This window comes from Mumia xiangluensis, assembly GCF_010994095.1.
In the GTDB taxonomy this organism is placed as follows: Bacteria; Actinomycetota; Actinomycetes; order Propionibacteriales; family Nocardioidaceae; genus Mumia; species Mumia xiangluensis.
Genome location: NZ_WJYO01000001.1, coordinates 793439 through 851109 on the forward strand (window position 1 = coordinate 793439; position 57671 = coordinate 851109).

41 protein-coding genes and 1 pseudogene (2 of these 42 running past the window's edge) are annotated in these 57671 nt (G+C 68.0%); 21 read left to right on the forward strand and 21 right to left on the reverse strand.

Features of this window, described 5'->3' with window-relative positions; translation table 11 throughout:
• Positions 1 to 999, reverse strand: the 5' portion of a protein-coding gene (locus tag GH747_RS03645; RefSeq protein WP_163695276.1) for a DUF3800 domain-containing protein. Its footprint begins 156 nt before the window's first position; 999 of the gene's 1155 nt are visible here — the first part of the coding sequence; its start codon is at positions 997 to 999; its stop codon lies off the left edge, out of view.
• Between the two features lie 457 nt (positions 1000 to 1456).
• On the opposite strand from GH747_RS03645, the gene GH747_RS03650 reads away from it, so the two are divergent.
• Together GH747_RS03650 and GH747_RS03655 are read left to right on the forward strand one after the other, a co-directional pair.
• Positions 1457 to 2164, forward strand: coding sequence for a hypothetical protein (locus tag GH747_RS03650; protein ID WP_149768173.1), 708 nt, complete (start codon positions 1457 to 1459; stop codon positions 2162 to 2164).
• Positions 2165 to 2356: 192 nt separating this feature from the next.
• Positions 2357 to 2578 (forward strand): hypothetical protein, encoded by a 222-nt coding sequence (locus GH747_RS03655; protein WP_149768174.1) that lies wholly within the window; start codon positions 2357 to 2359, stop codon positions 2576 to 2578.
• A 36-nt stretch (positions 2579 to 2614) separates the two neighbouring features.
• Here the strand turns inward: GH747_RS03655 and GH747_RS03660 are convergent, their stop codons facing one another.
• Together GH747_RS03660 and GH747_RS03665 are read right to left on the reverse strand one after the other, a co-directional pair.
• A complete protein-coding gene (locus GH747_RS03660; protein WP_149768175.1) occupies positions 2615 to 2980 on the reverse strand; it encodes a TIR domain-containing protein in 366 nt (121 codons plus the stop codon).
• Complete coding sequence (locus tag GH747_RS03665) at positions 2977 to 3453, reverse strand: hypothetical protein (RefSeq protein ID WP_149768176.1); 477 nt, start codon at positions 3451 to 3453, stop codon at positions 2977 to 2979. The genes GH747_RS03660 and GH747_RS03665 overlap by 4 nt, the downstream gene beginning before the upstream one ends.
• A gap of 398 nt (positions 3454 to 3851) precedes the next feature.
• On the opposite strand from GH747_RS03665, the gene GH747_RS22520 reads away from it, so the two are divergent.
• The 4 genes and pseudogenes from GH747_RS22520 to GH747_RS22485 form a co-directional block, all read left to right on the forward strand.
• Entirely contained in the window at positions 3852 to 4718 is an 867-nt protein-coding gene (locus tag GH747_RS22520; protein WP_456085349.1) for a transposase, read from the forward strand.
• A 107-nt stretch (positions 4719 to 4825) separates the two neighbouring features.
• Positions 4826 to 5377, forward strand: a complete 552-nt coding sequence (locus tag GH747_RS03675; RefSeq protein WP_149768177.1) for a phosphatase domain-containing protein — start codon at positions 4826 to 4828, stop codon at positions 5375 to 5377.
• 1 nt (position 5378) lies between these two features.
• Complete coding sequence (locus GH747_RS03680; RefSeq protein ID WP_149768178.1) at positions 5379 to 7715, forward strand: AAA family ATPase; 2337 nt, start codon at positions 5379 to 5381, stop codon at positions 7713 to 7715.
• A gap of 114 nt (positions 7716 to 7829) precedes the next feature.
• Positions 7830 to 8040 (forward strand): annotated as a pseudogene (locus GH747_RS22485) (IS1634 family transposase); the annotation flags it as partial.
• Positions 8041 to 8305: 265 nt separating this feature from the next.
• Here GH747_RS22485 and GH747_RS03685 read toward each other — a convergent pair.
• Entirely contained in the window at positions 8306 to 8710 is a 405-nt protein-coding gene (locus GH747_RS03685) for a hypothetical protein (RefSeq protein WP_149768179.1), read from the reverse strand.
• 72 nt (positions 8711 to 8782) lie between these two features.
• On the opposite strand from GH747_RS03685, the gene recC reads away from it, so the two are divergent.
• From recC to recD, 3 genes are read left to right on the forward strand one after another with little or no spacing between them, the layout of a single operon-like run.
• On the forward strand, positions 8783 to 12148 hold the full coding sequence (gene recC, locus GH747_RS03690; protein WP_149768180.1) for an exodeoxyribonuclease V subunit gamma: 3366 nt from the start codon (positions 8783 to 8785) through the stop codon (positions 12146 to 12148).
• On the forward strand, positions 12145 to 15525 hold the full coding sequence (locus GH747_RS03695) for a UvrD-helicase domain-containing protein (RefSeq protein ID WP_228552759.1): 3381 nt from the start codon (positions 12145 to 12147) through the stop codon (positions 15523 to 15525). The genes recC and GH747_RS03695 overlap by 4 nt, the downstream gene beginning before the upstream one ends.
• Complete coding sequence (gene recD, locus GH747_RS03700; RefSeq protein ID WP_149768181.1) at positions 15522 to 17252, forward strand: exodeoxyribonuclease V subunit alpha; 1731 nt, start codon at positions 15522 to 15524, stop codon at positions 17250 to 17252. Before GH747_RS03695 ends, recD begins: the two co-directional genes overlap by 4 nt.
• 516 nt (positions 17253 to 17768) lie before the next feature.
• On the opposite strand, the gene GH747_RS03705 is transcribed toward recD, so the two are convergent.
• From GH747_RS03705 to GH747_RS03715, 3 genes are read right to left on the reverse strand one after another with little or no spacing between them, the layout of a single operon-like run.
• Complete coding sequence (locus GH747_RS03705; RefSeq protein ID WP_149768182.1) at positions 17769 to 22001, reverse strand: NACHT domain-containing protein; 4233 nt, start codon at positions 21999 to 22001, stop codon at positions 17769 to 17771.
• A gap of 58 nt (positions 22002 to 22059) precedes the next feature.
• Positions 22060 to 22461, reverse strand: coding sequence for a DUF6375 family protein (locus GH747_RS03710; protein WP_149768183.1), 402 nt, complete (start codon positions 22459 to 22461; stop codon positions 22060 to 22062).
• Positions 22458 to 23357: a radical SAM protein gene (locus GH747_RS03715; RefSeq protein WP_149768184.1), complete on the reverse strand. Its 900-nt coding sequence runs from the start codon at positions 23355 to 23357 to the stop codon at positions 22458 to 22460. Before GH747_RS03715 ends, GH747_RS03710 begins: the two co-directional genes overlap by 4 nt.
• Positions 23358 to 23886: 529 nt before the next feature.
• Here GH747_RS03715 and GH747_RS03720 point away from each other — a divergent pair.
• Entirely contained in the window at positions 23887 to 30072 is a 6186-nt protein-coding gene (locus GH747_RS03720) for a right-handed parallel beta-helix repeat-containing protein (RefSeq protein WP_163695278.1), read from the forward strand.
• A gap of 74 nt (positions 30073 to 30146) precedes the next feature.
• On the opposite strand, the gene GH747_RS03725 is transcribed toward GH747_RS03720, so the two are convergent.
• The gene (locus tag GH747_RS03725; protein WP_149768186.1) at positions 30147 to 30932 is read right to left on the reverse strand and encodes a hypothetical protein; all 786 of its coding nucleotides are present in this window, start codon (positions 30930 to 30932) and stop codon (positions 30147 to 30149) included.
• Positions 30933 to 31102: 170 nt separating this feature from the next.
• Here GH747_RS03725 and GH747_RS03730 point away from each other — a divergent pair, with 170 nt between their 5' ends.
• The gene (locus tag GH747_RS03730; RefSeq protein WP_149768187.1) at positions 31103 to 31711 is read left to right on the forward strand and encodes a TetR/AcrR family transcriptional regulator; all 609 of its coding nucleotides are present in this window, start codon (positions 31103 to 31105) and stop codon (positions 31709 to 31711) included.
• 16 nt (positions 31712 to 31727) lie between these two features.
• Here the strand turns inward: GH747_RS03730 and bfr are convergent, their stop codons facing one another.
• The 4 genes from bfr to GH747_RS03750 all read right to left on the reverse strand — a co-directional run bounded on the left by bfr (position 31728) and on the right by GH747_RS03750 (position 33606).
• Positions 31728 to 32216 carry a bacterioferritin gene (gene bfr, locus GH747_RS03735; protein WP_149768188.1) on the reverse strand — a complete coding sequence of 163 codons (489 nt, stop codon included), beginning with the start codon at positions 32214 to 32216 and terminating at the stop codon, positions 31728 to 31730.
• An 88-nt stretch (positions 32217 to 32304) separates the two neighbouring features.
• Positions 32305 to 32508, reverse strand: a complete 204-nt coding sequence (locus tag GH747_RS03740; RefSeq protein WP_149768189.1) for a (2Fe-2S)-binding protein — start codon at positions 32506 to 32508, stop codon at positions 32305 to 32307.
• Between the two features lie 116 nt (positions 32509 to 32624).
• Positions 32625 to 32918, reverse strand: a complete 294-nt coding sequence (locus tag GH747_RS03745; protein WP_194842879.1) for a GlsB/YeaQ/YmgE family stress response membrane protein — start codon at positions 32916 to 32918, stop codon at positions 32625 to 32627.
• Between the two features lie 184 nt (positions 32919 to 33102).
• Positions 33103 to 33606, reverse strand: coding sequence for a hypothetical protein (locus GH747_RS03750; RefSeq protein ID WP_149768190.1), 504 nt, complete (start codon positions 33604 to 33606; stop codon positions 33103 to 33105).
• A 323-nt stretch (positions 33607 to 33929) separates the two neighbouring features.
• Between GH747_RS03750 and GH747_RS03755 the strand changes: the two genes are divergently transcribed.
• Both GH747_RS03755 and GH747_RS03760 read left to right on the forward strand, forming a co-directional pair.
• Complete coding sequence (locus GH747_RS03755; protein WP_149768191.1) at positions 33930 to 35228, forward strand: exo-beta-N-acetylmuramidase NamZ family protein; 1299 nt, start codon at positions 33930 to 33932, stop codon at positions 35226 to 35228.
• A 15-nt stretch (positions 35229 to 35243) separates the two neighbouring features.
• Positions 35244 to 37022 carry a serine hydrolase domain-containing protein gene (locus tag GH747_RS03760; RefSeq protein ID WP_149768192.1) on the forward strand — a complete coding sequence of 593 codons (1779 nt, stop codon included), beginning with the start codon at positions 35244 to 35246 and terminating at the stop codon, positions 37020 to 37022.
• On the opposite strand, the gene GH747_RS03765 is transcribed toward GH747_RS03760, so the two are convergent.
• Complete coding sequence (locus GH747_RS03765) at positions 36955 to 38082, reverse strand: alanine/ornithine racemase family PLP-dependent enzyme (protein ID WP_149768193.1); 1128 nt, start codon at positions 38080 to 38082, stop codon at positions 36955 to 36957. The genes GH747_RS03760 and GH747_RS03765 overlap by 68 nt on opposite strands.
• Positions 38079 to 39203, reverse strand: coding sequence for an N-acetyltransferase DgcN family protein (locus GH747_RS03770; RefSeq protein WP_149768194.1), 1125 nt, complete (start codon positions 39201 to 39203; stop codon positions 38079 to 38081). The genes GH747_RS03765 and GH747_RS03770 overlap by 4 nt, the downstream gene beginning before the upstream one ends.
• A gap of 228 nt (positions 39204 to 39431) precedes the next feature.
• Here GH747_RS03770 and GH747_RS03775 point away from each other — a divergent pair, with 228 nt between their 5' ends.
• Entirely contained in the window at positions 39432 to 39947 is a 516-nt protein-coding gene (locus GH747_RS03775; protein WP_149768195.1) for a putative immunity protein, read from the forward strand.
• A gap of 93 nt (positions 39948 to 40040) precedes the next feature.
• The gene (locus tag GH747_RS03780) at positions 40041 to 40484 is read left to right on the forward strand and encodes a VOC family protein (RefSeq protein ID WP_149768196.1); all 444 of its coding nucleotides are present in this window, start codon (positions 40041 to 40043) and stop codon (positions 40482 to 40484) included.
• A 30-nt stretch (positions 40485 to 40514) separates the two neighbouring features.
• On the opposite strand, the gene GH747_RS03785 is transcribed toward GH747_RS03780, so the two are convergent.
• From GH747_RS03785 to GH747_RS03800, 4 genes are all read right to left on the reverse strand, one after another.
• Complete coding sequence (locus GH747_RS03785) at positions 40515 to 41312, reverse strand: CYTH domain-containing protein (protein WP_149768197.1); 798 nt, start codon at positions 41310 to 41312, stop codon at positions 40515 to 40517.
• A 112-nt stretch (positions 41313 to 41424) separates the two neighbouring features.
• On the reverse strand, positions 41425 to 41721 hold the full coding sequence (locus GH747_RS03790; protein ID WP_228552760.1) for a DUF1905 domain-containing protein: 297 nt from the start codon (positions 41719 to 41721) through the stop codon (positions 41425 to 41427).
• On the reverse strand, positions 41718 to 42323 hold the full coding sequence (locus GH747_RS03795) for a hypothetical protein (RefSeq protein WP_149768198.1): 606 nt from the start codon (positions 42321 to 42323) through the stop codon (positions 41718 to 41720). The genes GH747_RS03790 and GH747_RS03795 overlap by 4 nt, the downstream gene beginning before the upstream one ends.
• A gap of 21 nt (positions 42324 to 42344) precedes the next feature.
• Entirely contained in the window at positions 42345 to 42692 is a 348-nt protein-coding gene (locus GH747_RS03800; protein ID WP_149768199.1) for an iron chaperone, read from the reverse strand.
• Between the two features lie 180 nt (positions 42693 to 42872).
• Here GH747_RS03800 and GH747_RS03805 point away from each other — a divergent pair, with 180 nt between their 5' ends.
• Positions 42873 to 43511, forward strand: coding sequence for a LysE family translocator (locus GH747_RS03805; RefSeq protein ID WP_149768200.1), 639 nt, complete (start codon positions 42873 to 42875; stop codon positions 43509 to 43511).
• Here the strand turns inward: GH747_RS03805 and GH747_RS03810 are convergent.
• Positions 43477 to 44133: a hypothetical protein gene (locus GH747_RS03810; protein ID WP_149768201.1), complete on the reverse strand. Its 657-nt coding sequence runs from the start codon at positions 44131 to 44133 to the stop codon at positions 43477 to 43479. The two genes, GH747_RS03805 and GH747_RS03810, sit on opposite strands and share 35 nt — an antisense overlap.
• Positions 44134 to 44235: 102 nt before the next feature.
• On the opposite strand from GH747_RS03810, the gene GH747_RS03815 reads away from it, so the two are divergent.
• Positions 44236 to 45255: a phosphatase PAP2 family protein gene (locus GH747_RS03815; protein ID WP_149768202.1), complete on the forward strand. Its 1020-nt coding sequence runs from the start codon at positions 44236 to 44238 to the stop codon at positions 45253 to 45255.
• Here GH747_RS03815 and GH747_RS03820 read toward each other — a convergent pair.
• Positions 45252 to 45650 carry a DUF4446 family protein gene (locus GH747_RS03820; RefSeq protein WP_228552761.1) on the reverse strand — a complete coding sequence of 133 codons (399 nt, stop codon included), beginning with the start codon at positions 45648 to 45650 and terminating at the stop codon, positions 45252 to 45254. The genes GH747_RS03815 and GH747_RS03820 overlap by 4 nt on opposite strands.
• 22 nt (positions 45651 to 45672) lie before the next feature.
• On the opposite strand from GH747_RS03820, the gene GH747_RS03825 reads away from it, so the two are divergent.
• The gene (locus GH747_RS03825; RefSeq protein WP_149768203.1) at positions 45673 to 46881 is read left to right on the forward strand and encodes an arginine deiminase; all 1209 of its coding nucleotides are present in this window, start codon (positions 45673 to 45675) and stop codon (positions 46879 to 46881) included.
• Positions 46882 to 47774: 893 nt separating this feature from the next.
• A complete protein-coding gene (locus GH747_RS03830) occupies positions 47775 to 49217 on the forward strand; it encodes an MFS transporter (RefSeq protein ID WP_149768204.1) in 1443 nt (480 codons plus the stop codon).
• Between the two features lie 56 nt (positions 49218 to 49273).
• On the opposite strand, the gene ygiD is transcribed toward GH747_RS03830, so the two are convergent.
• Positions 49274 to 50146 carry a 4,5-DOPA-extradiol-dioxygenase gene (gene ygiD, locus GH747_RS03835; RefSeq protein WP_205602743.1) on the reverse strand — a complete coding sequence of 291 codons (873 nt, stop codon included), beginning with the start codon at positions 50144 to 50146 and terminating at the stop codon, positions 49274 to 49276.
• 58 nt (positions 50147 to 50204) lie between these two features.
• Between ygiD and GH747_RS03840 the strand changes: the two genes are divergently transcribed.
• Together GH747_RS03840 and GH747_RS03845 are read left to right on the forward strand one after the other, a co-directional pair.
• Positions 50205 to 51233, forward strand: coding sequence for an LLM class flavin-dependent oxidoreductase (locus tag GH747_RS03840; protein WP_228552762.1), 1029 nt, complete (start codon positions 50205 to 50207; stop codon positions 51231 to 51233).
• 194 nt (positions 51234 to 51427) lie between these two features.
• Positions 51428 to 57671, forward strand: partial view of a choice-of-anchor D domain-containing protein gene (locus GH747_RS03845; protein ID WP_149768205.1) — the 5' portion only. Its footprint extends 2024 nt past the window's final position; only the first 6244 of its 8268 coding nucleotides appear in the window; it begins with the start codon at positions 51428 to 51430; its stop codon lies off the right edge, out of view.

Below are 57671 nucleotides of genomic sequence, written 5' to 3' on the forward strand. Positions count from 1 at the left end.
GTTCTTAACCTTCGTGAAGACGGTTCGAACGAAGCCACACAGGAGGTCGGCGAGTTGCACGAGGGGCTCAGACTTCGAATCGACAAGATCGAATCCGGTGACGGTTGGCATAGAGAAGTAGAACGAGCCATTGCCGAGTTTCATGGAATCCATCGGCCCAGGCGGCCGGAGCAGCCGTTGCACGAATTCGATGAGGTCATCAAAGCGAGTCAGGTTGTCATGCAAGATTCTGAGCGCGATGGCGCGTGGCCTCATGAAGCCTTCTAGGAGTTGCATCAGTCCCGGCAGCGAGTGACCGGTCGTGCTTCTCATTGAGTTCGTTGCCCCGAACTCGCTCCTTAGATCGTCGAGTTCATGGTCTGAGTAGTCTCGCTGCGTCTCGGCGACCCACTGCGTGCCGCCCAACTCAAACCACTCCGCGATCATCTCAGCGAGTGCCCCGACGCGCTCACGAGGTGGCACCACACCTTCACGGTGCATGGTTGCGAACTCAGCGAGGATTTCCTTGGCAGGCAGGAGCTCCTCAGCAAGTTGCTTCTTCTCCTCATAGGCTCCGGTAAACCCAGGGTCGAGGTGGCGGTTATAGGCTGGATCAAAGAATGTCTCAACCGTCTTGGCGGCAAGGAGAAAGTCCTTGTCCATCACAAAGAAGAACGGGAGAGCGCCGTGTTTGAGCATCAGCTCGAAAAGGTTGCGATAGATGGCCGAGGAATTCCTGCGCCTTGCGACCTTCGCCCACTTTAGCTCCCCACCAATCAAGCCGAATCGCTCCCTTAGGGCCAACATTTCGTCAAGAATTCCGCCCCGAGCGCTATTCACGACCAACCAGCCACCGTGTACGAATACCGGCTGATCCGCATCTGCCCAGTTAGCGCCGGTGTAGCCACTCTCGTCACAGTAGAAGGTTGCCCTGATCAGGGAAGCCGCTTCCTTCGCCCTTGCGCGGGCTAGTGCGGCATCCTGAAGTGCGCGCTTCGCTGGATTCCCGGAACGCCCCATGATCGCCATTGTCCCGGATCATCACTCTGGAAGGTGGAGGACGGGGCAAACCCGTTTCGGCTACGTCGCGAGGAGAGGGAATGTGGTACCGCGCGATAGTGGATGCCGCCCTCGGCAGACATCCAGAACGCCTTGATGGGCGGCAGACACGGCAACCTCCTCGGCGAGCGAGCGGCGACTTGTCTGAGTCCACGATCCTCGCTCGGGACCAACTCGCCGAGCCGAGATCGGACCCTACGCACGCTGGGGCGGCCCCTCCGCCACCGTCAATCCGCCCGCTTGCCGTCCGCGTGCCGTCCGGTCGCGACACTGCGCCGCGTTCCTTCCGGCTCGTGTCCTGGCGTTGCAGTTCGACGGTTCAAGGTCGTACCCGGGCCGGTCCATCTCGCCGCCTCCACGTAGAAGGTGGTGCGATACACCGGCGACAGAAGGCCCCGCGATCGTTCAGGATGAGGAAATGGTGAACGCCCTGATAGGTCCCCGCGAGCCCAAGCCGGTGCGCGATGGGTCGTGCGCACAGGTCCACCCGGCGACGCTTCCTCGGAGAGAGCGCCTCGACGCGCTCCGTGTCCACACCATTGACCTCGCCACCCGTGTTCTTGAAGTGGACAACGGCAACCTCTACGCGACGGACTTCCTCGTCATCACGATGATCCAGCGCACGTTCGGTGTGATTGACGCGCTCATAGATGCGGTCGATACCTTTAACCTGCATGCTGCCGCCCCCCTACTGCGCCTCCAGCTCGACACTCTCTTTCGTGCCCATTACCTCGCAACGTGTGGCGACTCTGACGAACTTTCAATGAAGGTCCTAGCTGGCACACAGTTCCGGCACATCAAGGACTCCGAAAACAAATCGTTGACGGATGCTCGGCTCAAGGATCTCGCTGCAGCGACGCATCCGTGGGCAGGTACCGTCTACGACAAAACCTCTGGCTGGGTTCACCTCTCGGTCAATCACATGATGACGACGATTCGAGCAGGAGAGGAGGGATCGGTCCATATCCGCGTTCCCCTACCCCGAGATCTCGTGCCCGAGAGGCTCTGGCTTGAGATCCTCGAGGCAGCGATTCAGGCAACCGAAGAGTTCTTCGCCTGGGTGGAGATATGGGAGGCGAACAAGGGCCTTCCGCCGGGCCAGGTACGCGATCTCACCGCTCGCTAGTCGCAGGTTGGCCCATCCGCCCCGGCGGCACAATCGGGCGCCAAGGTCGATCGGGCCGGATCGCATGCGTTCAAGTCAAGTTTGAACATAAGCCCCTTCGGACGGGCGCGGTTCTCTAAGACTTCTAAAGTTGGTCCAGTACCTATGCCCCAAGCCAGGGCGAACCTCGTCTGTGTTCCTTTGCCGCGGCGAATGAGCCCCCTCAAGCCCGACGGGATTCCGGACGCCAACGATGATCGCGCCCGAAGAGCCGAGTGGCACCATGTACGGCATGACCAGGGACACGACTTCACCCAGCTTCCCGAGCAGGTGCTCCTCGACCGGGCGGTGATCAGCGCCGACGAGCGCCCCGTCTATGCCCCAGAGGGCGACCGCGTCCAGCCACTGTGGGCGGCGCTGGAAGCGGGAGGCTGAGCCCACGCGGGCCCCGCCGGATCGCAGCAGAAGGCCTTACACACCCGTAGTGAGGACGCGGTGCCGACCGTGCCATGAAGGCTGCGATGATTCGCCGCGACTCGGCGCTGCTCCGTCAGCCGCGAGGCTAATCGGCGTGATCTCAATCCCCAGTCGCTTGGCGAGTGTCAGTTCGCGCCGCACCCAGGGTGACGACGAGAACGCGGGTGTCTGCAGGGCGTAAAGCGTCGTCGAGTTGCGCAGTACGTGTTCCAGGTGTGCTTGGGGCAAAGGATCGTTGTTGTGGAGGATATCGACATAGACGAACTCGTGCGCTTTCCGAACCTGATCAGCGATCAACTCCAGGGCACCTGCGTGCACAGCGCCGTCTCGCATGGAATAACTGAGGAACGCGATGGTCATCGGATTAGGCCACGCCCGTAGGCAACCCATGCGCTCATCAGCACCCCAGCAACCAGGAAGTAGTACAGCATCGATGCGTTGAAGAACGCATGACGGATTCGACGCCAACGTGCTGGCGGAAGGTTGATCGGTATCCCGACACCGTCGGCAACATAGCCATGGAGATCGGCGATGCGACGGGCACGTGTCTGCTGAAGCTCCTTCATCCTGCCTCGCAACTTTGCCTGGATGTAGTAACTCTGTGCGTCGGCAGTCCAGAACACGAGAACGACCACCAGCCCACCGACGAATAGCGCTTGATCGAGTTCGCGATCGCTGAGAGTCGCGATTAGCGTTCCTGCGGCGACCAGGACAGTTGCGCAGAGCTTCTTCAACTCAAAGCAGTTGCCCGACACCTGCAGGGTGGCAGCATGCAACTGATCAATCTGCTCCTTGTCCAGCGCGTCGGCCGTGAGGCCAGTCAGGTCCTTCACGGACACGTCGTCTGTGTCGGTGGAACTATCAGAGGTCGTGATCCTTGGCCGACCTCGTCGTCTCACGATCCAACCTTAGTCGCGCACCCCGCCCCTGTCGCAGCAATGAGCTCTACCGCAAGCTCTCGGTGAAAGCGGCTCTTCATATTCGACGTTGGTGGTTCGCCAGGCACGTTGGGACGACGTTGCGTCACTCCGCCGCGTTCGACGTCCCTTTGAGGGCCGCTCGCTCCGAGGCGCGACGCTCCGAACCAGTTGAGTTCCTGATAGTGGTGTAGCGCGGTCGCTGAGTTCGTCACCGTGTCGGTGATGGACGTAGACGCGGCCACCGCGTGATCCTTCGAGTGAACCTCTCACAGAACCCTCGAATGGAGTCATCACGATGGCCGCTCCCCACATTGTCGAACCTGCCCGGCCTGCTCGGCGAAGCCCTGTCCGAGGCCAGCCCGGATCTGATGCGCTCGTTGCTGCAGACGATCATCAACGCGTTGCTGTCGGCCGATGCCGACGCGGTGGTTGGGGCCGCCCGTCGCCGGAGCGGATGGCGCAGCGAAATGGCTACCGCCGCCGCGACCTCGATAGCCGGGTCGGAACAATCGATATCGCGATCGATCCACAAGCTCCGCAAGGGCGCCTACTTCGCCGAGTGGCTCTTCGAGCGCCGCAAGCGTGCCGAGACCGCGCTGATTGCCGTGGTCGCTGACTGCTACCTCGTCGGCGTCAGCACCCGACGGATGGACAAGCTGGTCAAGACCCTGGGCATCGACTCGCTGTCGAAGTCCCAGGTCTCGCGGATGGCCGCCGACCTCGACTCGGTCGACGAGGACTTCCGTCACCGTCCGCTCGACGAGGCCGGACCGTTCACGTTCGTCACCGCCGACGCGCTCGATGAAGGTCCGCGAGGGCGGCCGGGTGATCAACGCCGTCGTGCTGCTCACTCCAGGTCAACAACGACGGCCACCGTGAGGTCCTCGGCATGCGTGTGGCGACCGCTGAGACCGGTGCGGCGCGGAACGAGATCTTCGCCGACCTCGTCGCCCGAGGCCTGTCCGGGATCCGGCTGGTCACCTCCGACGCCCACCGTGGCCTGGTCGAGGCGATCGCGGCGAACCTTCCCGGCGCCAGCTGGCAGCGCTGCCTGCCGGTGGGTCGGCCGTGAGCACCACTACGCGTTCGCCACGCGGGATCCCGACACACGGCGATCGTGCAAGCAGCAGCATGGCGTCCCGTCGACGCGATGGCCGTCTTGCGCGGCTATCGGGTGACGGAGGAGTCGTCACCTAGGCCCCGGCCGATCACATAGTGGAACGCGAAACCGCGGTTTGGTCCCGAAACGGCGGCGCCACGGGCAGGGATCCGATAACTTTCGGGGGTGACCTCGGGGGCGTTTGCAGCTGACTTGCCAGCCGCCGTGGTTGTCGACATGGACGGGACTTTGTGCGATGTGCGCGCAGTCAGCCACTTCGTGAAGAAGCCACCGAACGGTGGTTCGTTCCGTCGAGACTTCGCGGCATTTCATTCCGGATCGCTGGAGTGCCCACCGTTTCCGGAAGTAGTGCAGCTGCTTCAGAAGTTCCGCGACGACGGACACCTCGTTCTGGTCGTCTCCGCTCGCGAAGCACGTTGGGCGTTCCTGACCGCCCTGTGGCTGGATGAGCACGCCATCGCCTACGACGAGATGTTCCTGAGAGCAAACGGCGACTACCGTCCGGACGCGGTCATCAAACGGGAAATCGCCGAGCGGATCACTCGCCGCTTCCGGCCACGGTTAGCGATCGACGACCGCGACGAGATCATCCAAGTGTGGCGTTCCTGCAACATACCCACCGCGAAGGTTCTGGAGAACGGCGCGGTCATCGGACCTGGTGAGGATCAAGAAGTCTTGCTGCCTAACAAGCCGGGCGAAGGCCCAGGAGGCGTCTGACATGACTCAGGTAGATCTTCCCTCAACCTACGAGGCCATCTCCCGAATCGGTGAGGCTCTGCACCGCTCTCGCAATCCCCGATCTCTGGGGCCTCGGTTCGACCGCCTGACCGACGAGCAACTCGACAGCCGTCGTTTCGACTACATCAAGCATCAGAACTACGAACCAGCGGCGAAGGCCTCCCTGGAATTGCTGCGTCGTGCGATCCAGATTGCCTTGAAACAGTCGACGCCCAAGAACCACCAACGAGTCATCGTCGCACTGGCCTGGCTGATCAGGGGGGCTTCGGTACCGAAAAGGTCGGCCACCGGTCGACAGATGGTTCACGAGGTGAACGGCGGAGTCGAAGGATTCCCAAGGTCGCTGCGCCAGTGGGTAAGCAATGGTGGGCACATCAACGCTCGTCACCTGACCGAGCTCACGGGATGTACGCCGCAGGAGTGGCGAACCTTCGTTGATCAAGTGACTGCCACAACGAAATTCGTTGTTGCGCCCGCGGCTGATCGCATACGGATCGAGGACCGTACGCCGCTGGACCTGGACGTGGCCACGCGGCTGGCCCGCATAGCGTCTTCGGCAACAAGCAGTGCGCCGGTCGATCGGTTGCCGGAGTACGACCGGTCCGATGCCAAGCTCCGGGTAACAGAGGTGTCCGTCGTCGGCTTCAGAGGATCGCCAGCGCGGGTGGCTTTGGACCTGACAAAGAACGGCAAGCCCGTCGACATCCTCCTTTGGGGAGATAACGGGGTCGGCAAGTCAACCCTTGTTGATGGCCTTGAGTTCGCCCTCCAGGGGCGTGTGGATCGGTCGTCAGACTTCACAAGTGGGTTGCGACCGAAAGTGCGCAATCTGTTGTCGCCAAAGGCGGCAGCCAATGTCACGCTGAGTGACGGCAGCCGAGTCGAGCGCTCACTCGTGACGAACGGCAACGGTCGAGACACCCCTTCACATCTTGATGTCCGAGCCGGCTTCAGAATCGCCCCCATCGTGATCCGACGGGCCGACATCCTCCGCTTCCTTGATGCCGATGCTCTCTCTCGCGGCGCCGTCTTCTTTGACTACTTCCCAGAGGCGTCGGGCGCGCTCGGGGTCCGTCCGGACGAGGAATTGAAGCTCCTGGAGGAGGAACGTTCCTTGCTCCGAGTCGTGCGTGCGGACCTAGCCGAACAACTTCAGACGCTCTATCCCGACCAGCGTAGGGACTTGGGCATTGCAACCGAGCTCGACGCGTTTGTGCACGATCTCCTCCTGGAGGTCAGTGACGCGCCCGGCGAGGCGGCCGTCGATGCCCTCCCGGAAACTGTCAGGGAACTCGTTCATGAACTGAGAGAGGCGCAGAACCGCTTGCGCTCCATCAAGAAGAGGCTCGAACGAGGCGTCGAGTTGCTCAATCCTCGTGCGTACAAATCTCAGTTCGACCGGGTGGTTCCCGCGTTGCAGTCGGTGGGCGGCGAGCTCACGGACAGCTTCATAACCATCACCCGGGCCAAGCACGTGGTTGCTTTGGACGTGCTGGTAGCCAAGTCCGGCCCAATGAGCCTTGACGTCGTCGTCCGGTTCGACAATGGCACCGCAGCCCTTCCCCAGCAGGCGTTCAGTGAGGGATACAAGGACTTGGTGGCACTGCTTTTCTTCCTTGCCGTAACCAAAAAGGCGGGAGATCTGGGGCAGGCGAAGGTACTCGTTCTGGACGACGCTCTGCAGAGCGTCGACGCGAGCGTGCGCGTGGGCGTCATGGACTACGTGCTGCAAAACTTCAAGGACTGGCAGCTCGTCATCACCGGTCATGACAGAGGATGGCTAGCTCAAGTCCGAGGGCTGTTCAGTCGACGAGGACGGTCCGTGGTGGAGCGCACAATCGCGCGTTGGACGTTCTCTGAAGGAATCCATGTCACGGGTGCCACACGGCTACGCATAGAAACGCTGAGGGCGGGCCTAGAACAGCACGATGAACGCATGACATCGGCCGCAGTCGGCATCCTGCTAGAGGAGATCTGCCACGAGCTGAGCTGGCGCGTGGAAACAAGTGTTAAGCGGAGAGAAGGCGATCGCTACACGATTGGTGACATGTGGCCTGGACTGTGCAAATTGCTTCGGACTGTGGGCCTTGCCGAAACGGTGGACAGCGTAAACCAGCGTCTGGACCTCCGGAACCTGCTCGGCGGCCACTTCAATGACTTCGCGGAGAGCATCCCTTGGAGTGACGTCGAGGTGCTGGCGGAGGATGTGCTCCATCTCTATGAGGCGGTCCACTGCGACCAGTGTGGCGCGTGGATTCGGAAGGTCACTGACAAGACCTACTTGTGTACATGTGGCGCCCTCTCCCTGACGAAGTAGAGCAACATCGGACACTGACTTGCGCAGGTTGATGTCGCGCTTGGTGGTGTGTTTGTGCTGGTCAGCGGGGTGCGGGGCGGCGGAGTGGCACACTAAGGCGGCTAGGTTTCGGGCGTGGTGTTCCTGCGGAAGGTCAAGACGGCCTCGGGTGCGATCGCTGTCCAGATCGCCCGCAAGGAACCGCCGTGTGGTCGTGATCGAGCATCTCGGCTCAGCCCACACCGAGGCCGAGTTGGCTACGCTCGTGCAGACGGGTCGCCGCAACATCGAGGAAGGGCAAGGGGTCCTCGACCTCGGCCTGGACGCCACGCGGGATCCCAACTCAGGCTCGAGGTCGAAGACGGTGGATCGATCCGCGAAACGGCCGCGTCGATCCGCCGCGAATGACTCGGCTGATGCATCGTCGAGGGCAACCGAGGCTGGTCTTGGCAGGCCGGTCCTCCCCCACTGAATCGCGCCCCTCAACACTCGGGGTAACCCGGAGGCAACCTAGTCAGCGGCAACTGCATCGATGCCTTCCAGAACGGCACGGCCCGCGCGGGGACTCGTACGGAATCGTCATCGACAAGTCCCCGACAACGTCATCGGCACTAGGGAGCGATGATCCGACGACGCAGTTCGTTGTAGATGAAGGAGTGTTCAGGGAAGTCAGCGGGGCCACGCCACGGATACGGCCATTCGCCGCGCAACCACTTCAGCACCCCGGCAGGCTCGGGGTGGCAGCCCGTGACGTGCGCTGCATCGACGACCTCGGAGATTTCCCTCTCGCCGAGTCGGCACCAACCGATGCTGTCCTGCCCAATTGCGTACAAGAGCCAGACTGGCGAATCGTCCAACGTTTCGCACGCGCACAACCAGATCGCGTATGTCGCAACCAGCCGCTCGTCTCGCAGCGCTTGCGCGCCAACTGATGGTGCGGCGGCCGCATCGAGGATCCGCTCGACGAGCGCGACGCTGGGGTCCTCAGGCTGTGGGCGATCCCGGCGGGAGAGCATCGCGCCATGCTACGGCGACATTCCGTCGCCGAGTGGGGGTTGTTTGCGTTGCGGGTTGGTTAGGGTCACGGCGTGGGGATCAACGTGCACCGGGGCGATCGGCCGGAGGTGCTGGTGCGCGAGTTCGCCTCGATGCTGCGCGATGACCCCGCCGACGTCTTCACGCCCGAAGTAGTGGTCGTCCCGGCACGCGGCGTGGAGCGTTGGCTGGCGCAGCAGCTCTCCCACGCGCTCGGGACAACGGCAGGCGATGACGGCGTCTGTGCGGGCCTGCAGATCATGGCTCCGCAGTCGCTCATCAGCATGCTGCTCGGCCGTGACCGCGATGACCCGTGGCAGGCTGACCGCCTGGTGTGGCCGACCCTCGAGGCAATCGACGAGCTCAGCGGCTCCCCTCGCTTCGACGCACTCACCCACCACCTCGGCGCGGGCCCAGAGATCGTCGGCAACCCGCGGGCCGAGTGGGAACGCAAGGCTCGTCAGTCGCGCCGGTACGCCGTGGCGCGAAGGATCGCCGGATTGTTCGCCTCGTACGCGCGAGAGCGCCCTCACATGCTCGACGACTGGGAGAACAACACACCCTCCGACGGCGTGGGCGGCGCGCTGCCCGACGACTTCCTCTGGCAGCCGATCCTGTGGCGGCGGACGGTCGAGCTCGTACGCGAACGACACGACCTGACCGAGTCCGTAACCGAACGTCACCGGCGCGTGGTCGACGAGCTGGCCTCCGGAACGAAAGCCCTCGACCTTCCGCAACGCCTGTCGTTCTTCGGCTACACCCGCCTCGCCGCCTCCGACCGCGAGCTGGTCGTGGCCCTGGGCAAGGGCCGCGAGCTCCACCTCTGGCTGCCCCACCCATCTCCGCAGCTGTGGTCCGACCTCGAGGACAACACCACCTCAGGCGCGCGCGTCGATGACCGTACGGCCCGCCACGCCAAGCACCCGCTGCTCGCCACGCTCGGTCGCGACGTCCGCGAGCTTCAGGCGGTGCTGAGCACCGACGGCGTCACCGTCCACGACCCGCTCGACTCCACGCCGACGAGCAGGACAGATCGCCTCGCGCTTCTCCAGGCCGACATCCGCGCCAACCGCGCCCCCGACGAGACGCGGACCACCACGGCCGACGACTTCTCGATCCAGGTGCACGCCTGCCACGGCCCGGCCCGCCAGGTGGAGGTGCTCCGCGAAGTCCTGACCGCCCTCCTCGCCGAAGGCCAGGGCGCACTGCAGCCGCGGGACATCCTCGTGATGTGCCCGGACATCGAGACGTTCGCGCCGCTCATCCAGGCCACGTTCGGACTCAGCCTCGTCTCCGCGCCGGGAGCGACCCCCACCTCGTACCATCCCGGCCAACAGCTCCGCGTGCAGCTCGCCGACCGCGCACTCGGCGCGACCAACCCGCTGATCGATCTGGCCCATCGCGTCGTCAGCATCGTCGCCGGGCGGATGACCGTCTCCGAGGTGCTCGACCTCGCGAGCCACGACGCCGTACGGGCGCGGTTCGGGTTCGACGAGGAGGACCTGGAACGGGTCAGCCGGTGGGTCACCGACGCGGGAGTGCGATGGGGGTACGACGCGGGTCACCGCGGCGAGTACCAGCTGGCCGGCCTCGACGCGAACACGTGGACGCGCGGCATGGACCGCATCTCCCTCGGAGTCGCGGTCGCCGCCGACACCGACGGTCCGTCAGCCGCGCGCGTACCCGTCGACGACATCGGCAGTCGCGACATCGAGGTCGTCGGCCGCTTCCTGGAGCTGATGGAGCGACTCAAGCGCGCCGCCGACGCCGTACGCGGCACCCTCTCGGCCGCTGCGTGGATGCGATGGCTGCGCGAAACCATCGAGGTCCTCGCCGACACTCCTCCCGACGAGCAGTGGCAGTTCGCCCAGCTCGCCCGCGACCTCGACGCGATCGGCGAGACGGCCGGCGACCATACGACCCTCCGTCTCAACGACATCCGGGTGCTCCTCGACCAGCGGTGGGGCGCACGGCCCACCCGAGCCAACTTCCGCAGCGGTGCGGTCACGGTGTGCACGATGGTGCCGATGCGGTCGGTGCCGCACAAGGCCGTGGTGGTGCTCGGCGTCGATGACGGTGTCTATCCGCGCTCGCCGGTGGTCGACGGCGACGACGTCCTGGCCCGCCGTCCCCAGGTCGGCGAGCGCGACGCACGCAGCGAAGACCGTCAGCTTCTGCTCGACGCCGTGATGGCCGCCAGCGAGCACTTCGTGGCGATCTACTCCGGCTTCGACGAGCACAATGGCACCCGCCGCCCACCGGCCGTACCGCTGCAAGAACTGATCGCAGCAGCAGCCCGCACGGCGACAGCGCCGGGAGACGACGGCGCCGCCGAGCCGAGCTTCGTACGGCACCACCCGCTGCAGGCGTTCGACGAGCGCAACTTCCGACCCGACGGCCCGGTGCCTGGGGGCACGTTCGACACCGCCGCCCTCGCGGGAGCCGAGGCGCTGCGTGCCTTCCGTGCGGACCCGCCTGCCAAGCAGGCATTCCTCGACAAGCCCCTGTCGCCGCAGCCCGCCTCCGATGTCACGCTCGATGAGCTGGTGGCGTTCCTCCAGAATCCGGCGCGCGAGTTCCTGCGGAACCGCCTCGACGTGGTGGTGCCGCGGGATGCGGACGAGACGAACGACTCATTGCCGATCGCCCTCGGCGGGCTGGAGCAGTGGGACATCGGCGAGCGGGTGTTGCGCGAGGTGCTCGACGGTACGGCGCTCGAGGACGCCCTCGACCGGGAAGTCGTACGCGGAAGCTTCCCGCCGGGCGCGCTGGGTCATTCCGTACGCGACGACATCGCGGCCAAGGTGACGGCGATCGCGGCCGACCGTGGCACTGACCCGCCGCGGTCGGTGGACATCCGGCTCGACCTGCTGACTGCCGGGGGCGGCGACACCGTACGGCTGACCGGCGTGGTCAGCGCTATCCATGGCGACACGGTGTGGGTACGCACGTACTCCACCATCAGCGCGAAGCACATCGTGGCCGCGTGGGTACGCCTCCTGGCGCTCGCCGCGACCGAACCCGAGCGCGAGCACACCGCCGAGCTGCTCGGCAAGAAGGGCGGCCTCCGACTCACCTCACCCGATCCGGCAGAGGCCGAGGTGCGGCTCGCCGACCTCGTACAGGCCCGGCAATCCGGGATGCGATTCCCGATGGGCGTCGCCCCGAAGACCGCGAGCGCGTTCGCCCTCGCCTATCGCAGGACTCAGCCCGGCGACCCGTACGGAGTGGCGCTGTCGCTCGACCGCGCCCGTCAAGTCTGGGAAGGCGGCAGGTACTCGGGCGAGAACGACGACCCGTGGTGGCGATTCGTCCTCGGACCGCAGTCGCGAGTCGAGGACCTCAACCGTCTCCGCGGCCTCGAACACTTCGGGCCGCGCATCTGGAACCCGATCCACGAGCACGGGGGCGAGGCATGACCGACGCGATGACCAGCTTCGACATCACCGCGCCACTCCCGTCGGGGACGACGCTCATCGAGGCGAGCGCGGGCACCGGCAAGACATGGACGCTGTCGGCGCTCGTCGTCCGGTACGTCGCAGAGCAAGGCCGGTCGCTCGCCGAGCTGTTGATCGTCACCTTCAGCCGCGCGGCCAGCCAGGAGCTGCGCGAACGCGTCCGGGCTCGGATGGCGGAGTCGCTCGCCATCCTGCAACGGGGCGATGCCACGGACGACGTCCTGATCAACCACCTCCGCGACTGCACCGCCGACGAGCTCGCGGTGCGCATCGATCGCCTCGCCACCGCCGTGGCCGACTTCGACACGGCGACCATCGCGACCATCCACCAGTTCTGTCACTACGTGCTGAAGGGCCTGGGCGTTGCCGGCGACTCCGACTCGTACGCGACGCTGGCGGAGGACCTGACCGAGCTGCAGGCGGACGTCGTCGACGACCTCTACCTCGCCGAGCACGCGACGGGCGCGACGCTCGACTACAAGCAGGCCCAGACCGACGCGCAGATCGCACTCGACAACCCAGGCGCGGTGCTGTCGCCCGCCAACCCGACCGGGCCCATCGCGACACGGCTGGCCTTCGTCGAGAAGGTCCGCGCCGAGGTCACGCGGCGCAAGCGCAGGGCGGCGTTGCTCGGCTACGACGACCTCCTCAGCGAGCTCGCCGACGCGTTGGAGGCTGACGACAGCCCGGCACGGCGGCGGATGCGCGAACGCTGGTCGGTCGTACTGGTCGACGAGTTCCAGGACACCGATCCGGTGCAGTGGCAGGTGTTCTCCAGGGTGTTCGCGACCGACGATGAGGGGTTTCGACTCGCTTCGCTCGCTCAACCAACGGAGGCTTCGCTCGCTCAACCAGCGGGGGGTAAGACGCTCGTCCTGATCGGCGATCCGAAGCAGGCGATCTACGCGTTCCGCGGCGGCGACGTGGCCACGTACCTGCTCGCCGCCAAGACGGCGACGACGCGGACGTCGCTGCCGACGAACTACCGCAGCGATGCGCCGTTGGTCGACGCGCTGCAACGGCTGATGGCGAACGTCCAGCTCTCGCCTGGCATCGTCGCCCACCCGATCACCGCCCAGAGGACGGCGCACCGGCTGCAGGGAGCGCCGGACAACAGCCCTCTCCGGCTGCGGGCGATGCTGAGCAGCAAGAAGCTCGCGATCGGGACGGTACGAGAGAACGTCTGCGCCGACGCTGCCGCCGACATCGCGCGCCTGCTCACCTCCGGCGCCACGTTCGACGACTCTCCGGTACGACCCCAGCACATCGCGGTCCTGGCGCACACCAACCGCGACCTGCATCTTATGCGGACGGCGCTGCGTACGCGCGGGATCCCGTCCGTCCTGGTCTCCAGCGAGTCGGTCCTTCGTACGATCGCCGCTGAATGGTGGCTTCACCTGATGATGGCGCTGGAGCAGCCGCACCGCCCCGAACGCCTTCGCCTGGCGGCGCTCACGCCGTTCCTCGGGTGGACGGTGGAGCAGCTGGATGCCGACGGGGACCAGGGGACGGAGGCGATCTCTGCACAGGTGCGCTCCCTGGTCGCGGCGTATCACCGCGGCGCCATCGCCGCCGTACTCGACGTTGCTCGCAGCCAGGGTCTCGACGCGCGCGTGTTGTCGCAGGTCGGAGGCGAGCGCGATCTGACCGACATCGAGCACTGCGCCCAGCTCCTGCAGGAGCACGTACTCGACGGGACACGTGCGCTTCCGAGCCTGGTCGCCTGGCTCAGGCAGCAGAGCGCGGACGACACGGCGACCACCGCGGCGTCGCGGATCATGCGGCTCGACTCCGACGCCCTGGCCGTCACCTTGTCGACGATCCACGGCAGCAAGGGCCTGCAGTATCCGATCGTGTACGCGCCATTCCTGTTCGACCACTGGATGCGGGACGACCCGACGCCCGCGATCATCCACCGCGACGGGCAACGGGTGCTCTCCTTCGATTCGACCGAGGTGAACAAGCCCGAGCACCGCTCCGAGGCGCTCGGCGAGAACATGCGCCTGGCGTACGTCGCGATGACGCGGGCCCAGTCGCAGGTCGTCGTCTGGTGGGCTCCCACGTGGAACACCGCCAACTCGGCCCTGCACAGGCTCCTGTTCGGACAGGCCGACTCTGCCGAGCAGCTCGAGTCGTTGCTTGCTGCTCGCGCACAGGGTGGCGATGGTGACGTGGTGGTTCCTGCTGAGCAGGTGCCGCTGAAGGACGGAGCGACCTCCGAGCACATCCTCCAGACCTGGGCGGCTCACGGCGCGTTCAGCCTCACCGAGGTCGACGGCGATCGGCGCGCGCCGGAGGTCCCGGCCGAGCAGGCGACGACACCCCTGGCAGTGCGGGGTTTCGACCGCTCTTGGGTCGACCAGGTGTGGCGCCGAACGTCGTACTCGTCGCTGACCGCGGCCTCGCACGACTCGGGCTCGGCCACCTCAGAGCCCGAGGCCGATGCGGTGGGACGCGACGACGAGGAACCCCTCACTGCCGCCGGCCCGCGCGCGTTGGTCGGCGGCGACGTTCCCTCACCGATGGCGCAGATGCCCGTCGGCACCACGTTCGGATCGTTGGTGCACGCGGTGCTGGAGGACGCCGACTTCCAGGCCGACGACCTGCATCGCGATCTCGCCGACCGCACCCGCGAACACCTGACGTGGTGGCCGGTCGACGTGGACCCCGACGCGCTGGCCACGGCGCTCGAAGCCGTCTGTACGACGTCGCTGGGGCCGCTGGCAGACGGCGTGACCTTGGTCGACCTGCCGCGTACGGATCGGTTCGCGGAGATGGACTTCGAGCTGCCGTTGGCGGGTGGCGATCGCCCTCACGCGAACGCGCGGTTGGGGGCGATGGCGCCGATCCTGCGCGAGCACCTGCCGGCCGGCGACCCGCTGCGGGCGTACGCCGATGCCCTCGACGGAGAGGAGCTCGGCGGTCAGGCGCTGCTGGGCTATCTGACCGGCTCGATCGACCTCACCTTCCGGCACGACGGCAAGTTCTACGTCGTCGACTACAAGACCAACTGGCTCGGACCGACCGACGCCGAGCTGACCCTCGCCGAGTACGCGCCAGCGCGGCTGGCCGAGGCGATGACGCACTCGACGTACCCGCTGCAGGCGATCCTGTACTCGGTCGTGCTCCACCGTTATCTGCGCTGGCGGCTCCCGGCGTACGACCCCGACGTGCACCTGGGCGGCGTGATGTACCTGTACCTCCGCGGCATGGCCGGCCCCGACACCCCGCTGGTGGACGGGCACCCGTGCGGGGTGTTCTCGTGGCGTCCACCGTCGGCGCTGCTCGAAGACCTGTCGGCCGTGCTCGACGGTCGTACGCGGGAGGGGGTGCGATGACCGCGGACCCAGCCGTCACTGTCGTCGCCGAGGGGCGGCTGGCGACCCTCAACGAGGCGGGCTTCCTGGACGGCAGCGACTGCGTCGTCGCCACGCGAATCTGCCGCCAGCTCGGTGAGGAGGTCGGCGGCGATGCTGCGCTCGCGCTGGCGTTCGCCGTACGTGCCGTCCGGGACGGTTCGACTGCGCTCTCGCTCAACTCGGTCGCCGCACTGACCGCGGACCTCGACGACGAGGACGACGTCGACGGGGAGCCACCGACCGTGGGCGACACCGTGGAGCTCCCCGAGTCGGGAGCGTGGCTGGAGGCCGTACGTTCTAGTCCTCTCGTCGCCGCCGGCGTGCTGCGCGTCGATCTCGGACTGGTGTACCTCGACCGCTATCACGGCGACGAACGGCTCATCGCTGACGCGCTGCGCAGGCGAGGCGCCACCAGCGTGTTGCCAGTGGACATGGAGGTAGTCGAGGACGTCGTACGCGACAGGACGCTGGATGACGCGCAGAAGGCGGCCGTACGCCGCGTCGCCGAACGCGCCACTACGGTCCTGACGGGCGGGCCCGGGATGGGGAAGACGTACACGATCGCGACAGTCATCCGCGCGCTGGGCGACAGCAGCGGGCAGACACTCCGTATCGGTCTCGCCGCACCCACGGGCAAGGCTGCAGCGAGGATGAACGAGGTGCTGGAGGACGAGCTGGCCCACGCCTCGTCGATCAGCCCCGCGATGACCCTGCACCGCATGCTGGGCAGCAAGCCAAGCAACAGCCAACGGTTCCGGCACGACGCCCGCAACCCGCTGCCGCACGACCTGGTCGTCGTGGACGAGGCCTCGATGGTCTCGCTGAGCATGATGGCGCGACTGGTCGAGGCGCTGGCGCCGTCGGCCCGGCTACTCTTGGTTGGGGATCCCGACCAGCTGGCGTCCGTCGAGGCTGGCTCGGTTCTCGCCGACCTCGTACGCGGCCTCGAGCCCGGCGGGAGTGTCGTACGGCTGACGGAGAACCACCGGCTGCGTGAGGACCGTGCGGGGCTTGCGGCCGCGTTCAGGACCGGTGACGCGGAGGCGGTGCTCGACGCCGTCGACACTGCCACGACGGGCGTCACGTTCATCGAGACTGACGAGCCGGGGCTCGACCTGTTGCCGCAGGTCGTCGAGCACGCTGTACGACTCCGCGAGCTCGCCTTGGACGGCGACAGCGTCGGCGCTCTCGCGCATGTGGGGACCAACCGCCTCCTGTGCGCACACCGTACGGGGCCCTTCGGCACCCGGCGCTGGAACCAGCTCGTCGAGCGTGCACTCGCCGAGCGGGCGCCGGAGGTGGCGCTGCAGACGATGTATGTCGGTCGACCGATCCTGGTCACGCGCAACGACTACGGGCTCGGTGTCCGCAACGGCGATGCCGGCGTCATCATCCGAACCGACGACGGCCCTCTCGCGGTCATCGAGACGGCGAGCGGATTCCTGTCGCTCGCGCCGTGGCGCCTGTCCGACATCGAGACCATGCACGCGATGACCGTGCACAAGGCTCAGGGGAGCCAGGCCGAGAACGTCGTCGTCATCGTCCCGCCGCCCCGCTCCCGGCTACTGACCCGCGAGATGCTGTACACCGCGATCACTCGCGCGGAGCAGCACCTCACTATCGTCGGCAGCCGCGACGCCGTGCGTCAGGCCGTGGAGGCAACTGCCCAGCGATCTTCGGGCCTGGCCGCGCGGCTGGCCAACTGAGATCGTCCGAGGAGGCCCCCGACGTGTCCGCCTCTGGCATGTCAGGACGACGCCGACGACGTGTGAGTCGGCCATGACCACACAACCGTCATGTCGTCCTCGTCGAATCGCGTCGTTCCGCTCCCAGAATCACGCGATCGGATCCGCCGAATGGGTGCAGAGCGCGTCTTCGCCTCGCCAGCGCGAACCCGGTGGCGCGGGCGACGGCCATGCCGAGCAAGGCTGCGACGACCGTGGCTGCGAAATTAGCCACTGAGCCCACCAGCGCGCCAACGACAGATCCGACCAGTTGACCTCTGAGTCGCCCGTATGCGACGCGTTGCCCACGCTAAACCTGATCACATTCTGTCGGCAAAGAAGAATCCGGTCACCGCGCCGACCAGGCTGATGGTGATGAGCGCCGTACCAGCTATGCGACACATGCTCGCGCCTGAGCGCTCGACCGGGCGCCAGGTGGCTGCGCCGGTCGGGCGTCGGCGCCGCGCCCTGAGGCAGAGGTTGGATGGCTAGCGGATGCTAATCGTCGGTGGCTGGAGGTGTCTTTTCGGGCGGGACTGACCCTTGATCGACAATGCGGTGGGTTCGCCACACGTTGAGGTTCTGCTGGTAAACCTTCCGGATGGCGTCGGGAACTTCCACGTTGGGGAGGGAATGCGTGAGTTGGCGTTCACCGAAACCGACCGTGATGACTGCTAGTCCGCTGGCGTAGCTCTTCAGGATGTCTTCTCTGATGTAGAGGAGGTTGCCTTCGAGCCCGGCTGAGGCCGCGTAGCTCTTGGATGCCGGCGCCCCGGTTGGGTCTGTTTGATTGAACGATGCAGGCGTAGAGCGGAGATTTGAGGCGTTGGAGAGTCGTTTGCTAGGGACGTAGGAGAAGGCCTGATTCTCGGAGCTGTTGTGTCCTTCCCAGGCGAAGGTGTGGGCGAGCACTTCGAACGGGAGAGTCGTGGCCTTCCGGGGCGGTTCGACGGGCAGTTTCGGGGGCGTGGGGGTTGTGTCGTCTGCGGTGCCGCCGTACTTGGCCAGTAAGTCATTGATCTCGGTGGGCAGGTTTTCGAGTTCGTCGGTTTGGTCGGTGTACGGGGCGGGGTGGTATCCGCGGACGAAGCTGTTGTACGGGTCTTCGTGGGGCTCGTTGTGGTAGTCGGTCCAGCCGTCGTTGGGGTCCCAGGGGATGTTCTTCATGCCTGTTCCTGCCATGTCTTCTCCAGAGGACACCATTCGTGGGTGCCATGGGATTTCTCCGGCGAACAGGTAGTAGGCGGCTGGTAGGTCAATTAGATCGCGACCGGGGTAGCTGATGCTCTCCCAGTGCTTGAGGATGTCTTCGCTTTGGGAAGCGTCGACGGCGATGGTGTTGAAGAGGCCAAAGGTGTTGCGGCCGGTGGCATTGTCTTTGGAGCTGAGGTTGGCGTGGACGAGTACCCAGGGGCCTTCGTCGCCATCGAGCGTTGGGCGGTACAGGAGGTCGTCTGGGACTTCGATGGTGCCGTTGAGGAGCCATTGCTCGTCACTTGAGTCGGTGGTGCCGATCCATTCGGGAAGGTCGAATGGGAGCTGCGGGTTGCGTTGGGGGAAGGTCGGGTCGATGTCCGTTTCGAGCCAATGTAGCCGGGCGCCGCTTGCTAGGAGTTCTCCTGCCACAAGGTAGAACCCGATCCAGGCGTACTTCTTGCCGTAGCGGTCGATTCGGTCCGGCCCGCGGTCGTTGTTGCGTCGGCCGATGCTCGAGTCGATCTTGAGGAACTCCTCTTGGCGCCACCCTAGGTCGTAGACGACGCCGAGGATCTGGGCGATCGCTTTCTGGTGGCCGAGGTGTTTGTCGTCGTAGTTGCCGCGGTCTCTGAACAGGCGTCCAACTGTGTAGTTGCCGAAGTCCATGTGGATCGTGAGGTTGGCGTCATTGTGGGACGGATGTCCCTTGGGGATTGGGGCGGGAAGGGCGCCTGGGGCGAAGTCGATTCCGTCGGCCGCTGCGGGCGGGAGTGCGTGTGGGTAGTGGGCTCGGGCGAACTCGATGGTGCCTGCGATGTAGTAGCGGGTGAGGCGGTGGAAGGTGGGCGCTGTGGGTTCGTCGCCGGATACGATGGGCACAAGTTTGGTGAGGTACTCGGCGAGTTGGATTTCGAACTCGGGGTCGTGCTGTTGGTGGGCGGTGGCGACGCCGTAGGCGGCGGCGGTGGCGCGTTCTCCGATGTAAGGGTCGTTAATTGTCAGTGCGTCGAGCGCGAGGTTGAACAGGGCGGTGCTGTTGCCGCGGCCGTACCAATAGAGAGCTGCGGTGGCTGCGTCGCGGAGGTCTCTGACGGTGCTTGTGAGGACCCAGAGGAGCCATCGTGCGCGGAGGGCATCTGCGTCTGTTCTTTCGGGCCGGTTCTGCCAGTCGGCGGCGATGGCATGGGCGTCGGCGAGTGCGCTCTGCCAGTTTGAACGGAGCCACTCGGTCCATCGGAGGTCGCGGTTGCTGACGGCCATGGGGCGAAGGATGGTGTCCAGGAAGGTGGTGTTTAGGGGGTGGTCGGGAATTGCTCGAGATTCGCGGAGGCGGGCCCAGTAGGGACTGGTGTTCTCAGCGTTGTTGATGGCGTTGGTCCACGTCTCGACCGTCGCGTCGTCCACTGATGCGGGATCGAGGGCGACCGTCCGCAGCAACGCGGGTCGAACGAACTGGTCGCCAACGGCTTGCCACAACTGTCCGTGGTTGTGCCTTGGGAGCACGAACGCGAGAGCGTCGAAGATGTCTGTCGCTAGCTGGTGGCGCGTTGCCGAGGTATTCGCGAGAAGTCCTTCGACCTCTGGTGTCTTGAGAGCTTGGACGAAGGTGTTTCCGCCGTGCCTGACTGTCGCGGACGCGATGAGGTATCCGGCGAGAAGGTCGTATACGACTGCAACGACGAGGTCAGGTCTTAGTGTGTGGTCCGGAGCTTCGGCATCTTGGGCCGGTTGGCGGATCAGCACGCCCTCGTTCTCGAGCGCAGCGAGGATGCTTCCGTCCCACCGGGCTCGAGTCAGGTCGCCAAAGATCTCCTTCACGCGAGCTTCGGGGAGCTCACGTGTTCCTTCCTTCCACAGTTCGAGCCCGAGCGCGTCGAGCGCCTCGAGAACTTCCGACGCTCTGAGTTGCGGGTTGAGGTCCTCGATTCGGTCGGCGACCTCGGCGAGGTAGGTGCCGAACATTTCGTTCAGCGAACGGGGAAGGTGGGCCAGGACGACCGTCTCTTCCCTGCTGGGGTTGGCCACTGTGCAGAAGATGCGAAGGGCTAGCGGCTGGCGGAACAGGTCGCGTGGCAGCTCAGTACGGGGTGCGTCGATCTTGAAGTACTCGAAGTACTTCTTTACGACTTCGGACAGTTCGACGGTGAACCCGTCCAGGGGCAAAACGCGATCGATGCTTGTGGGGATGGCTCGCGGTACGAATGTCTCCCTGATGGTGCAGATGACGAGCACTGATGGGTACTTCTCGAGCTTCTTCTGGAGCTTGTCGAGTAGTGGACGCCAGTCGCCAGGGTTCTCGGCTTCATTGAGGCCGTCGACGACGATCGGGAGGCGGCACTGGGCGCGTGCTGCAGCGGCGTCGACGGCTGCTAGGAGTGCGTCGAAGGTTTGTACGGGTTTGCCGGCAAGCGTGACTTGCCGCGCCAGTTGGTCGAGATCGTCTCGGTCGCTTAGTCGCCGCCCGTACAGGAGGACACCGGCTGGTCGTGCCTCGGTTGCGGTCGTGAGCCTCGCGGCGAGGTGGGTCTTTCCGAATCCTGCATCTCCGGTGACTACAACTATTTGGGCGGCGAGGCGGTCGAAGACTTGGTTGGCGAGGGATATGGCTTCCCGCGTGCGAAACACGAGGTTGGTGAGCGGCGGCGCTGCTGGGTGGTTTTCGGCTCGCAGTTTGCGCAGGACCGGTGGTGTGGCGGGAGGGGGTGTTGGGATAACAGCGTCACCGAGTTCGCGCCAGGTGTGGTCACCGTCGGGCGACAGTCGTTCGTAGACCTCCGCTAGGAGTTGACGCACGTTGAACGCACGCTCGACCAAGTCGGCCAGATCGTCCGCAAGGTTGGCGGGGATGGCGACCTGCCCGACAGTGCCGTCGACTCGTTGGACAAGGGACTTGAGTTCATGGCCGATGTGGTCGAGGTCGTTCCAAGCGTCGGGTTCTGCAAGCATCTGCCGCAGGGCAAGTTCGACACTGGTGGACTGATGGACTTCAGGGAACCAGCGTTCGCGGACCTCGGAGACCGCCGATTCCTGTAGTTCTTCGAGTCGGGCGGCATTGATGACTAGGTCTCCAAAGTAGGTTTCGCGTAGGAGTTCGACGTCGCCGACGAGGAGGTTGGCGAGATCTTCGGAGACCTGATGGTCGAGTTTGAAGCCTGGCGTGAGGCTGCTGAACCAGGCCTGGTCTTTCGGGGTGAATGGCCTTCGGGTGCATAGGACCCAGTCGGTCAGGTCAGGGAGGTGCATAGCGGTCTTCGCTTGGGAGTCTTCTACGTCGTCTCGGCGGTTCGTGCCGATGGCGGTGCCGGATGACACCTTCCACCACTTCGTCTGCCAGCCGAACCAGCGACCGGCTTCGCCGAGGCCGCAGTCTTGGTTGAGATGGATGTGGAACTCGACGCCGGGCTGCTGGGCTCGCGCCTGGAAGTCTCCGTACCGGCCGTAGGTCTGGCGGATGGCTCCGCGCCATAGAAGTTCGAAGTTCGCTGTGCTGTCGCCGGGAAGTTCGTCGAACTTGTCCCAGTTGAGGTCTGGCATTACGCGTACTCCTCCACTGAGTTCAGGGTCTGGCAGTGGCGGCAGAATGCGTCCACGGCTAGATGTCCGAGCCGTGTGGGTGAACGTGCTTCGAGTACATCTCGATCTTTGCGTCGAGGTGCAGAAGGACCTTGATGTAGCCGAGGACTTCGACTTCGTCGGTGGCGAGGACGAGTTGATTGCCGTGCACTGTGGCGTCCACTTCGTAGAGGAATTGCTCGAGGTCGTTGTACCCGAAGCTGTGCATGTTGACTTCGTCCATGACCTTGAGGAGTTCGCCGCTGAATTCACGGTTGTGGTTGCCGAGGGAGAAGCGACCTCCCTTCTCTTCGGCGGCCATGGCCTCCTTCATCCGGTCGATGACGTACAGTGCGTGCCTCGCATCGACTTCAGTCTTGAAATGGCCGACCATCGCCAGGTTCATTGAATGCTCCGTCCCGAAGCCGTTCCAGATCTTCATGCCGCCTCGGCTTCTTCCAGCTCACGAAGTGCTGACAGTACGCCTGCCTCGCCGACGGCTACTCCGACCGAGGAGTACGAGGTTGCACGTAGGTATCCTGATGCGTCGATGTGCGCGTACGAGCGGAGCCCACTTTCGAGCGGGAGTGGTTCGGCAATCGGTAGCGATGTGCCTATATGGGCAGATATGGAGAGTGGAACAGGACCGTCGTACGACCGTACCCATTCGTCCATAAGTTCGATGACAGCCGAGGTGGCGCCTGGTCGCGCGGCGGTCGGCTGCTCCGGGAGTAGGAGCAATTCGGAGGCTCTTTGTTGCTCGGCGAGGGCTGCGACCGCGGTGAGGTCGGTGACTGTGTCACTGTTGACGACGCAGTTCAGGCCCATTCGGAAGTTCTCGCTGATGAGGCCCAACTTGTCGAGGAGTGCCGGAAAGGTCCGGCCTCGTAACCGTTCGTAAGTATCGGATACTCCGTCGACACTGACGCGGACGAACTGGACAGCGCCCCGCAGACTAGCCACCAACTGGTTGTCCCATCGGTGACCATGGGTGGTAAGGGTGACGGCTAGCCCGGTGTGTTCTGCTGCGTAGGCACACACCTCGGGGAGTGCGCGGAAATGGGTTGGCTCGCCGCCGCCGAATCCGACGCCGAGCGTTCCTGCGGCATCGAGCTCGGCCATCCACCTGCAAAGTTGTTCCGCGGGTGCAGCCGCGCGGTGCTTCGGGGCGTAGCAGTAGCTGCAGGACAGGTCACAGGTGTTAGTGACGGCAATAGATACCTGTCGCGGCCCGGGCGACCACTGGTGCTCCGGGACGACGATCTCGTCGAGCAGCACGTTCCATCCTGTTGCGCGGTCGAACACGTGGATCCCGTCGGGGCCAAGCCGGTATTTCACGCTGCGCTTCCTTCCTAGACATGGGTCTCAGTCTGGCACCGGCAGGTCTCCGCCAGCATCTAGTTGTGGGCTCGGTGAGGATCCGTGGGTGGCGTGCGGACGGATGTCCGACCGGCGGGCTCCTGGGAGGTGGATGGAAACAAGGGCGCCCCGCCGGTTGTGTGACCCGCGCTCAAGGGCTTGTCGCCGGAACCGCGCCCACCGGATTTCCGTCGAGCGCGAAGCCAAGCTCTCAGTAATCCTCGCTGGCGCACCGGCCCGCCAAGCCACACCAGGCCGCTCTCTACAATTCTTTGAGCATCGCGATGGCCTGCTCGAAGGAGTTCTCAAGCCTTTTCCGCGTCATCCCACCGCGACGTACCGTCGTCCAGCACGCCCCCACAAACTCACCCTCCGCTGAACCCCCGCTCTCGTACGGTCGTCCAACGCCCAGCCCATCGGGGGAAGGGCTGGGCTCCAATCCGTACTCGGCGGATCTGACACACGGGGGAACACCAGGATGCTTCGCGCTGCGCGCACGGGTGCGCTCATGCTCGCCACCACGACCGCTGTCGTCGCCGGCACGCTCGCCGCCACGACAGGACCAGCCGCAGCCGCGAGCCCGTACACCGTCACCTCAGCCGCCGACCACGCCGACGCCACTCCCGGCGACGGCCAGTGCCGTACGAGCGCAGCGAACGGCGCAGTCTGCACCCTTCGCGCCGCGATCCAGGAATCCAACGCCAGCGCGGGCGCGGACACGATCCGCTTCGCCATCGGCTCAGGCCCGGTCACGATCTCGCCGACGTCCGAGCTCCCGCAGATCATCGACCCGGTGACGATCGACGGGTTCAGCCAGCCCGGCGCGGGGACCACGCCGATCGTCCACCTCGCCGGCGACACTGTCGGCGCCAATGGTGACGGCCTCCGCCTCGCCGCCGGCACCAGCTCGGTCTCCGGCCTCGTCCTCACCCACTTCGACGTCGCGATCTTCATCTCCGGACCAGGCGGCAACCTCGTCACCGGCACCTACGTCGGGATCGCCCCGGACGGCACGACCGGGCGCGGCAACTCGTTCGGGATCGTCATCGACAAGTCCCCCGACAACGTCATCGGCACCTCTGCCAGCCCCAACGTCATCTCCGGCAACGCGCAGACCGGCATCACGGTCAACGGCGCGGCCGCGCAGGGCAACGACATCGCCGGCAATCGCATCGGCACCAACGCCGCAGGGACCGCGGCGGTCGCCAACCTTCTCGGCATCAGCCTCCTCAGCGGCGCCCTCGACACCCGCATCGGCGGCACCACCGACGCCGACGGCAACCTCGTGTCGGGCAACGTCTCCCACGGCATCGAGGTCGCGGGTGCCGCCAAGGGGACTGTGATCTCGCGCAACCGCATCGGCACCAACGCCGCAGGCACCGCCAAGCTGCCGAACCGCAGCCAGGGCATCGCCGCCATCACCGCCGCCAAGGTGACGATCCAGTCCAACCTGATCTCCGGCAACGGCGAGACCGGGGTCTGGGCGTCCGGCCTCGCGGGCTCCGACCCCCATCTGATCGCTGACAACCTCGTCGGTACGAACGCGGCCGGCACCGCAGCCCTCGACAACGTCTCCGACGGGATCCGGCTCTCGGCGACCGGCGACCCCAGCGTCCCCACCGCGTACGCGAAGGTCACCGGCAACACGATCTCCGGCAACGGGCGCGACGGCATCCGTACGGCCGACAGCGGCTACAACGACATCAGCGACAACACCATCGGTCTCGCCAAGGGTGCGACGACGACGCGGGTCCCCAACAAGGGCGTCGGCGTCCTTCTCGTCCGCGACCGCCGCTCGTCGGTGCGTACGAACGTCGTCTCCGGCAACGACGGCGGCGGCGTCTTCGCCGTCGGGGGCCACACGGGCAACCCGCTCGAGATCCTCAACAACAGGGTCGGGACCGACGGCACCGGCGGATCGGCCGCACCGAACAAGAACGCCGGCATCAAGCTCACCGCCGAAGCCGCGGCGCCGACCGCAGGTGCGTACGGCGACGTCCGCAGCAACCTCGTCTCCGGCAACGACGGCGACGGGATCGTGGTCGCGCACGGCATGTCGGCCAGCACCATCACCGACAACACCGTCGGCGCCAACCTCGCCAAGACCGGCACCCTGCGCAACCAGGGCGTCGGCATCTGGGTCGAGAAGGGCAGCGGCCACGACGTCGGCACGCCGGGCCACGGCAACCTGGTGGTCGCCAACAGCGTCGGCATCCTCGTACGGGGTTCGTCCCACGTGTCCGTCGCCGCCAACACCGTCGGGGTCCTCCCCAGCGGGGCTGGCGCGCCCAACCGCAGCCAGGGCGTCAAGATCGACGGCGGTGCGACCAAGGTGACGATCGGCTCCAAGCCCACCGACGCGATCACCGCCGGCAGCTGCACCGCGGCGTGCAACACGATCACCGACAACACCGGAGCCGGCGTCGCGATCGAGGGCGACGACGCCACGACCGCCGTCACGGTCCGCGGCAACGTGATCGACAAGAACGGCGGCATCCCGGTCGACCTTGGTACCGCCGGCCCGACCCCGAACGATGCCGCCGACGCCGACACCGGTCCCAACGGCCTGCTGAACTTCCCGGTCGGCGTCTCCGCGTCGTACGACAAGGTCAAGGCGAAGACGTTCGTCACCGGCGTCCTCACAACCCCGGACCCGAAGGGCGCCGTCGTCGACGTCTACAAGGCGGCGGGCCCAGGACCGGTCAACGGGTTCGGGACCGCGAAGGAGTGGGTCGGCAAGGCGACCTCCTACCCGACCGCGGCCGGCGCGCACTTCGTGCTCGAGCTGGCCGGCGACCAGACCGCGAACGCCACGTACTCCGCGACGGTGACCACCTCCGACGGCTCCACCTCGGAGGTCTCGATGGTCTGCCTCGACACCGACGGCGACGGCACGCTCGACGACGACGGCGACGCGATCTGCGACAGCTGGGAGACGAGCGGCATCGACTACGACGGCGACCGGGTGGTCGACCTCCCGCTCAACGCTGCGCCGTACGGGGCCGACCCGACCAAGCCCGACGTGTACGTGGACGTCGACTACATGGAGGGCGCGCTGCACAGCGACCGCCCGTCCACCCACGCGCTCGGACGGGTCGTCAAGGCGTACGAGTTCGCGCCGAACAACGGCATCGCGCTGCACCTCTCACCGGGTGCCGCCGGGCGCGCCGACGACGCCGTCGAGCACAGCGGCGACATCTTGGTGATGGGGCGTGGATCGGGCGATGACGACGACTACTGGGACCTCAAGGACGGCACGCCGGGCGACCTCTGCGACGGCGCGTTCGGGACGAAGGCCGACCGCACGGGCCCCCGCTGCCACGCGGTGCTCGGAGCGAAGCGGCTGATCTACCGGTACGCGCTGTTCACCCATCGGTTCGACGAGTCCCCTCGGACGTCGGGTGTCTCGGACCTCGGCGGACAGGACGTCCTCGTCAGCATCGGCAGCTGGGACGACGACGACGTCGTCAGCGTCGGCGGGACGCTCAGCCGTTGCGTCACGCTCGAGTGGTGCAAGAGCGAGGTCGAGGCCGGCACCTTCATGCACGAGCTCGGCCATGCCCTGGGACTCGACCACGGCGGCGGTGACGACGTCCAGAACAAGCCCAACTACCTCAGCGTCATGAACTACACGTTCCAGCTCCTCGGCTCGACGCCCGACCGTCCGCTCGACTACTCGCGGTGGAAGCTCCCGACCTTGTTCGAGAACAACCTCGACGAGGCCGCCGGCATCGCGGCGAACGAGTCGGTCGCGACGAAGGCCGAGATCTCCCGGCGCTGGTCGGCCACCGCCTTCAGCTGGTACGACGCCGCGAAGGGCGAGTGCGTCTGGCGCAGCGGGTCGCCGATCTGGGCCATCGACTGGAACCAGGTCGGCGGTGCCGCGCAGACCGGTGTGGCGGCCGGTATCGCCGCCGACGGACGCGGCGGCACGGACTGCCTCACCGCCCGTTCGATCCCGCTCGCCGGTCACGACGACTGGGCGAACCTCCGGTACGACATGCGCAGCTCGGGCTGGTACCGGACCGAGGGCGTGCCCGCCGCGGTCGCCGCGCGTGCCGGAGCCGCTCGGTCGGGGCAGGACGTTGAGGATGCAGCGGCGCTCGCGACCGCCTCCGACAGCGACGGCGACGGCGTCCCGAACGCGACCGACGTGTGCGTGCTCAAGGCCGACCCCGCCCAGCTCGACCAGGACGCCGACGGCATCGGCGACGCCTGCGTCGACGACATCACCGACCGCGACGTGTCGGTGAGCGTGACCGCGCCGACCGAGCAGCCGCCGGTCGGGTCGACGGCGACGGTGCGCGTGACCGCCTCGAACTCCTTCCCGCTCCCGGCGACCGACCTTGAGATCGAGGTACGGCTGCCCGAGGGCCTCGTGCCCGTGTCCGCGACGCCCAGCCAGGGCTCGTACGACGCGGGCTCGGGCACGTGGACGATCCCCTCGCTGGCGAAGCGATCCTCCGCCACGCTCGACCTCGCCGTACGCGTGACGCGTGCCGAGACCGATCTGGACGTCGAGGCCGAGGTCGTCGCCGCCGGCGAGGACGACCGCGACTCGGTGCCCGACAACGGCGACCCGCTCGAGGACGACCTCGCGTCCGGCGCCGTACGGGCGAAGCTCGTCTACACGCTCGAAGCGTTGCCGAAGGACGTCGTCGGCGCGGTCCGTGATGGCGAGACGATCGCGATGCTGAGCCGTGACAGCGCGGGGACGCGGCGGATCACGCTCGAGCACTCAGGCCGTACGACGACTCTGCCGGTCGCGTCGGACAACCTCGACCTCCTCGGCGTCAACGCCCACGGCGAGATCGTCTACTGGCTCGACCAGGTGTCTTACCTGTGGCGTGACGGTGCGCCCGTACGCCTGCCGGAGGGTTTCGTCGCCACCGCGCTCAACGATGCCGGTACCGTCGTCGGCCGGTCGTACAACAAGGCGGCGACATGGATCGACGGCACGGTCACGCTCCTGCCTGACCTCGATCCGACCCACCCGTCGGCAGGCGGCACGGCGACCGCGATCAATGACGACGGGCTGATCGTCGGCTACTCGCTCTCGCGGTTCGGCCGCGAGAACGCCGTCCGCTGGGAGAATGGCGGGATCGACTCGATGGGCATGGACCCCGGCGATGTCTCGATGGCCCTCGACGTCGCGGACGGCGGCGCGATCGCCGGTGAGCTGATGAGCCGCCCGCTGCGGGTCGTGGACAGGAAGCGGACCGTCATCGAGGAGGGACCGGGTCGTGCCGAGTCGGTGAACGCGGTCGGTGACTTCGTCGGACGCGCTCAGGACCTGCGGGCATTCGTCCATACGTCAGGGAAGGCTTGGCGCCTGGAGGCGCTGGTAGCACCCGGACAGGACTGGTTCCATCTCCACGGCGCCATGGATATTGCTGACGACGGGTCGATCTTGGGTGTCGGCGAGTATCGCGGTGAGCTGCGCATGTTCGTCGCGCGGGTCGGCGCCGGTGCGCGGACGGGAGGGGTCACCGCCGATCCGGGCAGCGTCGACGTCGGCGTGGTCGAGCTCGGCTCCAGCTCCGACGCCACGGAGGTGACGTTCACGAACACGTCATCGGCTGCCGTGCAGGTCGAGGCGCCGCGGCTCGAGGGCGCAGCCGCGGCGGACTTCGCGGTCGACGGCGGGACGCTGCCCCGTACGCTCGCGGCCGGCGAGTCGGTCGAGGTGTCGGTCGAGTTCACGCCGACGGCGGCCGGCACGCGTACGGCGTCGCTCGTCGTGCCCGCGTCGAACGGAGACGTGACCGTCCCGCTGCGGGGCGAGGGCGTGGCCGCCGACGACACGGCTCCGAGCATCACGTGCGCGAAGCCGTCGGCGGCCTGGTCGCGGGCCGACGTCTCGGTCTCCTGCACGGCGACCGATGGCGGCAGTGGCCTCGCGAACCCGGCGGACGGCGCGTTCGTGCTGCGGACCTCCGTCGCCGCTGGGACGGCGACCGCGGACGCGGCGACCGCGTCGCGGCGGGTGTGCGACAAGGCCGGCAACTGCGCCACGGCCGGCCCCGTACGCGGCGTACGCGTCGACAAGCGCGCACCGTCCGCGAGGGCCGCGCGCGGTGCCGCGGTGACGCTCGACGGCCGGGCGGTCGTACGGCTCTCGGGGGCCGACGTCGGGTCCGGTGTGGCGTCGTACGACACGCGTGTCCGTACGGTCGCTCGCTCGGGAGGGACGTCGGGATGGTCGGTGCCGAAGGGCTGGCAGGCGTCGCGGACGACGACGCTCACCCGGGCCGTGGCGGCGGGGACGACGGCGTGCTTCTCGACGCGGGCGCGCGACCGGGCAGGCAACGTGTCGGCGTGGAGCGCGACGGTGTGCACGAGCGCGCCGTACGACGACCGCGCGCTCAAGGCGTCGGCCGGGTGGAAGCGGGCGAAGGGCGCGGCGTACCTGCAGCGCACGATCTCCACGACCACCCGCAAGGGCGCGACGCTGAAGACCGGCCGGACCCGGGGTGGGGCGATCGCGTTGGTCGTCACGCGGTGCAAGGGCTGCGGGACGGTCGACGTGCTCGTCGGCAAGCGTCGGATCGCGCGCGTGACGCTGAGCGGAGCCGGGACGCGTCACCGCCAGGTGGTCGTGCTGCCGCGGCGGGCGTTCGCGGGCCCGATCACGATCAAGACCGTGACGAAGGGGAAGTCGGTGCGCATCGACGGAGTGGCCGTGCTGCCGTGACGCGGCCAGCGCCTGGGACGCATGGCAACGCCCCCGGCCAGACGGCCGGGGGCGTTGACGCGGGGTGATCCGGATCAGACGATCGGCTTGCCGTTGACGAGCAGCGTGGTCGCGCCGTAGACGAGGTCGCCCACGTTGCTGATCGCGCCGTCCGTGATCGCGCCGTCCGTGATCGCGCCATCGGTGATCGCACCCTCGGTGATGACGTTCTCGACGTCGGTCACGTTCGGGTTGCCGCCGAGGCAGACGCTCGGGTTCTCGGTCGGCGTGCCGGTCCAGTCGCCGTACGCGACGGCGCCGAACGCGTAGTCGCCGAAGGCATAGTCGCCGAACGAGTAGTCGGTGCCGAACTCGTTCTCGCCCATCGTGGTGCCGGTCACGACCGGCGCGCTCAGCCAGAAGCCGGTCCACTGACCGGTCTTGCGCGCGTCCCACACGATCGAGCTGGCGACCGTGCCGTTGACGACGCCGTCACGCTCGCCGGCCCGGGTGCCCTCGCGGGTGCCGGTGGCGACGCCCTCGCGGGTGCCGTCGCGGTGGAACTGGATCTTGTTGGAGTTCAGCGTGCAGGACACGTCCTGCGACACCGACTGGGTCGCCGTCTGCGTGCCCGCCTGCGTGCCGGCCTGCGAGAGCGCCTGCGAGACGTCCTGCTTGCTACTGAATGTCAGAGCGTTGGAGTCGACCGCCTTCTGAAGTGCGGCGTTGTTCATGCCGAGTGCGGTCTGGACACTGCCCTTGCCGAGGAACGTGGTCCCGGCCGGCTGAGCGGCCCCGGTCGTCGCGGCGTCGGCGGTACCCGTCAGGGCAATAGTGCCGAGCACGCCGACGGCGAGCGCGGCCATGATGGTCTTGCGCATGTGAGGTGTCTCTTTCGTCCTGCATCTTCGGGAAGCCGTCCCAGCGCGGGGCCTGGCCAGGCCAAGTCAGTCGGTTGACCGACTAATAGGGAACGACATTTCGGACAATTCATGACGCGAGAACGCGATAATGTGACGCAGAACACAGTCGTACGACCGAAAGAGAATCCATGGCATACGTCAAGGCCTCTGACCGGCGCCGCCAGTACTTGGCTGCCGCCCGTGCGGTGCTCTCGCGCGACGGCGTCGCCGGCACGACGCTGCGGGCAGTGGCCGCCGAGGCGCAGGTGTCGATCGGGACGCTGTACTACATCTTCCCGGTGAAGGAGGAGATGATCACTGCCGTGCTGGAGGACGTCCGGGCGGAGGTCTCAGCGGTCTTCGAGGCAACTGATACCGGCGCGGGCCTGGAGCACGCCATCCGGCACGGCCTCGACCGCTACTGGGAGCGGCTCGTCGTCGACGACCCCCGGCTGGCCCTCATGCGGCACGAGCTGTTCGCGTACGCCCTCCGGACCCCCGGCCAGGAGCACCTGGCCCGGTGGCAGATCGAGGGCTACACCCGGATCGTGTCCCGGTTGTGCCAGCAGGCCGCCAGCAACGCCGGCGAGACCTGCGCCGTACCGTTCGACACCCTCGCCCGGGCGCTGGTCGCCAGCGTCGTGGGCACCGTCCTCGTGTATCTCAGTGACCAGGACCACGTGCGGTCGCAGCAGGACCTGCGCGCCGTGGCGGACATGCTCGTGGGGCTCGCCGCTCCGACGGTTCCGGGTGGCTGATCGCCCGTACGAGCCGTCAGCCAGGCCCCTCGCCGGACGGCACCTGCTGGGCGAGGTACTGCTGGATGCCGATCCGCTCGATCGCGTCGAGCTGGCTCTCGAACCAGTCGGCGTGCCGCTCCTCGTCGCGGACCATGTCCTCGAAGACGTCGGCGGTGCCGTGGTCACCGAGGTCGTGGCACTCCTGTGCGCCGGCGTTGAACTGGGCGACCGCGACCTTCTCGCTGTCGTACGCGAGCCGCAGCATCTCCTCGGCGGTCTCACCGACGGTGATCGCGTTCAGCCGCTGGACGTTGGGGTGACCGTCGTACATCAGGATGCGGTTGATCAGCTCGTCGGCATCCTTCATCTCGTCGATCGACAGGTCGTAGAAGATCTTGCCGAGCTTGCCGAAGCCCCAGTTGTCGAGCATGCGGGCGTGGAGGAAGTACGTGTTGGTCACCGTCAGCTCAAACGTCAGTGCGTCATTGAGCAGTTCGATGATCCGTGGGCTCTTCGGCTGCACCTTGTACCTCCGGGGTGTGGCGGCTCAGACCTCGATGCTGGCACACCAAAGCCCATCCGGAAACCCGGATGGTTCGGAGGGTCAGGCCTCAGCTCGCTGCGCCGTCGGCCTCCAGGAGCTCGTACTCGTCACGCTCGTGCCGGCAGACCAGCGCCTTGACGGAGAAGATGCAGGCACCGCAGTCCTGCGCGGCCCCGGTGGCTCGGCAGACGGCCCCGACCGTGCGCGCGCCAGCAGCGACGGCGGCATCCACCGCTTGGTCGCTGACGACCTTGCACTGACAGACGATCACGGCCCACTCCGTTAACAAGCCCAACCTAAGTTTGCTGAGGTTAACCTAACTTGGTGGTCCGAGGGAAGAGGCAGCGGGGTCCGAATCGACCGAAAGGTACGCCGCCGGCCGCCCTGTCAGCCCCTGTGCTGAGGCCCCGCCGTGCGCGAGCGGACGAGCCGCCACAGGAGCAGCGCGACGACCGCGCCGAGGATCGAGAAGATCAGGCCGCTCGGCTGGAAGAACCCCTCGTCCTCGTCCCAGCCGAACAGGAGATAGCCGCCGAAGCCGCCGATGAACGAGCCGACGATCCCGAGCAGCATGGTCTGCCACCACGCCATCGGGTCCGAGCCCTTGACCAGCAGCCGGGCGAGATAGCCCGCGATGAGGCCGACGACGATCAGGTAGACCACGGTCCAGAAGTTGAACATCGCGCCCCCTCGGGGTTGTCCTCGCGTCGGTGCGGTCAGCGACAACCTCATCATCACACCGGGGGTGAGCGTGGGTGAGGAGGCGCGACGGGGGGTCTCGATACGGCCCTCGCCTAGCGGCTCGTGCCTACTCGACCACCAGGGGGGGCTAGCGGCTCGTGCCTACTCGACCACCGGAGGGGTGCTAGCGGCTCGTGCCTACTCGACCACCGAAGGAGCGGCCAACGGTGCGCTTCGGCTCGGCGAGGTGGCGGCGCGCCATGTCGAGCGCGGCCTTCAGGCCCTCGTACACCTCGTCCTGGAGCTGCTTCAACTGGTCGCCGTCCGCGGCGCCGTTGAACCGGCCGATTGTCCGTCGGGCTCCGGACAACGCCTTCTCGAGGTCGCTGTCTCCGGTGAGGATGTACGCCTGCCCGATCGCCGAGCGGGCCCGCGCGTTGCAGCGGTAGGCCTCTTGGCGGATCAGGTCGCGCTCTGACTCGGGACGCTGCTCCAGACGTGACTTCACCCGGTCGTACGTGGCACGCGAGTAGTCGAATAGCGAGTCGTAGCACTCGGCGTACACGCGGAGGCGTGCCTCGAGAATGCGGCCCTCACGGTCGGTTCGGTGCTGCGAACGCCCGGCCAGCCAGACACTCACGAGGGACGTCGCGAAGCCCATGCCCGCGACGACGACCGTCGGATCCATGGCCGGACAGTAGCGGACTGGGGGGTCTCGATACGCCCTCGCCCAGGGGCTCGGGCTACTCGACCAGCGAGGGGGTGGGCGGGGCTCGGGCTACTCGACCAGCGAGGGGGTGGGCGGGGCTCGGGCTACTCGACCAGCGAGGGCGTGGGCGGGGCTCGGGCTACTCGACCAGCGAGGGGCTGGGCGGGGCCTCGGCCCCGCTGTTCGCCCTTGACCGCAGCGACAGCCGCCCACTACGTTCGCGGCAAGTTGTGAAATTCGCCACACATTATCGCCACGTTATGCAAGACGTTTCGCCACGACCCTCGATCACGGGAGAAACCATGCGACGTAGGGATGTTCTCGCCGGCATGCTCGGAGCGGCCAGCGTGCCGGTCCTGGGCGGCATGACCGCCTCAGCCAGTGCCAACCCCGGAGGCAACGGAGTGGGCCCGAAGGTCCGCACCGGCTTCGAGACGCTTGCCGCCTCGGGCTACCAAGAGCTGCGCGGACAGCGCGTCGGGATGATCTCCAACCCGACCGGCATCCTGCGCGACCTGACGCACGAGGTCGACGTCCTCGCGGCCAGTCCGGAGGTCGACATCGTCGCGGTCTTCGGCCCCGAGCACGGGTTCCGCGGGGTCTCGCAGGCCGGCCAGGGCCAGGCGTTCTTCATCGACGCCAAGACCGGCCTGCCGGTCTACAACGCGTACAACGACGCCGCCCGGATGTCTGACCAGTTCGCCGAAGCGGGCATCGACACCGTGGTCTTCGACATCCAGGACGTCGGCGCCCGCTTCTACACCTACATCTGGACGATGTACCTCGCGATGGAGGCGGCCGCGGAGCTCGACCTGCGGTTCGTCGTCCTCGACCGCCCGAACCCGATCACCGGGCTGCAGGCGGAAGGTCCCGTCCTCCACCCGGAGCACTCCACGTTCGTCGGGCTGAAGCCGATCGCCCAGCAGCACGGCATGACGGTCGGCGAGCTGGCCCAGCTGTTCAACGGCGAGTTCCTCCCGCCCGCCATCGGCAAGAAGGTCGACCTGACGGTCGTACCGATGAGGAACTGGTTCCGCGACATGTGGTTCGACGAGACCGGGCTCCCGTGGGTGCTCCCGTCGCCCAACATGCCGACCGTGGACACGGCGACCGTCTATCCCGGTACGGCGCTGTTCGAGGCCACCGCCCTGTCGGAGGGGCGCGGCACGACCCGGCCGTTCGAGCTGATCGGCGCACCGAACATCGACCACCGCTGGGCCGACGCGCTCAACGACCGGGAGCTGCCCGGCGTGCGCTTCCGCGAGGCGTACTTCACGCCGACGATCTCCAAGCAGGCCAACAAGGTCTGCGGCGGCGTCCAGGTGTACGTCGAGGACCGCGACGCCTTCGATGCCATCCGCACCGGCCTCGCCATGATCGTGACCCAGCGTGAGGTGTTCCCGGAGTACGGCTGGCGCAGCCAGGACGTCACCTCGTTCTGGCTCGACAAGCTCACGGGAACCGACCGCGCCCGCCTCGTCATCGACGCGGGCGGGGACGTCGACGAGATCGTCGCCGGGTGGCAGGCGGACCTCGCCGACTTCCGGCGCAAGCGCGAGAAGCACCTCATCTACCGCCGTACGCGTGGTGGCCGGAACTAGGGCGGAGGAGACGTCATGCGTCGTACGAGCTGGGGCGTCGCCCTCGCGGGGGCAGTCGTCGTCGGCGCCCTCGCCTCACCGGCAGGAGCCGACCCCGCGCAAGGAGACCAGACCGGCCCGCCGACGGTGACCGGGGCGGACGTCAAGTTCTCCCCCGATCGCAAGCTGCGCGAGGGGAGCCCGCGGGACGCGGGCCTCCTCCCGGAGCACATCGCCCGGATCATGCCGGACCTCGCCGCCTATCTGCAGACCACGCCGGAGAACCCGAACTTCCCGATGTACGCCGGGGCGGTCGCGCTGGTCGCCAAGGACGGCGTGATCGTCGAGCACGGCGCGGTGGGCGACGCAGTGCGGTACGCGAGCGCCGACGGCACCGAGCTGCCCGAGTCCGAGCAGATCCCGATGACGGAGGACACGCTCTTCGACCTTGCGTCTGTGACGAAGCTGTTCACCGTCGTCGTCGCACTGCAGCTGGTGGACCAGGGGCGCGTCGACCTCGACACGCCGGTGGCCCACTACCTCCCGGAGTTCGCCCAGAACGGCAAGAGCGAGGTCACGGTCAGGCATCTGCTGACGCACACGTCCGGCCTGCGGAGCTGGGTCAACCTCTACTCGGCGTACCCGACTCCCGAGGCGCGCATCGCGGCCGTGTACGCGCAGACCCTCGTGACTCCTCCGGGCACGGCGTACGTCTACTCCGACCTCGGCCTGATCACGCTGGGCAAGCTCGCCGAGCGGGTCACCGGCCAGACCCTCGACCGGCTCGTGGCCGATCGCATCACCAAGCCCCTGCGTATGACCGACACGATGTTCAACCCGCCGGCGTCCTTGAAGCACCGGATCGCGGCGACCGAGGACATGTCGTCGATCGGCCGCGGCATGGTCCACGGCGTCGTGCACGACGAGAACGCCTGGTCGCTCGGCGGCGTCGCCGGTCATGCCGGCCTGTTCTCCACCGCGAGCGATCTCGCTGTCTTCTGCCAGATGCTGTTGAACGGCGGCGAGTACGGCAAGACGAAGATCCTGTCCGAGGAGATCATGCGGGAGGCGATCACCGACCAGAACGTCGGCATCCCGCCGGCGATCACGTCCCGCCGGGGTCTCGGGTTCGAGCTGAACCAGCCCTTCTACATGGCGTCCGTCGACTCACCCGTGACGTTCGGCCACACGGGCTTCACCGGCACCTCGCTGGTCATCGACCCGCTGTCCCGCTCGTTCGCGGTCCTGCTCACCAACCGCGTCCATCCCAACCGCGCCTGGGGCTCGAACAACGGCGCGCGACAGTCCGTCACCCGCAACCTCGGCCGCGCCATCCCGGTGCGGCCCGCGGTGGGGCGTACGGCGTGGTTCGCCGGTCGACCGACCGCCACGACGCACACGCTGACCGCCCCGCTCGCCCGTCCGGCGGCCGAGGGCGCGCGGCTGGCGTTCCGGCTCTGGTACGACACGGAGGCGGACTACGACCTCGGACGGCTCGAGGCCTCGAGCGACGGCGGCGCGACGTGGCAGCTCGTGCCGCTCGACTTGGTGGCGAAGGACGCCCGCTGGACTGACGAGGGGACGTTCTCCGGCTTCTCAGGACGCCAGTGGCTGAGGGCGGGCGCCACCCTGCCCACGGGTGCGACGCACGTGCGCTGGAGCTACACCGGTCTGCGCACCACACCGTCCCGCGGAAGGGGTGTGTACGTGGACGGCGTGCATGCCGGTGACGACGGCGGCGTGCTGTTCAACGGCCAACGGCCGGCCGACGCGGCGCGCTTCGTGGCCTCGGGATGGGAGGAGTCGTCCGACTGACGGACTCCTGCTTGGTCACGAACGGGGACGTCATCGCGCGGACGAGGGCGCCGTACCCGAGTCCGAACGCGACCTCGTCGCCGACCGTCACGTCGTGGTCTCCCACGTCGATCACCAGGTGGTCGCTGCTGGCGGCCAGGACGACCATGCCCGGTGGTGCGACGAGGCCGTCCGGGTCGACGTCCTGCCGGCCGATCGCCGCGATCGCCTGTCGGACGAGGCCCGGACGGACATCTCGCTCCGGCTCGTGACCGAAGGCGGTCTGGCCTCGGGCACCCCAGGGCTGCGCCGGCTTCGTCTTGACCTCGATCAGCTCCGCCACGAGCGTGAACGCATCGGTGCGCAGGCCGTCGATGGGCCGCCGGTGCAGCGGCTCCGTACCCAGCAGGATCGACTCGCCCAGACGCAGGTCGTCGATGCGGCCGACATCGCTGGTGGCCAGAGCCCAGTCGAGGTTGGCGGAGTTGCCGCCGGTCACGACCGTCAACCGGTCACCGACCGCTCCCTCGACCTTCTCGACCAACCCTGTCAGCTCGTCCATCTTGGTCTGGTCGGGGACGACGCCGCTCCGGCACGCCAGGTTGGTGCCGAGCCCGACCAGTCGCAGACCCGGTCGGCGGGCGGCGGTGACGGCGAGGTCGACCACCTCATCGACGGGTACGCCCTCACGCAGGTCACCCAGCTCGACCATGAGCACGACATCGTGGGTGGTCCGCCGGCCGACGGCAGCCGCTGAGAGCGCATCCAGCACCGACGCCTCGGTGTTGAGACTGAGATCGGTGTCGCGGACGACGTCGTCGACCTGGCTCAGCATCGGGGACCGGATCAGCATGACCGTGGCATCGGTGCCACCAGCGCGCAGCCGCGCGACGTTCTCCATCCGCGCGTCGCCGATGCCGCTGGCCCCGCCGCGCAACATCGCTGCGGCGACTCCCGGCGACCCGAGGGCTGCCTTCGAGATGCCGGTGACTCGGATCCCCCGCGGTGCGAGGCGCGCGACGAGGGTGCGCGTGTTGTGCGTGATCGCGACGAGGTCGACGTCCAGCCGCGGTGCCGTCACCGGCTGCTCGAGGCTGACGTCGCCTCGAGCTCGGGGAAGGAGAGCAGGACCATCTCGACGAGCTGGTCGAGGGGTCGGGTCAGAGGATCGGTGGCGGGCACGCCGAGCTCGAGCTCGATCTCGTCGATCGCGGCACCGATCTCGCGGTCGGTCATGTGCTCGTGGTTGACCGTGACGCCGATGACCCGGGTGTCGGCGAAGGCCTCGATCAGATCCACCTCGCTGGCGACCGAGGGCATCGGGACCATCGGGAAGTCTCCGAGCACCTTGCGCTTCGGCGCGTGCTGGACGATGACGCCCGCGGGCCTGCTGCCGCGAAGGATGTGGGCGGAGGTCAGATAGGCGGGGTGGCTGAGTGCACCCTGGCCCTCGACGACGATCACGTCGGGATCCTCGCCCTCGAAGGCGGCGACGACCTGGTTCTCGACCTCGCCCGAGCAGAACTGCGGGACCAGCGCGTCGAGCGCGACGCCGTACCTGCCGCCCTGGATCAAGGTGGTCTGACCGGTGCCGACCATCACTGCTCGGATGCCGCGAGCGTTCAGTGCCTGGACCAGCAGGGTCGCCGTCGTGCGCTTGCCGATCGCCCCGTCGGTGCCGAGCACGGCGATGCGGGGGCAGGTCACGTCGAAGATCCGCCCGGAGAAGAGGTGGAGGTCCTTCTTCTCCTTCGGGCGGCGGATGTCGGTGATCGTCACACCCGCGAGGAGGCTGGCGGCGACGAACTCGGCGTCGTCGTTCAAGAACTCGTGGAGCCCGTTGATGATGTGCATGCCGCGGGCGATGCCGTCGAGCAGGACCACGCGCTGCTCAGCCGACAGCAGCCCGTCGGCCGGAGCGACCCCGCAGATGAGGTAGTCGGGGACGTGACCTGCGTGCGCGATGGCCTCAGCGAGGTCGGCGAGCACGGGGATGCCCTTGGGGGTGCCGTCGAGGAACGACCCGGCGTCCACGCCGGCCTGCAGGCTGTCGATCACGCTGAGGATCTCGTACCGCTCGGAGTGCCGGACGAGGCCGTTCGCCGTCTTTCCGTCCTGCTCGCCGAACTGCCCCTCGCAGTAGACGATGGCCGAGGTGCCGATCGGCGTTGAGGCATCAGAGCAGGGGGCAGCGGGGTCCATGAGTCTCCTCGAGGTCATTCAGAGGAGGCGTCAGAAACGAAAGAGGCCGTTGAAGGCCGGACGGTCGACAAGAAGTCTTCCCTGATAGCCGGCAAGCTGCCCGCTGCGCTCAACCTAGCAGGCCCCCGCGGTCGACCTCGACGGCACGAACCGCTCACGCCGATAGGTTGTGAGCATGCTGATCGCCGAGGAGAGCGCAGCGGCGCGTTCGGCTGAGCGGGTACGACGGTGATCCTGCCGAAGGTGCGTGACCCGCGCTTCATCACGATCCGGCGCGGGGGCACCCTCACCGACGCCGATCACCATCTCCTCGCCCTGTGGGCGGCCGAGTGCGCCGAGCACGTGCTTGGGCTGTTCGAGGCTGTCCGCCCCGACGACCCGCGACCACGGCAGGCGGTCGAGGGCGCTCGTGCGTGGACGCGGGGTGAGCTGAAGATGATGGAGGCGCGCGCCGCAGGCGGTCACGCGATGGGCGCAGCGCGGGACCTGAGCGGTGCCGCGCGATTCGCCGCGTACGCCGCCGGGCAGGCCGGCGCGGTCGCGCACGTGGCCGCCCATCAGCTCGGTGCCGCCGCCTACGCGATCAAGGCCGTGCGGGCGGCTGCACCCGCGGGAGAGGCGGAGGCGGCCGGGCGGGCTGAGTGCCGGTGGCAGCGGGGTCGCCTGCCCGAGGAGATCCGCGAGCTCGTGCTCGACGACCAGCGGCTCCGCAACGAGATCTGCTGGTCGGTCTTCGAGGTCTGACCACGCCGTCCTTGCCGGCGGCGCGCGCCCACGGGCGTACGTGTCGGTGGCTCGTGCCAGTCTGATCTGACCGCAAGCGCGTGGAGGTGTCCCATGGCTGTGACCTACCAACTGACGATCGACTGCACGTCGCCCGAGCTGCTCACGCAGTTCTGGGCCGAGGCGCTCCACTACAGCGTCGTGCCTCCACCGCCAGGCTTCGGCTCCTGGGACGACTTCTACCGGTCCATCGGTGTTCCCGAGGATGAGCTCGGCGATGGCGCCGATCGCATCGAGGATCCGAACGGAGAGGGCCCGAGCATCTGGTTCCAGGTCGTTCCCGAGAAGAAGTCGATCAAGAACCGCATGCACATCGACGTCAACGCGAGCGGTGGCCGCGCCTTCGACCTCGCGATCCGGCGCGAGCGGGTCGAGGCCGAGGCGACGCGGCTCGTGGCTCTCGGCGCGACCCGGCTGCGGACCGCCTTCGAGGAAGGGCTCGATCACTACGCGGTGGCGATGACCGACCCCGAGGGCAACGAGTTCGACGTCTTCTGAGCGGGTCGCTCCGCGCCAGCTCAGCGGTGGTCAAGACGCGGCAGCGCCGGACCCCGGCCCTGAGGCTGCCAGCTCCTCGGCGAAGAACCGCAAGGCCGTCTGTGTCTTGGTCTGCTGCTCGGCGAGCATGTTGATCCCCCGGCCGGACAGATAGGCGCGAGTCTCCGCCGCGACCTGGAAGGCTTCATCGATCGAGCACTTGGTCGAGAGCTCGAGGATCCGGGAGCCGTCCGGGTAGGTCCACAGCTCGGCAACGAGTCGGCGGCCGTAGTCAGCCGGTGCGAACTTCAGCTTGTGGACGGCGATCGGTCCCAGCACGGCAAGCTCGTCGAGCTTCACTCCCGCCGGGGCATGCGCGGCGTACAGTGCGCGCTGGTCCTTGGAGAACAGCTTCCGTACGGGGCTGCGGCCGGCCACCACATCCTTGATGATGCTGTCCCCGGCAGCCGCCTTCAGCGAACCGGAGCACACGAAACCGCCGGGCATCGCGTCGACCTCGACCGAGAACCCAGGGACGTTCCTCGTCGCGTCCGGGATCCTCTCCGGGTCGAGGGGGCGCAGCTTGATCACGCTGTCACCCGACTTGCGCTGGATCCGGCGCGCGCGCACAACGACGCCGTGCTGATTGAGGGTGAGATCAGGGGTGTCGAAGAACACAACCTGGCGCATCTGGGCTTCGAGCGGGTCCATCTCGAGCGCGGCGATGGCCGACCGGCGGTCGACATCGGGCACGCTGACCTTCAGCTCGACGCTGTCCGCCCCTCTGACCAACCGCAGCGCTTGCGCGAGCTGCTCCGAAGACAGCCGAGAAGCCTCGTCCGAGGTCATTGCCATGTCTCCTCCTGCGCTCAAGGGCGTCGACGACTGACGGCACCGTACCCCGCGGACCCCTCACTCGTGTCGGGATCAGAAGGTCATCCGTGCCGCGCCCAGCGCGCGGCTACTCGCGCCCCACGCGTAGCTCTGCGGTCAGCACCTGGCCGAGCTCGATGCGCGCGGACCGGCGTACGACGTCCTTCAGCGGCAGGAGGTAGCGGCCGTCCTTGGGGAACAGTGCGGTCGTGAACTCGACGCCGTTGACGCGCACGACCACCGGCACCTGGCCCCAGTACTCGATGCCCTTCGCAGCGAACTTGATGTCGTCGCTCTCGTCCTCGGGGATGGCGAGGAAGTAGTACGGCGCGGGACCCCGCCACTCGATGACGGGACCCTCGAACGCGAAGTCCATACCGTTCATCGAGCCACCTCAACGGACTCGACCGCGCCGAGGACGCGGTCCGTCGTACGCCCCCCGCCGCGGCGCCCGAGCCCCGGGCGGTCGCTGGGGTTGCGCCAGAAGTGGTGCACGACCGCGGTCACCGGGTAGGCCGCGGCGGCGTCGGCCATCATCAGGCTCCCCGCCGACCCGTCGACCACCATCCGGTCGCGCCCGTCGACCCGCTCCGCGCGGACATCGCGTACGTCGGACCAGGGCACGTTCTCGACGCCCTCGGCCGTCAGCACCGACAACGTGTCAGGCGTCAGTCGGACGAGCACGACCTTCGGCCGGCTCGAGAACAGCGACGCAACCACGCCTCCCACGAAGACGGCGGCCATCAGGATCCCGACGGAGAACGGCAGCCACGCGGGCACGGTGCCGCGGCGTGAGCGGACCGGAGCCGTCGGGCCCTCCGTGAAGAACGTCGGGGCCGCGTGGTTGAGCACGAGCACCGTCAGTGCGCCGAGGATCAGCGCCGGGACCGCGTAGCCCAGCATCGCGAGCACCCGCCGCGGGGCGCGTGCCTCCGCGAGCAGCACGCCGTACCGGGTGACCCACGTGGCCTGGCTGCGTCGCGACACGCCGACCAGTATCGCCGACCGCTAGGCGCTCTCCGCGTGCTGCTTGCCCAGGGCGGCGGCGACCTGCTCGATGAGGTCGTACGGGATGGGGTCGCGGTAGGGGAAGCGCACGCTGTCCTTGCCTGAGCGGTACGGCGCGACAGTGGTCTCGAGGCCCGGCTCGAGCACGGCGACGGGATAGATGCCGAGGTGCTTCTTCCAACCGGCGAGGTGCAGCGCGTACCGGCCGCCGATGATGAACGCCGCCATCCCGTACCGGATCTTCTCCGGCGCCCCGGGGAGGCCGCGGCGGGTGGCGTCGGCTGCCCGCGCGACGGGCTCCCGTACGTCGTCGGGCAGGCTCGCGATGTAGTCGTCCACCTCGCTCATGGGGCCAGTCAAGCAGGGGGTCTCGATACGGGCTCGTTCCTCGCCCTACTCGACCAGCGGGACTTGGTCTCGATACGGGCTCGTTCCTCGCCCTACTCGACCAGCGGGGGGCGGGGATCTTTGCGCGGCCTGGCCGGAATGCGGGTGCTGCGGCGAGCGGCCCTCTGAAACCATGAACGCATGATCGACACCGCCGCCGCCGTCGGGATCACCCTCGTCGCGCTCGGCATGGTGCTCACGCCGGGGCCGAACATGATCTACCTCGTCTCCCGCAGCATCAGCCAGGGCCCGGCCGCCGGGCTGGTGTCGCTGCTCGGCACGATGGTCGGCTTCGCGGTCTACATGGTGATGGCGAACGTCGGGCTCGCGGCGGTGTTCGTGGTCGTCCCGTGGCTCTACGTCGCGCTCAAAGTCGCGGGAGCGGCGTACCTCTTCTGGCTCGCCTGGAAGACCCTGCGCCCGGGCGGCCTGTCCGCGTTCGAGGCCCGCGACCTGCCGCGAGACTCCCACCGGCGCCTGTTCACGATGGGGCTGACGACGAACCTGCTCAACCCCAAGGCCGCGATCATGTACGTCTCGTTGATCCCGCAGTTCGTCGACCTCTCGCGCGGTGACGTGGTGATGCAGGGGTTCGCCCTCGGCAGCATCCAGATCACCGTCAGCGCGGTCGTCAACGCGACGCTGATCGTGGTCGCCGGCGCGATCGCCGCGTTCCTCACGCGACGCCCGGCGTGGATGGCCTGGCAGCGCCGGGTGAGCGGCAGCCTGCTCGGCCTCGTCGGCGTCAAGCTCGCGGTGGAGGCGCCGAAGCCGGCGTGACGTCCTGCAGCGCGTCCACGATGCCGACGACCCGGTCCTCGCCGCGACGCCGGCCGATGGCCTCGCGGTCGGCGGGGTGCTGCAGGAAGTGCTCGACCACGGCCACCGCCGTACGGGCATCGACGAGGTCGACTGCCAGCAGCGTCGTCTCCGCGCCCTCGACCACCGCGCGTACGGCGACCCGCTTGCGCCCGTCAATCTCCTCGAGCGCCACGTCGACCACGTCCTCCCAACGCAGGGTGACCTCGGCCGCCGGGCGCGTCGCGCTCCGGCCCGACGGGAGCACCGAGAGTCCGTCCGCACGAAGCCGCAGGATCGCTCGTACGTCGCGCGGTCTACGGAGGGAGAGGAACACGACACCGCCCATGAGGCTGAGGAAGGCGATCCCGCCCCCGAGGGTGATCCACGCCGACCGCGGCCCGTACCTGCCGCCGGTCTGCGCATCCGCGCCGTCCGTGATCAGGGCGATCGCGCCAGCCCCGGCGTACAGGAGGCCGAGCGTCCCGACCACGCCGACGATCGCCAGGACGTACCACAGCTGCCCGAGCGGGCGGGGGGTCACCGCCTCGACGAGGAGGGACCACTGGCGATACACCCAGCGCGTACGACGTTGCTTCGGCACGTGCCTCAGTATCCGGCACACCGCATGCGCGATGCTTATCGCGTCGCGTCTGACACCGGTGACGCATAACGTAGGACAGAAGTGCGGATCAGGAGGCGTTGGGTGGACGACACGACTCGTGATCTGACGCGCTCCGACGCTCCGTTGACGTCGCGCCGGCGTCGTGCCACGGCGATGATCACCTTCGTCGGCGGCTTCGCGCTGTGGCTCACCTTCGTCGGGCTGCCGACCGACGTCGTCCAGATCGTCGCGTGGCTGTGGGTGCTGACGATCGCCTGGAACATCGGCGAGGGCTGGCGCTCGCACCTGCAGTTCCTGCGTGACTGGTGGGGGCCGGTCGCGTTCCTCCTCGTCTACCTCTACAGCCGCGGCCTCGCCGACGAGCTGTTCGCGATGCCGGTGCACTTCTCGGAGCCCGTCCGGTTCGACGAGTGGCTCGGTGGCGGCACGACTCCGACGCGTCATCTGCAGGAGTGGCTCTGCGACCAGCCCTGCTCGGCGGGCGGGTCAGCACCCCACTGGTACGACGCGTTGCTCACCACGGTCTACTTCACACACTTCATCGCCGGTCTCACGATCGCCGTCGTCCTGTGGATGGTGAGCCGGCGCGAGTGGGTCATGTGGATGCGCCGCTACCTCGCGATCAGCTTCGGTGCGCTCGTGATCTACATCCTCTACCCGATGGCGCCGCCGTGGATGGCGTCGCAGGAGGGCTACCTCAACGACGAGGTCGTACGCCTCACCGGCCGCGGCTGGTCCACGTTCGGGCTCGGCGGGTTCCACCTCGCGCTCGCCAACGTCGGCAACCCGGTCGCGGCGATGCCGTCGCTCCACGCCGGGCTCGCGGCGCTCATCGCGTTCTACGGAGTGCAGCGGCTGCGTTCGAGCTGGCGGTGGCTGCTGCTGCTCTATCCGCTGGTGATGTCGTTCGCGCTCGTCTACTACGCCGAGCACTACGTCATCGACATCATCGCCGGCTTCGCGCTCGCGGGAGCAGTGCTCCTCGGCTGCAACGCATGGGAGCGAAGGCGTGGCGAGGAGGCCCGCTCCGTGCGCCGCCGGCGGCACACGCACGCGCCACCGCAACCGCAGCCCCCGCAGCAGAGGTCGACCTCCGGCTAGCGTCGCCGCGCCTCCGCCAGCGCCCGCTCCTCCTCGGGCGTCAGCGTCTGCTCGCTCGTCCACGAGCTGACGCTCTTCGCGTACGTCCGGGTCTCGTTGCGCCCGTGGATGCTGGTCAGCACCACTCCGGATCCGCCGTCGTCGACCAGCGCGAGGCTCCACGACAACGCGCCGCCGGTGTCGCCGAACGCGTCGTACCGGACCACCGCGAGGTTCCGCAGCGCGTGCTCCTGAGCCTGCGCCAAGGCGGCGACCTCACGCCGCAGCGCAGCCGTGTCGCGGGGAAGCCGATCGACCGGCCGGCTGCGCGAGCGTACGCCCCGCGCCGCCGCGAGCGTCACACCCAGCGCGCCGAGGGCCACCACGAGGGCGACGACCGAGATCACGAGAGTCACCCGGTCAGCCTAGGGTGAAGAGATGGACGAGAGCGTCAACCCGCCGGGCGTCGCGAGTGAGGTCGGCCGTCTCCGCACGGTCATGCTGCACCGCCCCGGCCCCGAGCTGAAGCGGCTCACCCCCCGCAACAACGACTCGCTGCTGTTCGACGGGTTGCCGTGGGTGGGTCGGGCGCAGGCCGAGCACGACGTGTTCGCCGACGCGCTGTCCGACCACGGGGTCGAGGTGCTCTACCTGCGCGACCTCCTCGTCGAGACCCTCGCCAACCCCGCCGCGCACGCGACGGCGGTCGCCGACGTCACCTCCGACCTGCGACTGGGTGACACCGTCGCCGAGTACCTCATCGGCGCACTGACGACGTACGACCCCGAGCGCCTCGCCCACATCCTCACCGCCGGCCTGCGCAACGACGAGCTCGACGGCGTACACAGCGTGGTGACCGCCCTCCTGCAACCCGACGACTTCCTCATCGACCCGTTGCCCAACCTCCTCTTCACGCGTGACTCGTCCGTGTGGCTCCGCAGCGCGGTGGCGCTGACGAGCTTCGCGATGGCGGCGCGTGACCGCGAGTCGCACCTGACGCAGATCGTGTACGAGCACCACCCGCGGTTCGCGCACGTCCCCCGCATCCACGGGCCGCACCTCGAGCACCTCGAAGGCGGCGACGTCCTCATGCTCGGCAGCGGGGTGATCGCGGTCGGCGTCGGAGAGCGTACGACGCCCGCTGGGTTCGAGCGCCTCGCTCGCCAGTGCTTCGACCACGGGCTCGCCACGACCGTCCTCGCCGTGCCCATCGCCCAGGACCGCGCCACCATGCACCTCGACACCGTCGTCACGATGGTCGACGTGGACGCGGTCGTCATGTACCCCGCGGTCGCCGACACGCTCCGCGCTTACGCCGTCACTCCCGGCGGCGGGTCGACCCTGGACGTCGCCGAGCCGATGCCGTTCCTCGAAGCAGCCGCGAAGGCGCTCCAGATCGACCGGATGCGCGTCATCGACACCGGCCTCGACGCGGTGACCGCCGAGCGTGAGCAGTGGGACGACGGCAACAACACGCTCGCGATCGCGCCGCGGCTCGCCGTCGCGTACGAGCGCAACGTCGAGACCAACGCACGGCTCGAGGCTGCGGGGGTCGAGGTCATCCGGATCCCGGGGTCCGAGCTCGGTACGGGCCGGGGCGGGCCGCGCTGCATGTCGTGCCCGATCGCGCGGGACCCGCTGGAGTAGTCGCCGGTCGAGGTCCGCGCCCGCCGGTCGATGTCCGCGCCCTCCCGCTGGTCGAGGCGCGAAGCGATCGAGACCTGGTCTCGATATGGGCTCGTTCCTCGCCCTACTCGACCGTCGGGGGAAGGGCCGGGGTCGGGGCGCTGGGCCTTCCCGCTGGTCGAGGCGCGAGGCGATCGAGATCTGGTCTCGATATGGGCTCGTTCCTCGCCCTACTCGACCGTCGGGGGAAGGGCCGGGGTCGGGGCGCTGGGCCTTCCCGCTGGTCGAGGCGCGAGGCGATCGAGACCTGGTCTCGATACGGGCTCGTTCCTCGCCCTACTCGACCGTCGGGTGGAAGAGCCGCGGTCGGGGCGCTGTGCCCCCCCCCGCTGGTCGAGGCGCGAGGCGATCGAGATCTGGTCTCGATACGGGCTCGTTCCTCGCCCTACTCGACCGTCGGGTGGAAGAGCCGCGGTCGGGGCGCTGTGCCCCCCCCCGCTGGTCGAGGCGCGAGGCGATCGAGATCTGGTCTCGATATGGGCTCGTTCCTCGCCCTACTCGACCATCGGGGGATGGACCGGTCTCGATATGGGCTCGTTCCTCGCCCTACTCGACCATCGGGGGATGGACCGGTCTCGATATGGGCTCGTTCCTCGCCCTACTCGACCGTCGGGGGAAGGGCCTGGTCTCGATACGGGCTCGTTCCTCGCCCTACTCGACCGTCGGGGGAAGGGCCTGGTCTCGATACGGGCTCGTTCCTCGCCCTACTCGACCGTCGGGTGGAAGGGCCGCGGTCGAGGCCAATCAGCCTGAGCAGAAGCCGGGGTGCGGGAATGAACGCGCACCACCTACGGTTGGTTGCCATACGGAACTAGGTCGCAGTCGGTGGCCTCCACACGCCAAGGGGGCTCTCGGTGATCTCGTCCGCGCGACGCTCGAACTATCGCGTCACCCTCGCCGTGCTCAGCGTCGGCGTGGCGTCGTTCGCGCTCGTCCAGTCGCTGACGATCCCGGTCCTCCCGCGGATCCAGGACGAGCTCGGCACCGACCCGACGACGGTGACCTGGGTCGTCACCGCGTACCTCGTCTCCGCCTCCATCTTCACGCCGGTCGCCGGGCGCCTCGGTGACGCGATCGGCAAGGAACGCGTCCTCGTCGCGGCCCTGGCAGCGCTCTCGGTCGGCTGTGTGGTCGCTGCGCTCGCGCCGAACATCGGCGTGATGATCGCCGCGCGGGTCGTCCAAGGCGTCGGTGGTGGCGTCATCCCGCTGTCGTTCGGGATCATCCGCGACGAGTTCCCCGAGCCGAAGATCGCCGGAGCGATCAGCTTCACGTCCGCGCTCCTCGGCGCCGGGGGCGGGCTCGGGACGGTCGTCGCCGGGCCGCTCGTCAATACCTTCGGCTACGCGTGGCTGTTCTGGCTGCCGGCCATCGTCACCGGCGTCGCGGCCGTGGCCGCCTGGCTGCTCGTGCCCGAGTCCCCCGTACGCACGCCCGGTCGCATCCCGCTGCTGCCGACCCTGCTCTTCGCCGGCTGGCTCACCGCGCTCCTGATCGGGATCAGCGAAGGCTCTCGCGAGGGCTGGGGATCCGCTCTCGTGGTCGGGCTCGTCGTCGCCGCGGTGGTCGTATTCGCCGGTTGGGTGGTCGTCGAGCAGCGCGCCACCGTCCCGTTCATCGACCTGCGGATGATGCGGCTGCCTGCAGTGTGGACGGCGAACCTCGTGGCGTTCCTCGTCGGTGTCGGCATGTACGCGTCGTTCGCCTTCACGCCGCGCCTGCTGCAGACCGACGTGGACGTCGCCGGGTACGGCTTCGGCGCCACCGTCACCGAGGCTGGCCTGCTGATGCTCCCTGCGTCGGCCGGCACGTTCGTGATGGGGCTGGTCTCCGCGCAGCTCGCCCGCATCCGCGGCGCGAAGCCGGTCGTCGTGATCGGGTGCGTCGTCGCGGCCGTCGGACTGGCCGCGATCGGCCTCGTCCACGAGCAGCCCTGGCAGACGGCGGTCGCGAGCGGCTTGTTCGGGCTCGGTCTCGGCGCGGTGTTCGCGAGCCTCGCGAGCCTCGTCGTCGCCGCAGTGCCGCCGGAGCAGACCGGAGTGGCGAGCGGCATGAACGCCAACATCCGTACGATCGGCGGCGCGGTCGGCTCGGCCGTGATGGCCACGATCGTGACCGGCCACCTCGGACGTGGCGGCGAGCCGCACGAGTCCGCGTACACGGCGGGCTTCCTCTTCCTCGGTGCGGCGCTCCTCGTCGCCGCACTCGTCGCGCTGGCGATCCCGAGCATGTCGTCGCGCGAGCTGGAAGACGCTCTCGAGGCGGAGCCCGAGCCGGAGCACGTCTTGGCTGACTGAGTCTCGCGGACTGACGTCGGTCACCTCCGCCGTACCGTCGGGGCGGGGAGGGACGCTCAGATGTTGGAGCCGTCCGGCGGTGCGTCGGGGGTGGGCGGAGTGCCGGCACCTGCTGCGCCGTCGGCGGGTGGGCAGTCCAGGTCGAGCGTGTACGCGGTCATCGACAGCGACCCGTAGGTGTAGCCGTCGACCAGCACCTCCGCGCCACGCCCGGTCTCGTCGGCCATCCCCGCGAGGTAGAGCAACGGGAGGAAATGGTCCGGCGTCGGCACCGCGTGACGGTAGTCGGCGTGCGCGTCCAGGGTCGGGATGTTCGTCGGGTTCTCGGCCATCAGCTGCTTGGCCGACTCGTCGAAGCGGTGCGCCCAGTCGTACCCCTCGTCCGGGAGGCCCCAGTTCATGCCGCCGAGGTTGTGGACGACGTTGCCGCTGCCGAGGACGAGGACACCGTTGGCCCGCAGCGCATTGAGCTTCTGGCCGAGGTCCAGGTGGTAGTCGAGCCCCTTGTCCGCGTTGATGCTCAGCTGGACGACGGGGATGTCGGCCTGGGGGAACACGTGCGTGAGCACCGACCAGGTGCCGTGGTCGATGCCCCACGAGTCCTTGTCCTCGCCGCACCACGTCGGGTGCACGGCGTCGGAGACCTCCTCGTACAGCTCGGGCATGCCTGGCGCGGGGTACTGGACGTCGAACAGCTCGCGCGGGAAGCCGTAGAAGTCGTGGATCGTCCGCGGGCTGCGCATCGCGGTGACGGCGGTCGCGTTGATGTACCAGTGCGCGGAGACGACGAGGATCGCGCGCGGCGTCGGGAGCGACTCGCCGAGCGTGCGCCACGCTTCGGTGTAGCGGTTGCGCTCGAGGGCGTTCATCGGGTTGCCGTGGCCGATGAACGCGGCAGGCATGAGGGAGGGCGTTGCGGCATCGACCATGCCGCCATTCTCCCGTACGGGTCGGAATAGCGTGCAGGTAGTTGACGCTTCACCCATCATGAGCGGTGTGAAGAATGTCGGCTTTCTGTCCTTCGGTCACTGGCAGGCGGTGCCTGGCTCCCAGGTCCGTACCGCGCAGCACGCGCTCCTGCAGACCATCGAGCTCGCGGTCGAGGTGGAGCGCCTCGGGCTCGACGGCGCGTACGTGCGGGTCCACCACTTCGCACGCCAGCTCGCGTCGCCGTTCCCGCTGTTGTCCGCCATCGCCGCACGGACGTCGCGGATCGAGATCGGGACCGGCGTGATCGACATGCGGTACGAGAACCCGTTCGCGATGGCGGAGCAGGCAGCGGCTGCGGACCTGATCAGCGCGGGCCGGCTCCAGCTCGGGGTCAGCCGCGGGTCACCGGAGAACGCGCAGCGCGGGTACGAGTCGTTCGGGTTCGTCCCGCCCGAAGGCAAGACCGAGGCCGACATGGCGCGCACGCACAACGAGCTGTTCCTCGCCGCGATCGACGGCGCGGGCGTCGCGCTGTCCGACCCGAAGATGACCGGCCAGCAGGTCCCGCTCGCGGTCCAGCCGCAGTCGCCCGGGCTGCGCGAGCGCATCTGGTGGGGCTCCGGGACTCGTGCGACGGCGGAGTGGACCGCGGGTCAGCAGATGAACCTGATGTCCTCGACGCTGCTGACCGAGGACACCGGTGTCGCGTTCGACCAGCTGCAGGCTGAGCAGATCGCGCGGTTCCGTGAGACCTGGGCGGAGGAAGGCTGGGAGCGTGAGCCGCGCGTCTCCGTCAGTCGCAGCATCATCCCGCTGCTCGACGACACCGACCGTGCGTACTTCGGTGACCGCTCCGACGCGGACCAGGTCGGCATGATCGACGGATTCGTGTCGCGCTTCGGGAAGTCGTACGTCGGTGAGCCGGCCGCCCTCGCCGAGGAGCTCGCCGCGGATGCCGCCGTACGCGAAGCCGACACGCTGCTGATCACGGTGCCGAACATGCTCGGCGTCGACTACAACGTCGAGCACCTCGCCGCGCTGACCGAGGAGGTCCTCCCCGCGATCGGGTGGGAGCCGCGGGTCTGACCCGCGCTGGTTGAGCGAGCCCCCGCGCTGGGCGAGCGAGCCCTTGTCTGCTGGTTGAGCGAGCGAAGCGAGTCGAAACCGCTTGTGACCTGGGCGGATGCCCAAGTATTGAATTTTCACGTTTCAAGGACGTGGGGCTCAAGTGCTCCGTACGCTCAGGTCACTTCCCTCCGGCTACAGTCTCGGGAGCACACGTGAACAACGGCGTTCGTCCGTTCCGTCCCCTCGCCCTCCTCCTTTCGTTCGTGCTGGTCGCCAGTGCGCTCGCACTCGCCCCGGGTCTTGCCGATCCGGCCTCTGCGGCACCGACCGCGAGCAAGTGCGCCAAGTCCGGCCGCTGGCTCGCGCAGTACTACAAGGGCACGTCCTTCAAGGGCAGGCCGGTCGTCACTCGCTGCGAGAAGCGGGTCGCGGCCTCGTACCCGGCGAGCCGCAAGCCTTTCTCCGTCCGCTGGACCACCACACGCTCGCTGAAGGGCTCGTACGAGCTCCGCGGCCGCGCGGTCGGCAAGGCGACGCTCCGCATCGACGGACGCACAGTCGCGACGTCGACGAAGGGCCGGTACGCCGCAGGAGTGCGCAAGCTGCGTAAGGGTAAGCACACCTTCGAGGTCCGCTACGTCAAGAAGTCCGGAGTCGGATCGGTCGCGGCCGAGTACGTGAAGTCTCCCGACCGTACGCCGCCCGCCGCGCCGACCGCTGTGCGCGCGGTCGCCGGTGACCGCGCCGTCGCGCTGAGCTGGAAGGCGTCGGCGTCGCTCGACCTGCGGGGCTACCGCGTCTACCGCAACGGCCGCCTCCTCCGCGAGGTCAGCACGCCGCGCTACACCGACACCGGTCTGGTGAACGGCACCACGTACGCGTACTCGATCACCTCCGTCGACCACCGCGGCAACGCCTCTCGCCCGAGCGGCGCCGTCCGCGCGGCGCCGCGCGACCGGATCGCCCCGAAGGCTCCGACCGGCTTCGTCGCGACCGCGGGCGACGGCAAGGTCGACCTGTCGTGGAAGAAGAACACCGAGCCCGACCTGTCGGGCTATGTGCTGCGCCGTACGTCTCCGGGGACGGCCACGCAGACCTGGAACCTCGCGAAGACCGCCACGACGGCGACGGATCCCACCGCTGTCAACGGCACTGCGTACATCTACTCGCTCGTCGCCCGCGATACCTCGGGCAACTCCTCGTCTCCCGCACTGTCGACCGCGACGCCGATCGACAAGCGCGCGCCCGCGACACCGATCGGGCTCGGTGCCGCACCCGGTGACAGCGAAGTCGCGCTGTCCTGGACGAAGAACACCGAGCCCGACCTCGACGGCTACGTCATCACCCGGACCCGCGCAGACGGCACGGGCGTGAAGGTGGAGATCGAGGCCGACGCGGACGCCGCGACGCTCACCGACACGAGCGCGGAGAACGACGTCGCCTACCTCTACACGATCCGTGCGGTCGACGGACGCGGCAACGCCTCGGCTGACTCGACGCCCGTCGCGGCGACGCCGAAGGCGGACGTCCCGGACGATACGACCGCGCCCGCGGCCCCGACAGGTCTCGCGGCCGAGGCCGGCGACGGCGAGGTCGCGCTGACATGGGACGAGAACGGTGAGCCCGATCTCGACGGCTACACGGTCTACCGCAAGAGCGGCGCCGGGAGCTACGTCGCGATCGGCGAGGTCGCCGCCGGCACCACCGCGTACACCGACGAGGCTGCCGAGAACGACACGCTCTACATCTATGCGATCGCGGCGTTCGACGAGAGCGGCAACACCTCGGAGTTCAGCAACGAGGCCACCGCCACCCCCACTGACACAACCCCTCCGGCCGCCCCGGCGAACCCCACCGCGGTCGCTGGTGACGCGCAGGTCGCCCTGACCTGGACCGCGAACACCGAGAGCGACCTCGGCGGCTACCGCGTCTACCGGTCCGAGACTGACGACGTGCCGACGACCGGTGACGGCATCGCAGGTGTGGTCCCGACGGCGAGCTTCACCGACGAGGACGTCACCAACGGCACGACGTACTACTACGTCGTCGTCGCGGTGGACATCCACGGCAACCGGTCAGCTGCTTCGGGCAGCGCCTCGGCCACCCCGACGGACCTGACCCCGCCGGGCGCACCGACCGGCCTCACCGCCGCGGCCACCGAGGGCCAGGTCGCGCTCGACTGGGCGGACAGCTCCGCGCCCGACCTCGACCACTACGCCGTCTACCGCTCCGGCGGCGCCGCGGCGCTCGCGGCCGAGGACACCCCGATCGCCGAGGTCGAGGAGTCCGCGTACGTCGACACGACCGTGGAGCCCGGCACCGCGTACGCGTACTGGGTCGTTGCCGTCGACACGGCCGGCAACCCCTCGCCCGCGTCGGCGACCATCGAGGTCACGACCGTCGAGCCCGATCCGGAGCCGGTTCACGACAAGTTCGTGTTCCAGTCCGCCGCCGGGCCCGGTGTCGCCGGCTATACCAAGCACACGGGCACCGCCTGGAGCGACGCGACCGGCAACGGTTTCGTCCGCCAGGACAGCCTCACCGCCGCGACACACGTGCCGCTCGACATGACGACCAACACGCGCTTCCGCACGCGGCCGTTGCCGGTCACCGCGCTGCAGAACAGCCTGGTCCACCTGCAGTACGGGGACGCCACCCCGCCGCTGACCGCTGGTCAGAACACGGTGCCCGGCGCGTTCGAGCTCGCTGTCCCTGACGGCTGGTACGCCGTCAAGGTCTCCGTCGGCGATCAGGGCGGGGCCAACGGCTACGACAGCACGCACGTCGTCAACGTCGAGGGCGTCAAGGCGATCGATGCCTTCAAGAGCTCCAGCGCCAAGGAGTACGAGACGGGCACCAAGACCGTCGAGGTCACCGACGGACGTCTCACGATCGACGCCGTCGGCGGCTCCAACACGAAGCTCAACTACATCGAGGTCGACAGCACCGACGAGCCCGAGCCGCCGGTCCTGGTGGACGAGAAGTACTCGTTCACCACCACCGCCGACAGCGCGGTCCCGGCGGGGTGGACGAAGAACAACGGCGCCGCCTGGACCGACGCCTCGGGCATCGGGTGGGTCTCGCAGGCGAGCCTCGCGACCGCGACGCACGAGCCGCTGGACCTCACCAAGAACACCCGGGTCCGCACCCGGGCGACCGTGACGGCGCTGCAGAACCGCCTCGTCCACATGCAGTACGGCGACGTGCCCAACGGCAACCCCGCCAACGGCAACATCGTCCCCGGCGCGTTCGAGCGGGCGCTCCCCGACGGCTGGTACTCCGTCTCCGTCAGCGTCGGCGACCAGATGGGCGCAACGGCCTACGACAGCCTGCACACGATCCGTGCCGAGGGCGTCACCGTCGTCGGTGGGTTCCAGGCGACGGCCGCCAAGGAGTACGAGGTCGCGACCGGCGTCGTCCACGTGACCGACGGACGACTGACCATCGACGCCATCGGTGGCACGAACACCAAGATGAACCACCTCTCGATCGTCAGCACCGAGGCGCCGAGCGAGCCTGACGTTCACCGCGCGGTCCGCTTCGCCGACGAGGCGAGCGCCCCGCCGGCCGGGTACCTCAAGGACTTCGGAGAGGCGTACGGCCTGCGGAGCGGGAGCGACCAGGGCACCGGACTCGCGTACGGGTGGATGCGCCTCGGCACCGTCGACCCGCTGAGCATCGTCGGCAACGGGCGCAACCGTCTCGACCCCGGCTCCGGGTCGGCGCCGGTCGGTACCCCGCAGCTGCGGGCGGGCACCATCCATATGCAGCTGCCTGAGAATGCGACCCAGGGCGTGAAGATCCCGGCGTACTGGGAGATGGCGGTCCCCAACGGCTCCTACCGTGTCGAGGTCTCCGTCGGCGACGCCGGAAGCGCGACGGACTCGGTGCACTGGATCAACGTCGAGGACCAGAACGCGATCGCCGGGTTCGTCCCGACGGGCGCCGCCGGTTCGGAGACCAAGCACGCCACGGCCGTCCGTACGGTCAACGTCGCCGACGGCAAGCTCACGGTCACGCCGACGGGCGGCACCAACACGAAGATCAACTGGGTGACCCTCGACAGCGTCGCGGGTTCCTCGGCTCGACCGTCGGTGCGCAAGTCGACGCCCGCCAACCTCGCCGCGGGCGTCTCGCCCACCGGCAGCGTCGTGAGCGACCTCAACCTCGTCGGGGGAGGCGTGGCTCCGACCTCGCTGCAGGGCGGGACGGTCAGGCTGGTCAAGGTCTCCGACGGCAGCGCAGTCGCGGGCAGCGCCCTGACCAGCGGCGGCGCGGACACGATCAACTTCTCGCCGACCGCCACGCTCGCGGACAACACCGCGTACCGGCTCGAGATCACCGACGGCGTGAAGGACGTGGACGGACGTGCGTTCCTCCCGTACTCGATGGTCTTCACCACGGGCGTCGGCACGACGCCGGGTGGTCCGGTCGCGTTCGCCAAGACCGACTCGGGCGCCCCGGCCGGCGCGATGTACACGTCGGTCGTCAAGGGACCGGACGGCAGGCTGTACGCCGGCTCGATCAGCGGCGAGATCTACCGGTTCGACATCCAGGCCGACGGCACCCTCGCCAACCGGCAGACGATCACGTCGGTCAAGACGTACTCGAACAGTGCGGCCAGCGGAGACACCTACAACAAGGGCACCCGAACGGTGATCGGGCTCGCGTTCGACCCGGCGTCGACGGCGAGCAACCTGATCCTGTGGATCAGCGACAACGCGCCGTACCTGGGGCAGAGCAACGTGCCTGACTCCAGCGGCCGTATCGGCAAGCTCACCGGTGCGAACCTGGAGAACTACCAGGCGATCGTCGATGGGCTCCCGCGCTCGGTCAAGGACCACGAGGCCAACTCGGTCGCGTTCGGCCCCGACGGTGCGCTCTACCTCAACGTCGGGGCGAACAACGCGATGGGTGCACCTGACGGGGCGTGGGCCAACCGTGAAGAGCGCCTGCTCTCCGCAGCGGTCCTTCGACTGGACCCGAGCAAGCTGCCGGCCGCTGCGCAGCTCCCGGTCAACGTGCGGACCGGTGACGCCGGCTCGTACGACCCGTATGCGGCCACCGCTCCGTTGACGGCGTACGCCACCGGCGTCCGCAACGCGTACGACCTCGTGTGGCACACCAACGGGCACCTGTATGTGCCGACCAACGGCTCAGCCGCTGGCGGCAACGTCCCCGCGGTCCCTGACACGCTCCCGGCGGTCTGCGCGAAGCGTCCTGACGGCGGCTACACCGGACCGAAGGTCGCGGCGCAGACCAGCAACCCCGAGGAGACGGACTACGTCTTCGACATCAAGAAGGGGAAGTACTACGGGCACCCGAACCCGTCGCGCTGCGAGTACATCCTCAACAACGGCAACCCGACCGCCGCCAAGGATCCGTTCGAGAACTCGAAGTACCCGGTCGGCACCCAGTCGGACCCGAACTACGCGCTCTCCGACGTGTACGACGCGGGGCTGCACGCCAGCGCGAACGGTGTCATCGAGTACAAGGGCAACGCGTTCGGCGGTGCGCTCAAGGGCAAGCTGCTCTACGTCCGCTACAGCAGCGGCCGCGACATCGTCTCCTTCGACGTCGCGGCGGACGGCAAGCTGTCGAACCGCAAGGAGGCGCTGAGCGGTACGACCAACCTGCAGCAGCCGCTCGATCTCACCGAGGACACCGCGACGGGCAACATCTATGTCACGCAGCTGACCGACAACCCGGCCACGACGTCGATCGCCCTGCTCAAGCCGCAGGGCGGCAACGGCGGTCCGGGTGCCGAGGTCTCGCCGCGGGTGGTCCTCAGCGGGCCGGTCAACGTGACCTCTCCGGCGGCCACGGCGACCGTCACGAACACGGGGGCGCAGACGCTCACCATCCCGGCAGGTGGGCTCTCGCTCACGGGGGCGGACGCCTCTCAGTTCGCCGTCGCCACTCCGAACACGGCACCGATCACGGTGGCGCCGGGCGCTTCCACTCAGATCGCGGTCACCTTCCGCCCCACGTCGACCGGGGTGAAGTCGGCGGCCCTGCAGCTCGCGTCAGACGCGGGCGCACGGACGGTTGCACTCCGTGGTCTCGGTGCGGCGGGCCTGGGCGGTTCGAACGAGCCGTCGCTGCAGCGGATCATGGACACGTTGCAGATCCCGATCAACGTCGGTGACCCGGACCCGTCCAACGCGACGATGCCGTCGACCCAGGGCCCGATCGGCGACGAGGTCGCAGCCCAGCTCTTCCAGAAGGCGGCCTTCGACGCCCCGATCACCATGACGCCGCTGGCGGCGTACGGACCGCAGAACAACGATCCCGCGGTACACGTCGGCTGGTACGACGCCGGTCAGGCCGCCAGCCTGCACCCGCAGTTCTCGATCAAGGCGTCCGAGGCGCAGGGTCTGATGATCAACCCGACAGGCTCGACCACCAACATCGATCCGGGTGAGGAGACCGTCTTCGGGTTCTACTCCGAGTGGC

Coding starts and splice junctions, on each gene's coding strand:
- GH747_RS03650 (WP_149768173.1), top strand. CDS start 1,457: ATGGTGAACGCCCTGATAGGTCCCCGCGAGCCCAAGCCGGTGCGCGAT.
- GH747_RS03655 (WP_149768174.1), top strand. CDS start 2,357: ATGAGCCCCCTCAAGCCCGACGGGATTCCGGACGCCAACGATGATCGC.
- GH747_RS03660 (WP_149768175.1), bottom strand. CDS start 2,980: ATGACCATCGCGTTCCTCAGTTATTCCATGCGAGACGGCGCTGTGCAC.
- GH747_RS03680 (WP_149768178.1), top strand. CDS start 5,379: ATGACTCAGGTAGATCTTCCCTCAACCTACGAGGCCATCTCCCGAATC.
- GH747_RS03685 (WP_149768179.1), bottom strand. CDS start 8,710: ATGCTCTCCCGCCGGGATCGCCCACAGCCTGAGGACCCCAGCGTCGCG.
- GH747_RS03695 (WP_228552759.1), top strand. CDS start 12,145: ATGACCGACGCGATGACCAGCTTCGACATCACCGCGCCACTCCCGTCG.
- recD (WP_149768181.1), top strand. CDS start 15,522: ATGACCGCGGACCCAGCCGTCACTGTCGTCGCCGAGGGGCGGCTGGCG.
- GH747_RS03705 (WP_149768182.1), bottom strand. CDS start 22,001: ATGCCAGACCTCAACTGGGACAAGTTCGACGAACTTCCCGGCGACAGC.
- GH747_RS03710 (WP_149768183.1), bottom strand. CDS start 22,461: ATGAAGATCTGGAACGGCTTCGGGACGGAGCATTCAATGAACCTGGCG.
- GH747_RS03720 (WP_163695278.1), top strand. CDS start 23,887: ATGCTCGCCACCACGACCGCTGTCGTCGCCGGCACGCTCGCCGCCACG.
- GH747_RS03725 (WP_149768186.1), bottom strand. CDS start 30,932: ATGCGCAAGACCATCATGGCCGCGCTCGCCGTCGGCGTGCTCGGCACT.
- GH747_RS03730 (WP_149768187.1), top strand. CDS start 31,103: ATGGCATACGTCAAGGCCTCTGACCGGCGCCGCCAGTACTTGGCTGCC.
- GH747_RS03745 (WP_194842879.1), bottom strand. CDS start 32,918: ATGTTCAACTTCTGGACCGTGGTCTACCTGATCGTCGTCGGCCTCATC.
- GH747_RS03750 (WP_149768190.1), bottom strand. CDS start 33,606: ATGGATCCGACGGTCGTCGTCGCGGGCATGGGCTTCGCGACGTCCCTC.
- GH747_RS03755 (WP_149768191.1), top strand. CDS start 33,930: ATGCGACGTAGGGATGTTCTCGCCGGCATGCTCGGAGCGGCCAGCGTG.
- GH747_RS03760 (WP_149768192.1), top strand. CDS start 35,244: ATGCGTCGTACGAGCTGGGGCGTCGCCCTCGCGGGGGCAGTCGTCGTC.
- GH747_RS03770 (WP_149768194.1), bottom strand. CDS start 39,203: ATGGACCCCGCTGCCCCCTGCTCTGATGCCTCAACGCCGATCGGCACC.
- GH747_RS03780 (WP_149768196.1), top strand. CDS start 40,041: ATGGCTGTGACCTACCAACTGACGATCGACTGCACGTCGCCCGAGCTG.
- GH747_RS03785 (WP_149768197.1), bottom strand. CDS start 41,312: ATGACCTCGGACGAGGCTTCTCGGCTGTCTTCGGAGCAGCTCGCGCAA.
- GH747_RS03790 (WP_228552760.1), bottom strand. CDS start 41,721: ATGAACGGTATGGACTTCGCGTTCGAGGGTCCCGTCATCGAGTGGCGG.
- GH747_RS03800 (WP_149768199.1), bottom strand. CDS start 42,692: ATGAGCGAGGTGGACGACTACATCGCGAGCCTGCCCGACGACGTACGG.
- GH747_RS03805 (WP_149768200.1), top strand. CDS start 42,873: ATGATCGACACCGCCGCCGCCGTCGGGATCACCCTCGTCGCGCTCGGC.
- GH747_RS03825 (WP_149768203.1), top strand. CDS start 45,673: ATGGACGAGAGCGTCAACCCGCCGGGCGTCGCGAGTGAGGTCGGCCGT.
- ygiD (WP_205602743.1), bottom strand. CDS start 50,146: ATGGTCGATGCCGCAACGCCCTCCCTCATGCCTGCCGCGTTCATCGGC.
- GH747_RS03840 (WP_228552762.1), top strand. CDS start 50,205: ATGAGCGGTGTGAAGAATGTCGGCTTTCTGTCCTTCGGTCACTGGCAG.